Raw genomic sequence first — 57,671 nt, forward strand, 5'->3', positions numbered from 1 at the left:
TAAGCGCCGTCTAATCCTTGATCAAAGCCGTCTGTAGCGCCGGTTCTGTAGCCAAATAAGGTTTGTGAAAAAGCTCCGTTTGCATTGTCTGTAACGTTAATCCAAACGCGGTGTCTTTCTACTACGGTTATTTTCTGTTGATTTGATGCTTTGGTTTTAGCTTCAGTATTAGTAATTGCCAAACACAATACTACTAATAACAACCATTGTAAGTTGGTTAACTTTTTGTTGATTAGGGTAATAGTTTTCATAATTCAGGGGTTTTGTTTATGATAGATTTGGACATTATTCTGATACAAAGATTGTAAGATTATAAACTAAATTTTCAAAAATTAGATAACAACACTCGGTCTTTAGACGAGTGGTTTTTTACCTTAGATGAACGGTAAAAAAGTCTGTATAATGCATAAAAAATCGATAAAATGCATTTTTTTAACAATTTCAAAACCGTTTGTCTAAAAGTGGTTTTTTACAAGTGCAATGGATATATAAACAAATAACCCATCCGGATGATTGACCGAATGGCTTACTCTATAAACTGTTAGATTGGTGTTACAACAAATGAACGCGCTTCATCAATTCCGATTTGTTTCTGCGGCTTATCGGAATAACATCTTTACCTATTAACACACTGTTGTCTTCTATATCAACAATTTTTTTAGTATTGATGATGTAGGAACGATGGACTTTAAAAAAGGAATCTTTAGGAAGTTTATTTTCAATTTTCCTTAGTGTGTTATGAATGGTGTAACTATTGCTTTCGGTTTTAATAAAAACATAGTCACCGTTGGCTCTGAAATACAGTATCGTATTAACATCAATTTTAATCAAACGCTTACTGTTGTTAATGTAAAACTCGGAAGCATTGGAGCTTTCAATATCGTCTTCTTTTGTTTGACTGGTTTTCTTTTTCTTTTGATTGCCTTCAAATTCTTTCAAACGCGCCATGGCTTTGTCAAAACGTTCCGGCGTTATGGGCTTTACCAAATAATCTACTATACAATTGTATTCAAAAGCTTCTATGGCGAAATTTTTATCGGAGGTTACCAAAATCACATTAATGGTTTGATTGATAGTGTTGATAAAATCAAACCCATTAAAATTAGGCAAATGAATGTCCAAAAATATCAAATCAACTTCATTGTGATTTAAGTATTTCAAGGCTTCGATTGCATCGGGAAAATCGCCTACTAAATGAAGTTCCGGTTTAGTACTGATGAGCTCAGTCATTACTGTTCTCGACATTAATTCGTCGTCAATGATTATACACTTTTTCATCTTTGTAGTCATAATTGGTCAATAAATGCTTTAACGGTTAGTAAGACCGATTCAAATTCGGCCTGATTCTCGGTGCCGCCATCTCTTAGGCTGTGTTCAAAGGTTTCCGCCAGTGCGTAACTGTTGGTCATCCCTAAAACACCGATTTTATGTTTTAACTTATGAACGATTTCCGAAGCGTCTTTTAAATTATCGTTTTTGATAAAGCTTTCGTAATCTGAAAGTTCTAACGGAAATTCATATTTTACAATGTCGATTAATTTTTGCTTGAAACTCACATTATTATTCGACAACTTTTCGAAATACTCTATATTAGGTTGTTCCATGTTCCTTAGGCATTTTGATGTAAAACGTGGTGCCAATCTCTTTTTCACTCTCAATCCAAATTTTTCCGTTGTACTTTTCTACAATTTTTTTCACAATAGACAATCCGATTCCGGTTGACTTGTTGTCGGATGAATACGATTCGAACAACTGGAAAATCTTATGTCGGAATTTTTTCGGAATCCCGGGACCGTTATCTTGTACTGAGAACGTATAGTTTTTCTCGTCTTCCGTGTAGTCAATCACTACTTTACCTTTTTCCTTGTCGTTATGAATAATAGCGTTACTGATTAAGTTTTGAAACAACTGTTGCATTCGGAAGCGATTGGTGTTTTTTACGGGCAGCTTTTTGGCAATAGTCACTTCAATGTGTGGCGGGATATCGATAATTCGAATGATGTTTTCAATGATTTCATTCAAATCCACCATCTCGTTGGCATCTTCATAAGAGTCGATTTTAGAGAAGGTAAGGATGCCTTCAATGAGGTAATCCATTTTCTCTACTTTTTCTTCTATCAGACTGATGTATTGCTGAGTTTGTGCGTTCAGTACATTTTCTTTTTCGCCTTTAATCCAAGTCACCAAGGTGTGAATACTTCGCAAAGGCGATTTTAAATCGTGTGATACAATTTGGGCATACTCGTTCAAACTTTCATTTTGGCGCTCTAAATTTTTGAGCAATTCTTCTTTTTGAATTTCCAGTTTTTTGAGTTCTGTAATATCTAGATGGATTCCGATACTTCCTACCAATTCACCGTTAAGGTTATAGTTGGGCGCGCCGCTGATGAGCCAATATTTTTCTTCATTGGTTTTCATCTTAGCTTTGATTTGATAAGAATCGGAAATGCCGTCTTTTCGAACCGCCACTTTGGAATTGAGAATTTCTTTGTTTTCTTTATCCAAGAAGATTTCGGAGGCTCTTTTCCCAATCAGTTCATCAGGAGTGTAGCCGCTAAGCTCACAAAATGATTGGTTGATGAATTGAATGCGATCGTTCAAATCAACTTCCAACAAGCCCATGTTCATGTTGGCAATAATGTTACTGTATTTTTCGCGTTCGGCTTCTAAGCTTTGTTCGTATTTCTTTTTGATGGTTACATCTTCATAACTCCACAAGTGACCGTCATATTTATTCCCGTGGTAAATAGGGATAAAGCTACGCTCTACTATTCTACCGTCTGCCATTTCAATATTTTCGGCAATAACGGTTGTCTTTTGCGCTAATATTTCGTGAATTCTGGCCAAGAAGGCATCCGGATTTTTGAATAAAATTTTGGATTGTTCCGCCGTTTCTGCACAGTCTAAACCGGTTAACAACTCCGGATCGACCGGTATGCCGAACAGTTCGCAAAACTTTTTGTTGACAATTAATATTTTCCGATTGATATCTTCTAAAAGAATTCCGGATTGCAAATTAATTATCAGCGAATACAATCGGTTTTCTGATTCGATAATTTGTTGGTTAAAGGCTTTTTCCTTAGAAATATCTTGCTGTATGGTGAAATACTTCAGCACATTTCCGTTTTCATCATTTAGTGATCTCCCTTGTACATTAGACCAGTATTTGGTTTTTGATTTTTTATAGTTGATGATATCGCAATTAAACGGCTGTCCGTTTTCCATTTGATCGGCCAAGAAACGAACCGTTTTTTTATCGGTTTCCGGACCTTCTAATACATCTTTAATTTGTTTCCCTATTACTTCTTCCAAAGTAAATTCAGTGATATCGGTAAAACTTTGGTTAATCCATTCAATTCGACCTTTGTTGTCGCAAATGATAACAGCCGCGGTGTTTTTCTCAGCTATAGAGGAAAGTAATCTTAATTTCTCTTCTTGTTCCTTTTCTAGGGTAACATCTTCAATAATAGCGAAGTAATAGATGATTTCATTGGCTTCATTGCGCACCGGTTGTTTGGTGGTTTTGTACCAATGGGTTTTATTATTGATGGTTAAATTGGATTTTTCCCCTTCAAATATTTTTCCCTGTTTAAAGCCTTCGAGTACTTCATTGATTTTGGCTTTGTCGGTAATTTTACAAGGCCCGAAATCGAGTACAAATTGGCCAATAATGGCTTCTTTGTCTAAAGAAACAATATCTAAATACGCATTATTACACCATAAAATAGTGCCGTCAGGGGAGAACAAAACCACCCCGTTTTTGTTGGCGCTGGCTACTAATGATAGTTTGTTGAGTTCTTCTTTGTCTCGCTTGAGAGCAATTCTTTGTTGGTTAACTGTTTCTAAAAGTTCTTTGAGCTCTTTATAGTTGATCTCCTGATTTTTGGTGATGTGTAAGATGTCTAATAACGGATCGTGAAAGGCAAAATCATTTAAGGTTAGGTTGTTTTCTACAACATCGTTTATAGACACAAACCAAGGCGAACCCAGAAAAATATAGCCGCCTTCCATAGGTTCAAACTGACCTCTGAGTGTGATATCAAAAGGTTCTTTGACTGAAATAATTACCAATTGCTCAAGACTTTTATCGAAATTTTCCGTACTGATTTCTTCAATGTACGGACGGATAATTTTGAAGACATCCGAAAATGCCGGCTTTTGGTGTAACTCGGGTACCAGTTTAGCAATACTTTTTCCAAAGCATTTGATGTGCAGGTTTTCATCCAATAAAATATAGAAAGGGAATATTTTATTAAAGAAAGCTTCGCTAAATGTAAAATCCTTTTGTTGCATATACTAAACTAAATCCATTCAATTTTAAAAACTTCATGACTGCTGCCTTCATTTCTTGAGGCAATCAGTTCAATTTGGGTTTCGGTTTTAAACAATTCGCCTAGGCCCATAATCAAACCTCTGACAAATTCCTGCAAGCCTTCTCTTTTCGAGATATAATGCAAGTGTAGACTGTTTTCTTTTAGCTCGCTGATTTTGAATTCCGGTGGTGTTAGTTTCGGATACATCAAAATTACTCTGTTATGAAAAACAGGCAGATTAATTAAAAACTCTCTCAGGTTATTCCCACCGGCTTCAATTAATCCCGAATATTTGTCTTTGGTGGTTTTCAAAACCCACCATTTTCCAAAAGAGATTAAAACGTCCTCCAAAGGGATGTTCATTTCCTCCGCTATGGTTTTGGCCAAGGTGAAGGTAATGGCATCGTCATAAGATTCATTACTGATAAAGAAACTTTCTTGGAGACCGCTTTTTTTCAATACCAGCTTCCACTGTTCTTCTCCATAATTAGTAGTTACTAAATCTTCAATCGCCTTATTAACAATTCCGTACATGGCTTATGATTTGATGAGTTCGTTTGAGCTCCAATAATCCAGTATTCTCTCTACGCGAACTACATAATCTTCGTATTTCAACGGCTTTATAATATAGCCGGCTATGCCAATTTTATAACATTCTACGATATCTTTCGGATTGTTGGATGTGGTCAAAACAATGGCCGGTATGTGCTTTAAATGCTTGATTTTTTTCAAAGTGTTTAAGAACTCAATTCCATTAATTTTGGGCATATTCAAATCCAATACAATAATGTCGGGCAATTGTTTGGTGTTGTTTAGAAACTTTAGGGCGTCTTCGCCATTTCGGGTTTCTATGATTTGATGTTTTAAACCCGTATTTTCGGTCACCTTCACAAATTTCATTACCTCTATAGTGTCGTCTTCTATCAGTAGTATTTGCAACATTTTTTTATACAAATTTTAGGGTTAAGTAACACTCAAAAATAAATGAATCTGTCAGCAATACTGTTAAAATTAGATGAAAGGATTTCTAAACAAGTTAAAAGGTACAAATAATTATTTAAACGGTTAAATAATTAAGATGAAATGTTTTTTTTAACTTGAAAAAATAAATTTATTCGTACCTAATTTTACGGTTGAATGGCATGAATTAGATAGTCAGCGGAATGGTTTGTTGGGATTGACAGATTGTTTTACGAATCAAACCGTCATGGAGAATAACTGATTTTGCGGTGTTTTGCGTTTGAGTCGCAAGTCGAATGCCATACAAATGTTGCGCACAAACGGTTTTCCTTTTTCAGTTACGGTCAAACTATTTGGTTTGATGACCAAAAGTTCATCATGACTCATTTCCAGTAAGCTGTCGAGTACTTCGTGCAATTCTTTAAAGTTTCCTTCGTTGTAATGCCAAGTGGTTTTGAATTGACACATTAAATTTAGAATGTGTTGGCGAATAATCAAATCTTCCTCTGTTAAGATATGACCTCTGAACACGGGCAATTCATTGCGGTTTATGTTATCGTAGTAAGTTTCTAGTTCTTTCTCGTTTTGCGCAAAACCATACCAACTGTCGCTTATAGAAGAAACACCCAAGCCAATCATTAAGCGTGTTTTTGAGGCGGTATAGCCCATAAAATTGCGGTGTAATTTTCCCTCTTGAAAGGATTGGTACATGCTGTCTTCTTTCAGAGCAAAGTGATCCATCCCGATTTCGTGATAGCCACGCTCGGCCAACAGTGCTTTTCCCACTTCGTAGAGTTTGCGTTTTTCGTCGTCTTTCGGCACGTCTTCGTCTTTAAAGCCGCGTTGTCCATTGCCTTTAATCCAAGGCACGTGTGCGTAACTGTAAAAAGCAATTCTGTCCGGTGCCAACGAATTGGTCTTTTCAATGGTGTCGATTACATTGTCTAAAGTTTGAAAAGGTAAGCCGAATACCAAGTCATGAGACACTGAGGTATAGCCAATTTCTCTGGCCCAAAAAGTGACTTTCGCCACATTGTGAAAAGGTTGCAGGCGATGAATAGCGGTTTGCACTTTGTCAGAGTAATCCTGAACGCCAAAACTAACCCTGCGGAACCCCAAGTCGTATAATTTTTGCAAATGCGCTTTGGTGGTATTGTTCGGATGACCTTCAAAACTAAACTCGTGTTCTTTGGCCTTTTCGGCTTTGGCCATAATCCCGTTAATGAGTTGTTCCAGATTTTCTGGGGCAAAAAAAGTGGGTGTGCCGCCTCCTAAATGGATTTCTTTAATGATGGGTTTTTCGGGAAAAGTATCGCAGTACAATTGCCATTCTTTCAATACGGCTTCTATGTACGGATTTTCTACTTCATGGCGTTTGGTTATGCGCTTGTGGCAACCGCAAAATGTGCACAAACTCTCGCAAAATGGCAAGTGAATGTATAAGCTGATTCCTTCTGAAGCATTACTTTCGTTAAAACTTTGCAGTAAGGTTGCACTCCATTTTTTCGAAGAAAAGGAGCTTTCATCCCAATACGGAACTGTCGGATAACTGGTATATCTCGGACCCGGAACGTTATATTTTTGGACTAATGAAACCGTCATAATGCAATTTTTCAATACCAAAGGTAGTATTAGCATTTCCTATTAAAAATGACAATTGTCATATCGGCATAAAAAAACCTCTTCGGGTTAGGGAAGAGGTTTGTATTTTGGTTTGGTGGTGATTAACTTTTGGTGAGCATGATGACAATTTTATTGAAATCGGCTGCCGCATTAATCACATCCTTATATTCGTTGAATTTCTCTAAAGGATAGTTGACAACATTGTAAAATTCGGTGTTGGTCACGGTAATCACGCCATCTTTTTCGGTATAGCTGCTTACAAATCCTGCCTCGGTTTTGTTGTTGAGGTCGGTTTTGAAATTCATATTGAACTTCTCTAAATTTTTAGCCGTTACCCCTTTAGGCAAGATGATTTTTAAGGTTCTTTGGTAGGCGTGCGGATGGTCTATTTCTACCGGTAATGTTCTTTTGTTTTCTTGGTACAATTCCATTTGGGAACCGATCAGTTTGCCGACAGAAAACAAATAATTGCCTCCGGCCTTTTGGAGTAAATCTTTGCCATCAAACGTCAGCTTCATTACAAACGGTTTTTTACCGATGTTTTCCACGCCGTCATTTTCGGTTTTTAGCGAAGAATATTCGGTATTGTTGGTGTAGTTTTCGGCTATGCTTTTTAAAATGGTTTGGTATTGTTCAGCCGACGTAAAGTCTTTGATTGGCTGAAAACTCATCGCAGTATAACCTCCAAAATCGATGGAAGTTGTGATTTTAGGATTTTCTAAATCTTCCGTGAAATCGGCTGTGATGACCATGTAATCAGTGGTGATTTCCACACCCGGTAATTCGATAAAATTGATTTCGCTTACGCCCATGCTCACACCACCAAAGACTTTTTCGCTGATAAATAAACCGTTGTTGTTGCCTAAATTGTCGGGAAATAACGGAATGCGGTATTCAATTTCGCTGGGCGTGAGGTATTTTTTGATGGCCGGGAAGTAAAACAAGGCTTCGTCTAAATTCTCATAGCTTTCAAAATCTTTTTCAAACGGAATTTCGAATCGGTTAGAGGTAAGCACCAATTTATTTTCAATTTTAAATTCGCGGAAGACAGCCGAATACAACTTGAGCAAGTCGATTTTATTGGCCTGTTTGCCTTTTAGAATGGCCGCTATGCTTTCGGCATTTTCGGCGTACAAGTTGAATGAAATGGTTTTTTTGATTTTGTTTTCAATGTTCCAAATTTGCGCTTGTGTGTCGCTTGTTTTCGGTATCTGACTGCAAAAATCGGTTATTGTTTTTAAGTCCTTTTTGTCGAGTACCGGATTGATGCGATCGTAAAAGTTAGAAGTGAATTTAGCGTAACTGTTGATGTTTTTAGCTCCGGTGTAAAAGTTTTCATCCAATTTGTAGCGGAACAATTTCAAGTATACATCGCGGTTGGAGTACTTTTCATCGTCTTCCAAAGCGGCAATATTGTTGTCTTTTACAGTTAGTGTTTTTTTCAAAGTATCGGCAGCAGTTTCTTCAACAGCTTCAGGTAAGCCGTTAGACGATTTGGTTTTGAATTTCAAATGGCGCGGGTAAATCAATTGAAATTCGTTGCTTACAATAGGTACGCTCGATTGCATGCGCATGGTTTTTCCGTCTAATTCCGGGAATTCTTCCAGCATGAATATTTTTTCAATAACACTACCTTTCTCCAAGCCTGTGATGGCGAAGTAGTTGTATTTGAGTTGTTTTTCTTCATCTACTTCTTCTTTGATGTCTTTTTTGTCAAACAAGGTTACCTTACCGTTTTGTTGGATAACGCGTACTTTGGTTTCGATTACGCTTTCGTTCATTTTAAACGGAATGTACACTTTGTTGTTGCGTTCAACGGCATCATTGGAGTTGATGTAGGTTCTTTCGTGAACCATGTAGTATTGAGCTGCGCCTTTGCCTTTGGTGGCTAATTCGATTTTGACTACGCGCGATAAGACTACTTCTTTTTCGTCTTTATACTGTGCCGGAATATCGATTACGGTGTTTTTATCTTCCCAATGGTAGTTTTGGAAGGTGAAATCTTGTGCGTTGACTGACACAGTAAACAATAGGGCTACTATGGCTGTAAGCTTTGAAAGATTGGTATAGTTCATGGTTTGTTTTTTTCGTAGTTTATTTTTCTTGTAAGATGATGGTTTCCCCGTAAGCCGATTTTAATTTTTTAACCGTTTCGTTCCACAGCGCAAAATCTTTTTTCTCCAACATGATTTTTTTGGTTTCCAAAGTGGCTTTCATTTCCACGGTGTTGCCCAGTAATTGGTAAGTGAATTGTGCTTTGAGGAGTTCGTTATCTATCTCAAAATTCTTCGGAACGTATTTTACCTTGTATTCTTTGGGAATAAGGCAAGTGACTGAGGATACGAATTGGTTGAGGAAATCGAAGTCGTAGTTGGCTTCGCGGTCTTTTTCCAAGTTTGATTTTTCGTAGTATTTGTCGAAGGTCAAATTCAGATACAATTCCTTATCCACTTTTACGATATAATTTTCGATATTAAAATCGTAACCCACTTCATAGGGTTTGTCGCGGTCTTTCAAGTTGCCCTCGCAATAATCGTTTAAGGTAAACTTGTTATTGCCTTTTAAAACCAAGCTTTTGATCATTTCAAAACGGGTTTTGTTGGCGGCATCGCCCAATTGCCCTAGGGTGTTAGTGCGGTTGTATCCGGAGATTTGCAGCCAACCCGTGCCGGAGATTTTTTCGTTTTGGATGTTGATCACCACTGCATCTCTAATTTGATTTTTGACCGGTGCGGTAATCGGCACTTTTACAATTTGGTATTGGCTGCCGTTGTACAACAGCGCTTCTTTGTCTTGGATAAAGGCAGAAGGCAAGCCGTAAGCCGTTTCTTGGTCGGTGGCATCCAGGAAAATATATTCCGAGCCTTTTTTATACACCGCTATCATGTGATCGGTAGTAGAAGGCGTAGCCACTTCGCTGAAGGAATACGGAATGTTGCGCGTGCCAATCCAAGCCAAATATACATTGGTAATGCCCGCGTATTTCGCCATAGCCGAAATGATACTGGCCATGTCTTTGCAATCGCCAAACTTGCGTTCGTTGACCAAAGCGGCTTCACGCGGAATAAATCCTTCGTAACCGTTTTCGAAGGCAATGTATTTGATGTTGTCTTTTACCCAGTAAAAAATGGCTTTTACTTTTTCCTCTTCCGAGGTTTTGTTGGCCGTGATGTTTTGCGAGATTTCTTTTAACGCAGCATCTTCCTTAGTGTTTAGGTTTTCTACAAAACTGCTGTAGTAGGTGTACATGCGTTGGATATCGCCTAAAAGTGTCACTTTGTTTTTGTCGGCAGTATAATCTTCTATGTAAAAAATAAGATGTGGCACACTGTACAAAATGCTCGGTGCGTTGCCTTCAAACTTGAAGGGTTTGCCGTCGGTTAAGGTCCATTGATACAGCGTATAGTCTTTCTTTTCGATTTTGTTAAACGCAATCAAATGGTTCGGGTCGTTGAACAATTTAAAGCCGATGTTGACATTTTTATCGACTTTGATTTCCAGTCTCGAATTTTTCACCGGCAGTACTTCGCCGAAGATGAACTTGTGAAGCAAATTCGGATCGGTGAACTCGGTGGAGTATTCGTATACTTTTTTGGCGCCGGCTTCTAAGTTAGGGAACGACAATTGTTTGGTTTTTACATCGTCGTGAAATACCGAGCCGCCTCGGGATTGTTTCTCCAAGGCTTGGGTGACTTTGATTTTCTTTTCTTTGCCGCCGTTAGAAACCACGGTATAGGCATCGTAGGAAAGCAGTTTGACAAAATCGGAATACGAAAAACTCTCTTTGTTATTTTGGATGCCGTTGTCGGAAAGGATCATCGATTCGTATTGGTTGTCTTGAATCACCTTTAGCTTCTTATCTACTATGCTGATGGAGTAGGAAGTGGCATTGTTGACAATCAATTCGTTGTAATCGGGGTATTGTTTTTTGTACGTTTCGAAATTGTTTTGGGCGAATAAGGCCACCGAACTCAGTACGGCAGCCCCGGTTAGTATCGCTTTATTTGATAACGTCCACCAAATAGTCTGAGTCATATTTTTTAGTTAAGGTTAACACACCGTTGGTAAAGATTTGTGTTTTACCGTGTAATTCGTCGTTTTTGTACTCGGCTTTAATCCAAGGTTTTCCGTCTTCTTTAAAGTATTCCTGTACGCCTTCGTAATCATTGCTCACAAAGTGCTCTTTCAAGTAGATGTTGCCATTGGCGTAGTATTCGATACGGTCGTTGTGCACTACATCGTCTTTGTAGAAGGCTTTGTATTCCGGTTTGCCTTGGTCGTTGTTGATGAAAAACGCACCTTCTTTGTTACCTTTGTTGAATGTAATTTGCAAGGCTATTTTTCCGTTCGGATAGTTAGAAGTAAGTGTTCCGGTTTCGTTTACTATCATCACTTTCTCGCTCAACTCGCCTGTTTTCGATTTTTTAAGATAGTATTGCGGTGCATCATCCAGGAAGAAGATCGTCATTAATGGTTCTCCTTTTAGATTGTAATAGGTGAAGTCGCCTTCTTTGACATCGTTTTGTTGGTTGTACTCATACATTTTCGATTTGTTGTGATAGTAGCGAATGGTTTTGCCGTTTTCCACCCCAAAGTTGTATTCCGAAGTAATTTTTAAGTGCCCTGTTAAGTCGTAGTTTTTAGACACCCCATTGATTAAGCCGTTGTAGTATGTTTGTTCCAATAGGATGGTGTCGTTCGGGCCGTATTCTTTGTACAGGTTTACCGCTGCACCGCATTTGTATTCCCCCTCAACCATAGGCTTGTTGAACTTGTCTTTGCGGTTGTATTTGCCGTCGAGATAGCCGTTTTTAATTTCGAATACCGAAGTGTAGGCACCGTTGTTCATGCTGTGGTTTACGGTCCCCGATTTGTGGTCGTAGGCTATTGAAGTGGCTATTTCGCCTTTTTCGTTATAATAGTCTGTTGATAAAGTGATGTTGCGGAACATGTTGTCTACCATCATCAATTGGCCTGATTGCGAGAAAGTACGGCGTTCGCCTTCCAATTCGTCTTCGTCGTAGAAACCGTCGTTTAACACACTGCCATCAGAATAAAACACTTTGTACGGTCCGTTGAGATTGCCGTTGCGGTAGTTGTAAATTCTTTTCAAACCGCGGTCGTTGTATACTTCATTTATTCCTTGTAAAGTATCTTTAGCGTAGAAACTGATGGAATTGAGTAAGCCGTTTTTAGAATAGTTTTTGGTGATTCCTTCTCTTTCGCCTTTTACGAAAGCGGTTTCTGTTTCCGTTTTCCCTGAGGCGGTTTGGAATTTCCATTGGCCGTTTCTTCTGCCTTTTTCGAAAGCACCGGTAGCGACTACTTTGCCGTCGAGGGTTTTGATTTCGAATGATTTTCGGGCTAAGTTGATTTCGGTAGGTTTACCATTGTCGAGGCTGTATTGGCGGATGAGTTTGATTTCTTTCGAATTGAACACTTCGTCATAATACTTTTCTCCGGAAGGGTTAAAGTAGGTGGTAGCCATTAGCTCGCCTTTCTCGTTATAGGTTGATTCCCCCGATTTTATGCCGGTCGCATAGTATTCCGCTGAAGCGCTTACTTTGCCGTTGGTGTATACAAATTCCTCTTCCAGCTTCCCGTTAGTATGGTATTTTTTGAAAGAACCTACCACTTTTCCGGTTTTGTATTCTGCTTCTTCTTGTATGGCATTTGGTCCGTAAAATTTGGTGTATTTGCCTTCCAGCTCACCGTTTTTATAAGTTTCTGTCGAGGCTAAGTCGCCCGCTTTGTTGTAGCTGTTGTATACGCCTTCCAATTTTCCGTTGGCGTACGAACTTTCGGTTTTTTTAGTACCTGTAGGATAATAGCAAGTTAGCGTGCCATTGATTTCTCCATTGGTAAACGTTCCGTCGCAGTTGATGCCGCCGGCTATGTGGTAAGACGTTGATTTGCCGTCGAGTACATCGTCTTTGTAGTTTTCTTCTAAACTCAAACTGCCGCTAGGGTAATACACGGTGCGTTTGCCGTTGCGTTTGCCGTTGGTATAGTTTTTCTCTTCGTATATTTTGCCTTCTTCGTTGTAGTATTTTTGCAAGCCGTTCAACTCGTCGTTGGCAAATTGCAGTTCGCCGTCGAGATTTTCAAATTCGTTTAAGAGTTTGAATTTACCTTCTTTCTTGCCGTTTACCACACTTCCGATTAGGTTAGGAACGCCATCATTTACATAAATGATTACCTCTTTGTCTTCTCCGAATAAGTTCATTTTTCTGCGGGCAAAAACACTCCAGAAGTCTTTGGCGATGAATTCATCGCTGAATTGCAGTATTTTCTTTTTCTGGGCTAATAAACTTTTTCCCAATTCTTCTTCCAAGCTCATTAAGATGTAGTAGCTGAAGCCTTCGATTTGTTTGCTATCGGCCACCGATTTCAACCAAGGCAAGTAAGTGGTTTCAAAAAAACCGTCGCCCATTTTGTGCATTTGGGTGTATTCTAACACGGCTTGTACTTGGCGTGTTACTACATCGTCTATTTTAGCTTGGATTTTATAGGCGCTGCGCAAAGGCAATTGGTTGCGTAGGATGGTTTCCAACTCTTCAAAGTTATCGCCCGATTTGGAAAACACTATTTTGCTTTTCTCCATGTAGTTTTCGCCCATTTTGGCGTTGAGTTTGAACACGGCATTTTTGGCAAACTTTCCGGTAGGCGAAATCATTAGGTAGGAGAGTAGCGCCATGCTGCCTTCGGCAATTTTTCCATTCTCTAAAGCCACGGAACCTAACAAATAATGCGATGAGGCGCTGTTGGGATTATTGGCTATGATGTTTTTTAAAATATCGACACACTCTTGTACTTTTTTGGCGCGGTAATACAAAACGGCCAAGTTGTATTGGTGGTTGGTGTTGTTGGGAATGAATTGCAAGCCTTCTTTGAATATTTTTTCGGCTTCATTATATTTTTCAGCATCGCTTAGATAGCTGCCGTACAAGGTGTAGAGTGTAGGGAGTTTTTTCATCCACTTGGTTTTGTACAGCTTTTCGAAATGTGCTTTTAATTCTGTTTTCTTTTCTTGGGCAGAGAGTGTTAAAGCCATTTCGTATTGCGCGGTACCGTATTCCGGATCTAAGGCATCTACCTTTTGGAATTCGGCCATAGCGGCCTCGTATTTTTCTTCTTCGTATAACTGAATACCTTTTTGTACAAAGGCTTTACCATTATAAACGGCGGCGTAATCGGTTTGGGCACTTAGGGAAGTTGCGGCCGTGAAAGCCAGTGCGATAAAGAGTTTTTTCATATTGTTTTACTAGGTTGGAATGACCAAATATAGTATAAATAGTTGTCAGAAAAAACCAAAAATAATTCAGGGCGTATTTTTGTGAATTATCAAATAAAACAACGAGTATTGTTTAAAAACATAATTTTATCTCAAAAAATTAATGTTTTTATAGCGATTAAAGCATATAAATAGGATAATAGAATGTAAACTTTAACCCAACTCAAAACTGGTAATGCCAAACACTTTGGCTTTGGCTGTTTTGGGCGGAATGCCATAATACATGCGTGCACATTCAAATACATAGTTGGCTTTGTATTTTTCTACCAATCTCACGGCGGCTTCATTGTTTAAAGGAATGTCTAAATATACGGGTTCTTCAAGTGCTTCCGACAGACAGCGTTCGTAGAGGGCTTCCGCTGCCGTTTCGTTTTCGGCAAATAACGGTCCGATTTTATAACCGATTTGACATTCTCTCATTACGGCAAATCCCAACAGCGTATCGTTTTCGATATAGGTAAAGGTTTTGGCTTTGCTTGGGTTGAGCCATAACTTGAGAAATTGGGTTCTTGCTACGCCAAAACATTCCAAATCGAGAGCGAACAGCGCTGCTTCGTCTTTTGCCGCTGCTATTTGCACCTTAGGATTAAGCGGAAAGTGTTCTCCTTTTTTTTCGTAGCGTTCGTCTCGGTAAGCTATCGTAAATCCGCCTTTTTGATAAAAGGGTTGCATGGCCACTACACCATCCATTCCTATGGCTGCATTGGGTTGTAATCGTTTCAAAAGCGTATCCCTTCTAAGCAACCAAAGATCATTGCCAATGCCTTTGGCTCGATACTCCGGGTGTACTATAAAAAAGCCCATAAATCCCAGTTCACCGTTATAGGAAACAATAGAACCGCCACCAACCATGGTATTCTGCTCAAAGTAGCCGTAAAATCCCTCCGGATCCGTTTTGTAAAATAGTTCCGCATCGTGTAACCCGGGATTCCAGCCTTCTTTAGCAGCCCAATCAACCAAGGTTTCAAATTCGGGAAATGTCAGTTTTCTAAAAGCTAGGGATTCCATGATATGCCTAGTGAGTTGTATGGTGATGGTTATAGATAAGATTTTCCGTTATCGGTTAAATTTTTGAAATACGGGAATACTGATAAATCGTAATAGGTAACCTTACCGCCTTGGGCCAAATATTGGTTGTAATCGTCGTATAATTTGCGGTATTGTTGGTAAATCTTATAAGAGTCATCGTGCTCTTTGTAGTAAGCCTCAAAATCTTTGGTGAAATTTTCAAAGCGTGTTTTAGAGACCTTATCTCCGTTGAGGGCCGCGGTAAATAATTTTTTAACTACCCCCGAAATCATGTAGTGATTTGGACGTTGGCTTTCTTGTTGGTAAGCTTCATCAGCTGCGGCAAAGGCGGCTTTCTTTTGTTGGGGAATGTCAAATTTAACAACAACTGTTGAGTAATAAATCCGATTGTTTTTGGCATAAATGGTTTGGCGGTACATAGGAATTTCCAAATCTACCCAAGCCTTGTTGTAAGCGTCATACACATCCATTGGAAAACGGTAATCCAATACCAATTTTTTGTCTTTGTATTTTAAAATACGTGACGGATACAATGATTTGAAAGGTTGGTTGATTACGCAATCGTATATTTCGCCTTCGCCGCCGTTATATTCACTTTGCAAATACTCCAGCCAATTCATCGTACCTAAGTTGCTTCCGGGTACTGAAATGGTACCAACTTTACAAACCACTATACTGTCTCTCTTGGCTGTAATAGGAAGTTTGGTAATCATTTCCTCGTCGGTTAGGGTACAACCACAAGCATTTTTGGGTGGTTTTGGGGGGAGTTCATTGCCTTTGTTTTGGCAACTCAACACAAACAAGGCGGTTAATCCTAAAACTATTTTGCGAATCATTTTATTAAAATTGGTTAGGCTAAGATATAAAAAGTGATAGAAAATAGACTATTTTGTTTTGGTAGTGGTTCTAGCTTACGCTCAGTTCGCTGCGCTCGTGTCGATTTCATTCGGCAGTCGGCTTTGCCTCGTGTTACTTTTCACTTCGTTACACTCCGTGAAGCACAATCGAACTAAAGGGTAGCGTATTTGTACAAGTTTTTTTCAAACAAAGCTTTCCTCAATCACCTTAATCGCCTCCAAAAAGTCAATGCTTTTTACCTCTTCAAAAAAGTCAATTTCCGTTTCGTGCGGCAGGAAATCCGAGATGATACGCAGGATAAAGTCTTGTGGTTTTTTTAAGTACATGAAGGTATAGTCCTCCATATTGATTACGGTTTGTTCCGCCAAATCGGTAGTTCGGACGAATTTATCGGAGGTTAGTGAGGCAAGTGTGGCCTGTTTGGTTTTAGGTTCGGTGAACAAAGGTTTGCCATTTTCAAATAGGCCTCCTTCGTAGCCGTATAGCGTGGCTTGGGTTATTTCGATGGGCTTCCCGAATTGCAGATGGGCGGGTAAGTTACTTTCTTTGCCTACTATGGCGGCAAATCCGAGTAAAACGCAAACATCATGTTTGGGTAAATGCATCAGGGCTTTAGCAGTACTTTCTCGGCCGATACCGGATACGATTACTTTGTAGTCATTTTGCAAGTTGGGCATTCGAGCCAAAGCATTGAGGGCTTTTTCTTGCTCAATATCCATAGGGGTTAAGAGGATGATTTTCATTTTTTTTTGGATTGCCATTTTAAACAATTGAAAGCCTACTATTTAAGCGGTAGGCCTTTGAGTCCAGGTTGGTGATGTTAAGCTTTTGCCACCAAGTACTCCGGCACTTCATTCGGCATTTTGGCTATTTCCAGCGCCATGCTGCCTTCTTGGATGTCGTCGAGTAACCATTGCCCTTCGCTGTATTCCAAGAACCATACATAGTCTAATTCGTCATAGCCTTTTTTGCCTTCCACCACTTTTTGGGTCTCGCGGTCGATGAGGTAATCTTCGGCTACTACGGTTATTGCTATGGCGATGCGCGAGTTTTCAAAGTTGGGCTCTTCGCTGATTTCCAAATACAACGGTCTCACTTTGGTAATGTCTTTGAGACGGGAAATATTTTGGAGATTTTCCTTTTTCCATCGGTCTAAATACACTTCCTGTTGGTTTTGCCAGTACCAATGGTTAACGTATTGTTTTACCTGACTCAAGTCTTCTTCTTGCCAAGCCTGATATACCCTTCTGATGATGTTGTGAAACTCTTTTTGCAATTGCAACCAATGAAAGGCTTTGTGTTCTTTGCTGAGTTGTGCCAGTATTTTTTTAATCTCACGCGCTTTGCGGTATGCTATCAAGCGCATGTAGATAATGAGCGGTAGGAAGATCACCGTGAGCAGTATCAAAATTAATTTGCCCCACCAAGTTCTAAAAAAGGCTTTGGCTACCGTGCCGCCGGGTCCTGCATAAACGGGGTCTATGGTGAAACAGATGATGATTAGGGTTAATACCACTAACCATTCTTTTTTGCTTAGGTTCATAGCTTAGGTATTTAAGTTGATGATACGGATTAGGCTAAAAAGTCCCATCAAACAAAGGATGGCAATGTAGCGGTATTGTTTGACCGTATAGTGTTTTTTACGCCAAAAATAGATACTAAACCCCAAAAAGGCTAGGGTAAAACCGATTAAGAAATAAATTTCAGCCGTATCGTTTTTCAGCACTTGTCCGCTAGGCAATTGGATGGTTTGGACTTCTTTGGTAAAATAGAGCACCTGTAAAGTAACCTCGTCACCTTCGTTTACTTGGTTGTAAATGGCTTCGGTGAATTGGTCGTTGTTGTTCACAAAATCGATGGAGTAGGTGGTGTTGCCCAGTTTGGCGCTGCGGCTGGTGTGTTTGTACTCGACCACTGTTTCCATTTTTTGGAGCGGTAAAAATTGTTCGGCTAAAGTAAGTAACCCGGCTATAAAGGGGATTATCAAGGCCGTTTTGGCGAGGGTGTAATATTTTTCGGTGTCCATGGTTTTTTAGGTGGTAGCGGTGTTATTTTTTAATAAACTTGGCGGTCATTTTTTCATTTTCAGCATAGGCTTCCAAAATGTACATTCCATTGGCCAGCATGGCAATGTTTAGCGTGTTGGTATTGTTGTATTGTTCCAGCACGGTTTTGCCATTGGAGTCGGTTATTTTGATTTTAGTAATCGGATTGCCTCCTGAGGTTTGCCATTGCAGCAGTTCGTTTACCGGATTTTGACTGAGGGTAATCGTCTGATTTTTAAAGGAAGCGTTGCTTAAAGCGTCACGGGATAATTTTACAACCCAACAATCGGCGCCTCCTTGGTTGGCGGTAACATCACCATTGGCGGCACTGTTGTAGCCCACTACAATATAGCCGTTATCGTTGGCATTGAGTAGGGCTGCCATACCGTCGGCAGCGGTGCTTCCTATTGATTTTTGCCATTGTAAAATACCGTTGGCATTGAGTTTTGCCACCCAGCCATCATACCCTCCGTGATTACCCGTAACTTGGCCATTGGTAGAGCCACTGTTTCCTGCTATTATATAGCCACCATCCGGAGAGGGTTGTATGCCGTAAGCAATTTCTAAACTCGACCCTCCCAGTGCGGTTTGCCACAGTAAGTTGCCACTGCTGTTTAACTTTAGGACCCAATAATCATAGAGTCCGTTATTGCCGGTCACGTTGCCATTAGTAGAAGCAGTGATTCCGCCCACTATATAGCCACCATCGGCGGTAATTTGGATGCAGGTTGGTTCGTCACCACCGGATCCTCCGTAGGATTGTTGCCATTGGATATTGCCCGTTGCATCGAGTTTTACTATCCAATAATCAAAGCTCCCTTGGTTGCCAATTACGTCGCCATTAGTAGAACTACTGAGGGCTGCCATGATAAAGCCACCATCGGCTGTAGTCATAAAGGCTTCAGCCTCGTCGGTACCGGTACCGCCTAATGATTTTTGCCATAGCAGGTTACCTGTTGCGTCTGTTTTTACTATCCAAGCGTCGTAGTTACCGTGGTTACCGGATACGTCACCATTGTTAGAATTGCTGGCGCCTGCTATGATGTAACCACCATCGGCAGTAGCTTGAATGACTTCAGCTTCTTCATTGCTTGAACCACCGAATGTTTTTTGCCATTGGATGTTGCCCGAGGCATTGAGTTTTACCACCCAATAGTCGTTGAGTCCACCGTGGTTTCCGGTTACATCGCCGTCGTTTGAGCCGGTGCTTCCCGCTATGATGTAACCGCCATCTGCAGTGTTGGCTACGCTGCGCGCTACTTCGTTAGCACTGCCTCCTAGTGATTTTTGCCACTGCAGGGTTCCGGTTGCATTGAGTTTTACTACCCAGCAATCGGCATTGCCTTGATTGGCAGTAAGGTTGCCGTTGTTGGAAGTACTGCTGCCCACCATAATGTAGCCGCCGTCCGGAGTGGGTTGCATGTCGTAGGCGTAGTCATTACCGCTACCTCCATAGGATTGTTGCCATTGGATTACAGGGGCTTGCGCCATGCTAAAGTGGGTTATTAGCAAGGTTGTGATGCGTATGAGTAAGGCGCGTCTTTTTTTCACGGGTGTTTATCGGTTACCGTATTGAGTGAACGGTATAATTAATTCATAAAGTGTAGCTTACAAAAATAGCAAAATAAATAAGTGCTATGGGGTAATCGTGTCAGCATTCGCTCCCACAAGCCACAGCGGTTTTTAATACATTGGGTTCATTTTCTTCTTTAGTTTTCGGGGTACGGTTGTTATTCTAACACTATTTTTTTTAGCGCAATCCCTTCGGGGGTGGTAATTTTTACCAAATAAATTCCTTTCGCATAATGGCTTAAATTGATTTGGTGTTGCGTGGTCGTTTCCATCAAACTTCCGCTGATATTGTAAACTTCCACCTTTGTTAAAGTATCCGATTCAATTACCAATAGCCCTGAGGTTGGGTTAGGGTACACTTTAAGGTGTTGTATGTTAAAGGCCTCTTGGCTTAGCGGAAGTACAAAATCGGATATCGTAATTTGTACGGTATTGGTGGTAATGGGCAGGTTATAATCGAAGTAGATGTTGGCATCATTGTTCACCACTATACCATTGGCCAGTGCATTGTACGTTGCCGCTTTGAACTTTACGAAACCATGAGACCCCGGTTCGTTTACGCTGCTGTGGGGGAGGTTGATGTTGTTGAACGTAAATTCTAAAACCGGTGTCTCTGTACCGGTAATGTTGATGGTGTAAGGATGTGAACTTACGCCCCATTGGATGGTAGCCGGATCGAGATAAGGCGATAGGGTGTCTTTGATGACCACTTTATAGGCTGTATCCGTGCCTGTATTTTGGAACCGTATCATGTAGTCTAATTCGGTACCGGCTCTCACGTAATGATTTTCGGTGATGCCTGTTGGGCTGACCAATTTATCATTGGGATCGTAGCTGTCGATGATTTTCAAGCAGTCTGTTTCTATGCTAATCTCTTCATCATCCATTGGCATTGCATTTACAAATCCGGTGCTGAATATTCCATTGGTACTGCCGCAGCCTTCGATTGTTTCTTGGGCAAAACTGCTACCGGAGTATAAAGGATGTTGGTCTACTTCGAGTCGGATGGTTTGACCGTTAGCCGGATAATTTACTATGGTGCTTTCTCCTCCGTTGAGTTGGAATGTTTCGGTAATGGCCAAACCGTTATCTGCATAAATTCGATAATTTCTTGGGGTTCCCATGTTGCCTAAACCGGGTAGCGCGGCATTTGTAATGGTGAATTGGACTTCTGCATTATTGTTACAAGTTCCTGATACTCTGATTAACGATTTGTCCCAATTGGCATAATTCGGGTCGAGGGTAGCGGCACAATCATTAGTCGGGGTAATCCAAGCTTTGGTACACTGAGACCGTCCGGTTATGCCTTCAATACATTCGGTATGGTCTACTATATGGATGACACCCGATTGGTTGGGTGCCAATGTACCTACGTTAAAAACATAGTGCCCTTGAGGGTTTACGGTGTGCGGATGGTTGGCCGAGATGAAAGTTACAAATTCCGGAAGGTCGACTGTGATGGCAACATTTTGCGCAACGGCTAAGCCCGAATTGCGGTAGCTGACATAAGTATTGCTGTCAAAACACCTTCTGCGTCGATCGCTGGCTATGTCAACACTCAGCAGCGAACAATAATCCAGTTCTACCGGAAAATTAACGTTATCCGCATCTTGCCCCATGGTGGTTAGGGTTACATTTTGTTGGGTATAACAGTTTTGGTGGATTAGAGCATTTTGTACCGGATTGGGTAGTATGCTCACGGTGTAGGCGCCTATTTCGACCGGAATATCGTAGTGTCCGTTGGTATCGCTTATCGAAAAGCGATTGACCCCATTAGCGTCTGTTGCCTTAACGATTACAGCATTTTGAACGATGTCATTGGTGTTTTGAATACAATTGGTATCCAGGTCTTCAAACACGGTACCGGTAATATTGCAGCGGTTGGCCGAGAGGTTGAAATCTGTCAGCTCGCCAAATAAAGCATCTCCGGAGTTGTTGGTAATACTATTAGCCCCTGAGTTATACGTAAAAGTACCATCGATTCGGGTGGCATAGACCAGCTTGCCGTTATGGTACTCTACGTTACTAACATGCGTATTGGCTCCTCCAACTTCGGTTATCCATTTGACTTGTTGTAATATATCCATCTTGGCCACAAAACCTTTGTAGCCCGATAAGGTTGCTGTACCGGGACTGATACCCACGGTAATTTGTCCGTTAAATTGTCCGGTTACGTATGCCTCATTAAACTCATTAAAAGTAATGGATGACATTCGCAAACTGTAGGAAGAAGGGTAAATGTGTTCGGTAATAATGTTTCCGTTACCGGTGTAAAAACCAACCAGTCCATACGGTTCACTACCGGGCGTATAACCGGTGACCCCAATGATCCCTGATGGGCTGATGTCTAAAGCGGTAGCCGAATGATATCCGTAGTTGTCTTGATCCAATATGCGTCGTATCCAGTTTAGGTTACCGTTTAAGTTATAGGATACCAGTAAAATTCCTTTGTCTACAGAACCATTGAAAGGCATGGGCACGTTATCAAAATACACTTGTCCTTCCCCTTTGGCCAGGACAATAAGTTCGTTGGTTTGCGGGTTAACTTTCAAATCAACGCCGTAGGCAAAGGTATTATGAGGCATCCCACCTGCTTTTTTGGCCCATAGGATAGTACCATTAGGTTGGTATTTGGCTACCAGCAAATCTTGCGTAGTAAAGGTAGAAGGATTGGTTAGGGTAATTGTTCCACCCAATGTAATTGATGAGTCATACGATCCGGTTAGGTAGACGTTTCCTGTGGCATCGGTGGTTATTTCTTCAAAGGTGCTGGCTACAGTGCCTGAATCGTGCCACAAATAATCGCCGTTGGTATTCACTTTGAGCAGTACACCTTCGCCACCATATTGGCCAATGGAGCCAATGCCGCTTAAGATTTGACTGTTGTAGCTAATGTTGAATCCTTTGGCTGTGAATGTAATATAAATATCGCCAAAGGGGTCTATGTGGATATCAGTTGCTTCATCAAAATAAGAGGTATCATTGCCACCGATTGTTTTCATCCAGACCAATTGTTTGTTGGAGTCGAGTTTGGCAAAAAAAGCATCGCCGCGTCCGTTGGCAGGATAAGATACACCATTGAACTCGAAGGTATTCCCGCCAGACGAGCTTGAAGAATCACCGATAAAATAGCCTAAGATATAAGTGTTTCCGGCGGCATCTTTTGTTGCTTTTGTGCCATATTCATAACCGATTCCAGTAGCAGCAGTAGCCCAATGAAACGGTTGGGATTGCACACTAACAACTTGTAATAATAACCAAAGGCTTAGGAGTAATTTTATTCGCATGGATCCGGTTTAAAGGGTTAAAGGTATTCATTTATCGTTTATTCTTACGCCTTGCCCTACATTTTTTTGTTTTGCCTTGCCAAGCTTTTACTTCGTTGCGTTAAAACCAGTTAACTGAGTGGAGTAGTGCATTAGAATGCTATTTAAGATAAACATCCTTATTACGTCACTTCGAGTGATTTATAAGTATAAAAACGTTAGTTTTTGTAGTTATAAATTGTATCGACTCGAGCATAGCGAACAGAGCGTAAGCTAGAAGCCCTATCAATACAACGGTTCTCGATACGCTCTGCGAGCTACTCGAACTGACGGGAGTAGTAGTCATTTAGAACCTTATTTTCAATAGGGTAGCGAGGGATATAATATAAACTTTCATAATGTTCAGATTAGCTAAAGTTGTGGCCAAAAAATATTTTTTGAAAAAAATGCCACCTTTTTGTGGCCAAAAAAAGCATTTAGAAAAAATTGGCCACAACACTGTGGCAAAATTTTCTTTTTGATAAAGTTGGCCACAAAAAAAAAGTTATGAAAAGGGAAAGGCTATAAGTGATTGATTATGCCTACATCGGTGCGAGGCAGCTCGATTATGGCAAGTTTCTTAGGTTCCCGCGTGGTCTATCAACACCAAATACAGTATCAATATTTTTTTAATTGCTATATAAGGATTGACTCCGTCGAATTGCCGCAATAGTTTTTTTGTCCCTGTTTAAAAATCATTATTTTTACACAAACCAACCACTCATGTGTTTTTATTTTGGCTTACCCGAAAATGTAGGAGTTGTAAAAAAGCGTTTCAAACGCGAGGTATTGCCTTTGCCGGGTTATGAACCTAACGAAAAGTTTAACGGCTTTGCTCATCCTCAAAACCTGGTGATTACCAATGATGCTCCCGAACTGATTATCACTGCACATTGGGGTTTGTTGCCTCATTGGAGCAAAGACCTAAGTTTTAGAAAAAACACCCTCAACGCCAGGATAGAAACCATTGACAGCTTGCCGAGTTTTAAAGACTACAATAATAACCGCTGCCTGATACCGGCTTCTCGCTTTTACGAGTGGCAGCACCAAGGCAAAACCAAAATCCCGCACATCATAGTGAGCAGCGAGCACGAAAGCGACTTGTTTTGTTTTGCCGGTTTGTATGCTGACTGGGTCAATCCTGAAAACGGCAGCCCCATGCGAACGTACACCATACTCACCACCGAGGGGAATACCACCATGAAGTATGTGCACAATACTAAGGAACGCATGCCGGTTATATTGCACCAGGCCGATGAGGAGGCTTGGCTACAAGGCACACCCCTACATGCGTTTGCTTATCCGTATAGTTGTAGTTTGGCGGCTTTTAAGTTGTAGAAAGCGTTTTTTGGGCTTAAATAATTCAATTTAACCCCATTTAACGGCACAGTTTGTGTTGTATGGGTGGAAATTATTTAATAATGGCTCGAAGAAAACTACTGCTGCTCGCTTTACTTGTATTGGCTGTTGCCACTGTAATAACGGTTTATAATGCAACTAAACCGAAACCCCAATCGGATATATATATATCCAGCCTTTGGGTGAAGTATCGCCGGAGTATTTGACTTTTCTCCAACAATCGGTTCATCGTTTTTATGGGTATCAATGTGTGGTCAAACCTGCCGTTCCGTTGACGCCCGATTTGTTAGCCGCCAGCCAAACCCGTTATGAAGCGAGTAAGATACTCCAACAATTTAACAGTCCGCAAAACCTATTGCTGGTTACCACCCAAGACATCGCGCACCGCAAAAGCGATGTACAACCTGAATATGGTATTTTTGGTTTGGGTTATCGACCGGGTACTACTAGTGTGGTTTCCACCTTTCGTTTGCATCGCAAGGTTAGTCGGGCTAAATGTTTGGAACGTTTGGAGAAAGTAGCCCTGCACGAAATAGGGCATAACTTAGGCTTACCGCATTGTACTCATGACAAACACTGTATGATGCAAGCCGCCCAAGGCACTATCAAACAGGTAGATTTGGAAAAAGTTTGGTTTTGTGAGGTGTGTAGGGGGAAGATTTAGTTTAATTAGAGTATTTAATCCTTCTGCCGGTCTCAGATTGTTTTACCCTTTTTCCCAATTTAATTTTATAAACCGTCTTAAACGTCCAATTCCCCTTTTTGTCGTATTTATACTCATACGCATAATCTGAAGATTGGATGACATCTCCTTGTTTATTTTTTTGAATATCGGAATCATCGTTATTGGTGTAGTTTATTTTCCCTAAGGTTTCAGAAATCATTTCACCATTGTTATTATAATATTGGGTTGTCATGGTATTATTAGGGTAGTCGTAGGCAACTTGTTCCATACCATAAGGATTTCCTTTACCGTCGGTAGTTATTAATTCAACGGTATTGCCTTGTTCATCATTTTTCATCATGGTTATTCTAAAAATTTGCTGATTTTTATCTTTTTCAACAGTCTTTACCAAATATTCCTTTGCATCATATTCGTGAAAAGAGGTTTCGCAAGTGTATCCCAACAATTTATGCCATCTTTCAAGCTTTCTCCCCATGTTTTTAACACCGGTCGAATCGTATTGCCAGGTTAGTCGCTCTGTAAGTGTACCCTCTTCATTAAAACGCTGTTCAGAAATAACCCTGTTTTGCGCGTTTAAGGTGGCTACGTATTTTTTTTTCTCGATGGTCCCATTGGTGTTATAAAATGTAACATGGGTGGTTACTTCGCTCACCGGATAATCACTTCTCAAATCTTCCGATTTGTTGAGGTTCAATGCGGTGCTAACATTTTGAGCATAACCGGTAGCTGTAATAAAACAGAGTAGGAGCGTGATGTATTTCATGGTTGTAGTATTAAGATGGTAATTTAATTCATTTGTAAGAAGATCTACAAACATATTCAAATTACACTATTTTGGTTGATTTACTGTAAGGAATAAACAGCATCATTTAAACCTTATCATATTTAGACATTTTGGGTAATGGATGCAGCTTAAAAATCCCCGAATTTTCCTTTTCTCAATATCAAATCGCTTCCACATTGCAGACATTTTTTTACATCTACTAATGGACAAACTTTTCATTACGATTGTTTCTTAATGTCATTACCTTTTTCTGTCAACAAATACCTTTGTTTAGGATGATTTGGACTATCCGGGTATTTCATTTTAACTATTCCTGCTGCAAGTGCTGGCTCTAAATAGTTTTCACGGAAATTTTTTGGATCTTTTAATCCAAGTATTTCCTGAATTTCTGCTCTACTCAACTCATTGTTAAGGACTCTTATTAAATTGAGAACCTCCACAGAAGTTGAGGGGTACTTAGGGGGTACTTGGGGGGTACTTGGGGGGTACATGGTCTGAACTCCTACGGTACTTGGTCGGTAGAGTACTGCTTTGAAGTCATCCGATTGTTCAAAATCAGGTGCTTGGAGGTTGTTTTCTTTTGCGATGCGCATGATGTCGGCCGTTCCGGTTCCTAATCGCCGAAAGTTGTGGCCAAAAAATATTTTTTGAAAAAAATGTCACTCTTTTGTGGCCAAAAAAAACATTTAGAAAAAATTGGCCACAACACTGTGGCAAAATTTTCTTTTTGATAAAGTTGGCCACAAAAAAAGATTATGAAAAGGGAAAGCGCTACAAGTAATTGATCAGGCCTACATCGGCGCAAGGCTGCTCGATTATGGCAAGTCTCTTACGTTCCCGCGGGATTATCAACCACCAAGTTTTAAAACTATTGCAGTATCAATTTTTTTTTAATTGCTATGATAAGTATTGACTCCGTCGAATTGTATTTCGAGCGGGAGCGGAAGGGATTAATCATTTTATTTCTAAAACAACTCAGACCATTTTTGCATGGTTTTTTCAGTTCCACTTGCTGTGGTAGTTTCTATTTGAATCCCTGTTTTACTCATAAAACAATTCACCACAATATCAGCTGTTCCTGTAATTTCGTCTAAATCTTCTGTTTTGGCATTTTCATCCAAAGCTGTAAACTGACTTAATATTGCTTCGACAATATTTGCTGTAGCATACACAAAATTGTCACGACTAATGAATCCTGTGTTGGCAGCTTCGGCGTGAATCTTAACCTGAATGTTTTTCCCTTTAGTAGTGACCAATGTTAAATCGTCAATTGTAAATTTACCTGCCTGTATCTTAACAATATCTGTTTTTAATTTTTGTTCTACATTTTGTGCGTTGCAAAAAGCTGAAAAGGTTAAAACAACCAATAGTATAATTTTTTTCATAAATAATGATGTGAATAATTTAGCTGTAAAAATACACCTAATAGCATAAAAAAAACATTACCAATTAAATTTTCTGAACGATATATGATGTTTTTGATAGTCAAAAGGTGAATTGTATAAAACTTGGGGACGTTCAATATCACTGCAATTGTATCGTATGAGTACATTTCGGGTAATTGGTGCAACCTATAAAAGTGCTGAACTTTCCCTTTCTCAATATCAAATCGCTTCCACATTGCGGACATTTATGATCTCGAATGGCGTTTTCTCTCTTTTCGTTTTTTTGTTTGATTAATAGCCAAACTTACTATATTTGGTAGTACTTATTAATTTGTCTCTATATCTAAAAGGTATAGCAAACGCATTGACATGAACCACAAGAATATCATAGTTGCCATTGGAGAAGCTGTAAGAGGCGGAAAATACCTTAGCATAACCTATAAAAATAGAGAAGAAAAGGTAAACCATTTTTGGATTTCGATTTTAGATATCACCGAAGATGGCAAGATAGTGGTCGACATGTTCAATGTTATGAAAGACGAACCATTATTTAAAAAAACTATTTCAATTTCCGGTATTCAATCTGCTGAAATACTCAAGTTCTCCCATTACGATGTGCCACCCAAGTTGATTCAAAAATTAGAAGAAGATGAAAGTTTAGAAGTTTATGAATTTGACAGATACAACAACAATATTTTAAACTATTATTTAGAATGTCATAAAGCCAATAACGATCCTTTTCTACATAAAACACATTTAATATCCGAAATTGATTTACAGGAGCTGCAGGAACAAAGCCCTTACCAATTATCTAATGAGCAACAAAAACAAATCATCAAAGAAATATACCATAACGATTACAAGAAGTATTATGATTATAAACTGGCACTTTGCGAATTTTCTATTGATTTAGACTCCAGAGGTAAGTTTGTTGTGGCCTATCGAGAATTGACGTACGACCCGGTTAAGAGAACCATACAAATTGGGAATGCCACACAATTCAACCCTAATTTTTACATCAAAGATGTCAAACATTCTCTGTCTTATTACACCGATTTCAGTCCTTCGGATTTTGAAGAGGAATATATAAAAGACAAGACCGAGCTTATCAATCTATTATCGGATAATTTCAAATTGGGTGAACAACCCAATACCAGACCAGAAATAGTAGTTTTAGGCTATTCTAAAATTGATTTAGCTCCCGTTTTTGACGGCATAAATACCGAACACGAAAACCAAGAAATGCAGATTCCCTTAAAAGCATTTTTTAAAAATTCGTCACTGTTAGACCGTAAAAACAGAACAGAGCCTCATATTGTTCTGTATGACAATAATGTGAATATAGATCAGCTGCGAACTATTTATAATTCTTTGAAATATCCCGTAACCTATGTACAAGGTCCACCGGGCACAGGAAAAACACAAACTATTCTAAATATAGTAGTCAATTGTTTGACCAATAATAAAACCGTGCTCATCTCTTCCAATAACAATATTCCTATTGATGGGATTAAGGAGAAATTGAATTTAGGAAAATACAATAATAAAGAGATTTTAGTGCCTTTTATTCGCTTAGGAAACAGGCAATGTACCTTAGAAGCCTTACAGACCATCAAAAAGTTATATGAATACGAAACCAATGATGTCCCAAAGGAAAACCTCTTGCACAGCCTAAAGGAAAACTCCCGAGAGAAAAATAAACAATTGCTACTTAAATTACAGCATTACGAAGAACGGGCCGATTTAGAACAAAATTTAGGGTTTATTGACGGATTGCTTTCCAAAGGTAAGTATTGGTTATTGGAGCAGGAGAGAGAGAAATTAGTAAACAAGATCAATTCTATTCCTATAACTACTGATGAAGATGTAAAAGGTATCTTTGAAATTATAAAAGACAATTATAAACTACTACAGTTTTTTTATTTCGAATCCTTAAAGTATATCAAGAGATTAAAAGGTAAAGAGTACGCCGAACTAATAGCAATTCTGCACATTATTGACGAGAGCGAGCAAGTAAAAGAATTTAACACTTGGTTGAGTAATGATAAAAACTTAGAAAAGTTTACCAAAGTATTTCCCATTATACTCACTACCAATATTTCTTGCCGACGGTTAGGACAACGCTTCAAGTTTGATTTGTTGACTATAGATGAAGCGGGACAATGCGAAATTCCAACCAGTTTAATTCCCATTTCAAAATGCAAAAACATGGTCTTGATTGGTGATACCAATCAGTTAAAGCCTATTATTGTTTTTGACAAAGAGAAGAATATAAAGCTAATGAACCAGTTTCAAATTAGTGACGAGTATGATTATTACAACAACTCCATACTTTCTGCCTATAAAAAAATAGATACCATTTCACGAGAAATACTCTTGAGTTACCATTACCGTTGCGGAAAGAAAATTATTGATTATTCCAACAAACGTTTTTACGACCAACGATTAAACTTAAAAGCTGTGGGAACGGATGGCACCGTAAAATTACTCGCGGTAACCAATGCCAATCAAAAAAATAAGAATGGACAACTAGAGGAGGCGATGGCTATTGTAGAGTACATTAAAGAGAATAACTTATCCGAAGTTTTTATTTTAACACCGTTTAGAAATCAGGAAGAAGTTATCAATCATTACCTAAATGAAGCCAAAAGAGCAGGAGCCATCGACAATGCTGTAAGTTGTGGTACTATACACAAAGTGCAAGGACAAGAAAACAAAACTATTATCATCTCCACAGCCTTGTCCACTAAAACCTCTCCCAAAACCTATGATTGGATTAAAAACAACAGTGAACTATTAAATGTTGGCGTCACCAGAGCCAAAGAAAACCTGATTGTAGTAACCGACTTTGACGCTATCAAAACCTTATCACAAAAAGACGACGACTTATACGCCTTGATTGCCTATGCGTACCATAACGGCACTACCGAAATAGCCCAAAGTGAAGTGAATAAACTGACCATTGGATTTTCAAACAACTCCAAATTTGAAAATGAGTTTTATAAAACCATGCAACATTACTGCTCTTTACAAGAAACCCGATTCCGAAGAAATGTAAAAGTCATCGAAGTATTTCCGGAAGAGCGTGACAATCCTTTAGTAAACAAAAAAGAGTTTGATGGCGTCCTTTTTGAAAACAACCAACCTAAAGTAATCTTTGAAATCAACGGCGCAGAGCATTATAGCAGCAAAAAAACTATGAAATCCGATGCTGTAAAAATGGATTTAGTTCGTAGTAAGAACTTGGAAATGCTTTTAATACCCAACCAATATGTAAAGCATTACGAATTTATAAGGGAATTGATTAATAAGTTTAATGGGGATGTGTATCAAAGAACACTTTTTGATAATTATGATGTTATGGTTTAGCAATAACATAAAGTTTAACTTTAGCTCAATTTTTCACACTATTGTCACCCTGAGCTTGTCGAAGGGCTGAGCTAAGCCTGCCCTGAGCGCAGTCGAAGGGTCGAAGGGCCTCTCTACCACCAAACCCAATCAATAACTCTACTGTCACCCTGAGCTTGTCGAAGGGCTGAGCTGAGCCTGCACTGAGCGCAGTTGAAGGGTCGAAGGGCCTCTCTACCACCAAACCCAATCAATAACTCTACTGTCACCCTGAGCTTGTCGAAGGGCTGAGCCGAGTTTACCCTGAGCTGAGCCTGCCCTGAGCCTGCCGAAGGGAAGGGAAGGGAAGGGAAGGGAAGGGAAGGAATAAGAAGTCTCGACGGTTAGACCCAGCACGAAATACAATTATCAGTATAATATGTAAAAAATAAACCATACAATCGGATTTTTTTCGATTATCTGTATTTATTTTTACATAATTTAAAATAAATATGTATTTTTGAACATATATAATCGGATATATTTCGATTATTAGATGATAATTTTACATAATTAATTATAGTGGGCATGGATATTAAGCAACAATTATCAGAATACCGAGGGCAACTGATTACGCATCAGATGCTGGTAGCTTTATTAAAGGAATACAGTCGACCTAATGATAAAATAAAGATGTTGAAGGATGAAGGCATACTGCAATCCGTTAAACGCGGTTTTTACATAGCCGGTAGTGCCACAAATATTGCAAGACCTGAGCGGACTTTAATCGCGAACCACCTCTACGGCCCCAGTTATGTGTCTATGGAAGCAGCACTGATGTACTACGGACTAATACCGGAACGGGTTTATGGCATAACATCTATGACTACTAAGTCCTCTAAATCGTTCAGAACCCCTTTGGGGCTTTATACCTATACCTCACTTCCTTTGCCTTATTATTCCTTTGGATTGGAGACAGTAATAGTAAATACCAACCAGCAGGTAATAATGGCAACTCCTGAAAAAGCACTGGCTGACAAGATTGCCACAACACCGGGTATCATACTACGCAGTATGAGTAGCACAAAGAATTACCTTACGGAGGATTTAAGAATAGAATTATCTGATCTGAAAAATTTTGATACCACCGCCATGGCCACATGGTTATCGCATGCTCCTAAGAAAGACAGCCTCGAAATACTAATAAAAACAATACACAAATTATGATTAAAGAATGGCTAAACAGTTATAACCCTCAAAATAAGGAAGAGGCAGTACATGCCCTGCGTGAGATTATGCAGGAAATTGCGCTGGCTGGGCTTTACCGAGCCGGTTTTTTTGAAAAAGCTGCCTTTTATGGAGGAACGGCTCTCAGAATATTTTACGGACTGGATCGCTTTTCCGAAGACCTTGATTTTTCATTATTGGTACCTGACTCTAATTTTTCTCTCCAAAAATACCAAGAGGGTATTGTTACTGAATTTGCAGCACTTGGTATGCAGGTAAGCGTTTCAGAAAAGCAAAAAGCGGTAGAAAGTAATATCAATTCGGCTTTCTTAAAATCACAAACCATTTGGCGTGAGCTTATTTTGGAGGGGATTATACCACAAAACGGTATTGACCATATTGCCAATGTTAAAATTAAAATTGAAGTCGACAGAGAGCCGCCATTGGGGTTTGCCACTGAAGAGAAACTATTGCTAAAACCTTTTTCATTTTACGTAAAGTGCTTCGTACTGCCGGACCTTTTTGCAGGTAAGATGCATGCATTATTGTTCCGAAAATGGAAAAATAATGTTAAGGGACGTGACTGGTATGATATGGAATGGTATATTAAGAAAGGTACTCCGCTTGATCTCAATCATTTTTTATTACGGGCGCAGGACAGCAAAGACTGGGTTAAGGAAACAATAAGTGAAGCAGAATTCAGAGAACTACTGTCGGCTAAAATTGACATGGTGAATTTTAACTATGTCAAAGCTGATGCGTCGCGATTTATTAAAGACGTTTCCATTTTAGATATTTGGTCACCAAAGTATTTTCATGACCTTTCACAACACTTAAAAATCCAATAAGAATAGTATATTAAGTTTATATAAACAGCATACAAAGTCGAAAAGCAAAGCGGTATTATAAAATATTGCGTATTGCAATTTGCAATAGTGTTGCTTTTTTGATTGTTTAAGTACTATAAAGAATGACTTTTTGCAACCATATAAAATATACTAAACACAATCGAAAGTAAATTTTCAATAAAACGGCCTTCGTTTTATTTTCGAAAGTAAAAATTACCCTCACTAACCACAAAACCCAATCAAAAACCCAACTGTCACCCTGAGCTGAGTTTACCCTGAGCTTGCCGAAGGGAAGGGAAGGGAAGGGAAAGAAGGGAAAGACAAACTCCTCACCCCACCTCAAACCCCCACTGATAACTAATCACGGTATCCTTTTTCACAAAAACCAAATCCCGATTTTGGTAAGTAATGTTTTTTATAAAGGTGGTATTCTTGAAACGGTCTATTTCAAACGTGAAGTCATCTAGGTTCAGTGATTCTGAATTTACCATCAATTCATAAGTTCCGATAGTACCTATTTCGTTTTGAAGGATATAAATGCCTCGGGTATCCGTAAAAGAATATGGCTTCCTTTCTACATTGAATAACGGAAATAATACATTTTCATTGAAAAGTTCCGGTGTATTCAGTTTGGATACCTTTTTTCTGTTAAACCATAACTCAATTTGACTTTTAGTGTCATTTAGTATTCCGGAACATTTCTCTGCCGGCAAATCTTCAAGACTGCTATATTTTTTGTCTCTTAGCTTATAATAAAAGAAAGGATCCAACAATGCATCGATAATTGTTTTTTTAGTACCAATGATTCCTTTCCAATGCGCTATTACTTCATCAGGCAGTAGAATTCTTTTGATTTCGATGCCTGTGCCTAAAAGATTTATTTTGAGTTTGTTCATTAAAATAGCTGTTGGATTCGGATAGAGTGCAAAGATAAAGAGACTTTAAGACAGGAGTATTTTTTGACTAAAATTACCCCCAACATTACATAACACAATTAATAACACAATTGTCACCCTGAGCAAGCCTAGTTACCACATAATGCAATTAAGCGCACATTGTCAGTCTGAGCTTGTCGAAGACCCTTTCTAACCACAAATCCCAATCGACCACCACATTGTCACCCTGAGCCTGCCCTGAGCTTGCCGAAGGGAAGACCCTCTCCAACCAAAAATCCCATTCAAAAACGATATTGATTTTGTTATCTCCACAAGGATTCACAACTGAAATCCTCAAATATTTTTTCAAAATAAGCTTCCAGTACCGAAAACTGTTGGCTGTAAATACGGTTCTCTAAATACCTATCGGCCATTTGGGTTTTGTAGCTGAGTAGGTAGCTGTTAATTTTCTTTCTAATCAAAAGTTCCTTTGTTTTAAACGCTGCCATTTTTTTATAGTCGGAATGCCATTCAGCATATTTTATAGCGGTTCTGATGGCCGATATTTTACGGTGTTGTATATCAATCAGCGCCACTAATTCTGGAAAGTTGTGAATCATATAAGCTAGCTTAAATTGGTGCAGTACATGAAGTACACTATCCTGCACTTCGGGTATTTGTCAAAGCGTTTTTTAACCGCTTCGAGTTCGCCGAAGAAATCATCGCCCAGCCATTCCTTGTGGGTCAAACTTTGTTTTTTGCTCTCATAAATCTCGGGGTACAGCATTTCCAACTCTTTTTCGCCTATATCATTTAGGTCGAATAGTTTAGTATAGTCAAAAGAGAACAGATCGGAAAGATTGATGTAGGAGGCGTTTCGACACAGACGAACTTCTTCACTAAGAAAGTGGTACGCTTTTGCAATAACTTCACTACAGTCCACCGGCAGCCCTTTGCACATGGGGAACAATGATTGTGTTCCTTCATTTTCGAGGGTGATAAATAGGTAGTACAAGTTGGCACTGAAGAAATGCTCCAGGTTGTTGTAATAACAATTGATGGGCTCGGGGTCACTGCTTACAGGCACATATTCCCACAGCCCGATTTCTTCATCAAAAATCTCAAGGTGGCATATCGTCTCGTTCATGGTTAGCTTCTTTTATGCCAGGAGGCTCCTTTGGTGGTAGAATAGTAGAGGCCTTTGCTAGTGCTAAGCAGCAATTCTTTCCCACAATCAGCTAGGTCAAGAAGTGTCCCCATCATAGTGGTGGCTGTAAAACGATGATGCCAACTTCTGCCGTCCGTGATAGAATATTCAATACTGTTTTTAGTCGTGTTAATTCGGATTAGTTCTTTTTGGTGAATGATCATTTGTCCCATGGTTATTGTTTTTAAGTTTAGGAGACAAAATAAAATCAGACTAAAGACAAACCGTGACGCTTTAAAAAGAATTTCTGCCGTTTTGTGTCAGGAGTTAGTAAGGTATTTACCAAACAAAACAGCACATGCTCTGGCATCGCTCAGGGCATCGTGATGGTTCAGCTTGATATTATATTCTCTGCACAAATTGGCCAAATTGGATTTGTAGATTTTATAGGTACATCGTTTTTGATAGACAGGCGCCTGCAATCCATAGTATTCCAGGGTCTTTTCAAGCACAGGAAAGTCAAATCCGAAACCGTTATGTGCCACTACTACTTGGTCTTTAATATAGGGTGCAATCATGGGCCAAACTTTATCAAAAGTGGGGGCATTTACTGTATCAACAGCAGAAATACCGTGAATGTTAGTAAAGTTATACCAATAGTAATTATCGGGCGGTTGGACTAAAATGTTTATTTCTTCTGTAATGATGCCGTCAACTACTCTCACAATACCTACTTGACAAATGCTCCAGCGGTATCCTTGAGCGGTTTCAAAATCAATAGCGGTAAAGGTGCTCATATTATTGGTATAAGACGGCCGTATTCAGGATGCGCTGTTTCACGGTTTGTTTGAGTGACTCGGGAGAAACGACCATTACTTCCTCGCCATACTTTAGGATTTCCATCACAAAATCATTGGTGGGATGCATAAAATAAGCAAATTCACAGTGTTCTTCATTTTCTGAAATAAGTTCCTGTGAAGCGTGCAGCGGCAATGATGTAATATATTTTGCTTGAAAAGCGGTAAACTGCAACACTATCTTTTGAGCCGGTTCGTATGTTTCTACCCCAAAAGCATGTTGGTAGTATTTACTAACATCAAACGGGATTGCCGTAAACTTTTTGTCAGTGATTTTTAAAGTCAGAATGCGGTCTAAGGCAAAATTGCGTATTTCTTTTTTGGTCACATCATAACATATCAGATACCAACGGTTTTGCGATTCTTTGATGGCAACAGTGTGCACTGTTCGTAGTTCCTGTTCTTCTTTCCAGTAGCTTTGGTGGGTAAAAGAAATCTCAAAGCGATTCTCAATGGCATAGAGCAGGCCATGAAGATGTTCTGTCCCCTGATTTTTTCGTTGCTCTAAGTATAGCCTTTGGGAGACTTTCTCTGAATAATTAAGTGCGCTGATAATTTCATAGGATTCTATAATACGTTCAATGGGTTTCTCGGTTATTGATTCAACTATTTCATAAACACCTTCTCTGCGGTTGTATTGAATGTCGATTTCAAATAAGGACCGAATTTCATTCAAATCCCGTTGCAAGGTGCGCTGACTCATCTCCAACTTGTCCCCGGTTATTTGCTGTTGTCTTTGCAAATAATCCTGAAGCTCTTCAAAAGTAGCCGCTCTTGATTTTAATCGGTTGATGATAAGTATGTAACGCTGTATAAAGTCTCTTTTGGCCATATCATTTTTATTTATTCAAATGTAAGGCAGTAGAACGACAAAAAGTGTCGTTAAAAAATGTTTTAATAATTACTTATTCAAATTCATTTTCTTTATACCTACTGTCATAAGTATCGTAATCATATTTTGAGTCTGAATTAGTATTGCTATTTTGGATAGCATTATTTTCATCGATAACGATTGATAATCCTACTTTTCGTCCGGCAAAGAAAACGCCACTGAGTATTTTAAAAATGCAATTTCTAAAAGTAATTCCGGCAACAATAAACTTTTCTTGGCTGCCTTTTGTTTCTTGAAACATGACACGATACATTTCTTTTACAACAGGTATAAATGTGTTTACATCATTTAAAATGCTGTGAGGAAGGGAGTCCGGAATTTTACTTTGCATACAATCATCAAAGTTATAACTAATCCTTTCTAAAGGAGTGTTACAAATGTGCGAAAGCGCAAATTCAACTCCTTTACCATAAACATAAACCGTAGCACGTGCAAACAACGTTTCATTGCTCACATATTGTTCTAAGGTAGCAAACTCAAATAAATCATCTATTACCCGATTGAGAAAATCTTCAATAATCTCTTCATCAAAAGGAATCTCCTTTTTTTCCGGTAAATCAAGTAAACCATTTTCTTTGGCAACGGTTAAGCCCTTTATTGCAATAGTGTCCAGTAAATTCATATATAACTTTTAAACGTATTGATGCCCTTCCCAGTCAATAGGACTGACAGGTAATTTAGTTAATTTATTTTTTAAGTTCTTCCCAATTTTGAAATAAGTATCATTCGAATGTTATTTCATCGATTTCACTTTACGGTTTTAGCGGTGACGTTTTGCTGGTTGTTGCTTTTTATATAATGGTTACGCTTAAATAATTTTCTAAATATTCTATCATTTCGTCTTGATGTTGTTTTGCTATTGTATCATTCCATTTATCATTTGCATATATTAGTTCCATTTTTAAACTGTCTAATTTGACTCTATTGTTATTAACAAATCGCTGTCTTTTTTCATTGAAAGGCAAATTACTATATTCTGAATTAATACTTCGGGAAACCAATGATAAATTGCCAAAATGATTAAGCATACCCTCTGAAACCGTATTGGTGTCAGTTGTTTTTTGTGTTTGCGGCGAAATATGTTCAACCGAATTTTTAGCAGTAAACTTAAAATTTTTCCATCTTTCATCTTTTGTGTCTTTCAAAGTATTCCACAAAACAAATTCCAGTTTGTAAAACCAATAATGAGGAAAACTTGTTCCATGTGGTTCTTTTAGTAATGATGTGTCAAAGATTGTGGTATAATTATATTGATCTAAAAAATTACGAGTTCGAACTATTAAACTCCCGGTTTCGGAGGAACACAACAAATTATTATCTAAATGTTTCAAATAGCTGTAACTGTTTTGCCCTTTGTTATCAACCAAATATTTAAGATATGGGGTTAACCAGTAATGCGTTGTTATTTGTTGCGAATGATACAAAAGGCTTTGCAATAACGCTTCGCCTTCATTAGCATCCGGTTGTCTTCTTCGTAGATAGTAATTTCCTTTACTGTCATACTTTTCTAATTTACAAATCAAGTGTGTTTCCCCATCTTCTAATCGAACCCATTTGATAATGTGTTTATCAAAAACATATCGTACTTGCCATAGTAATTCAATAAACGAGGTGATATCTGCCTTTAATTGTTCTTGACTTTTATCTTTAGTCAAAAAATATTGTTCAAAAATAGTCAGTAATTCTTTGTCTAAAATCTTAGGAATATCGGGCTGCTTATTGTTTACTAAAAATATTCTAAGCGTATGTTGCAGCAACATAGGAAACGAAATGATACTTCTTATATCATCAGCCTTGTAGGTTTCATCGGGGATATCTTTTTCAGTTTCAACGTCAAAATTATTTTCCGCTAAAATATTCTCTAAGCTCAAGGGTTTGAAATTATTAAACTGATTTTGAGCGATATTTGTTAATATATTTGAGGCAATACTTAATTTTTCAACTCCGGTTTTTGCGGCTTCATTTTCAAACAAGTCTTGTATTCGTACTTTGGCTATATCTTTTATGTTTTTTTCAACATAGCTTTCCATGTGGGAGCAGGCATCCCAAAGGTAACTGTACTTTAATCTGTCATCTGGATGTAGCTTATTTAATAATTGTGCTTTAAGAATTTCGTGATGCTGTAACTGAATACCTCTGTTATTAATGATTTCGAATAATTTGTTTAAATCTGTTGCTTTGGGGACTTCAGTAAAAATCAATTGTACTTTTTCATAAATGAATTGCGCAATTTTACTGCTTTTATCAATTTCCTTTGTCTCTAATTCCTTTTTAAAAGTATCAATATATGCCAATGCATTTTCTATATTGGTATTGGCTTTACCATCGGTAATTCCTAGAATATAATGCTTGAAGTATTGATATATATCATCCCGAATGGCAAAATGGACTCTATGTCTGTTTTTCTTATCTTCCTCTCTTTCAATAAAGGGTGTTAAACTATTCTGTAAGACAAGACTAATCATCCAAAGCGTGGTGAAGCGTTGTTGACCGTCTATTAAATCATAGACAACTCCATCTATGATTTGTTCGTTTTCTACTACTAATACACCTCCTAAAAAGAAAATATTTTTATTGGTATCAAAAGCTGATTCAATATCTTCTAACAATGTCTTTATTTGGTCTTCTTCCCAAACATACAACCGCTGATAAATAGGGATATTGAAAAAATAGTTATTATTTACAACATCTTGCAATGTTATTTTGGCAGAATGTATGCTCATTGTAATTTGCTGTTTAAAAATGTATTTGTAATCCAATTAGATTTACCTGTAAAATTTTGTTTACTGTAATACTTAAACAAATTACTCTTATAATCACCTCTTACGCCATTATCCGGCAAATCGGTTCTGGCGTATATTTTTTCAATTTCCAGATTTAAACTCACATATTTTAATTCGCGCATAAAACAAATGACTTCTTCAGGGCGAAATGACTGACTGATTACGTCAAAAATATTATTATCGGTTTCTTTTAAAAATTTAATGGATGCTTCCTTAAATATATAATATTTTTCTAATCGTAATGCGCCTAAAATGTGATCGAACCAAAGCGTAAACTCTAACAATCGGTTGCTCCCAAATTTATCAAAGTACATGACTATGGCTAGTAAGTGTAATTCCTTTAGATAAAGTGAAATATGTTGTAAAACTTGGTTGTAAAAGGTTCTTACAGCTTTTATTTCAGAATTTATACCTGTTTGGTCAAAGAAAATAATTTTGACTAAATCTGCATATTTTTCAGCAAAAAGGAAAAAACCTAATCCTTCGCTTATGGGTTGTCTCAAAGTAAATGGTAAGAAGGCACTAGTGTTACTTATTTCTAAGGCGGCAGGATAGAGTGTAAACTGTTGTTGTGATTGTAGTTGCAATGCCGTTGCTAAGGTATTATTGGTATTGGGATACAATGGGATTGTGTCAGGCTGCAACTGTTTGATGGATTTTTTTTGAAATTCATTTAAAATGTCTTCATCTTTTTCCCTGTAAATTACTTTTTGTCCATTCCAGCATCGACTACGCCACAAAAACTGATGGAAAAGTTCTGCTGTGAAATCTTTTTTTTGGACAAACAATGTTTTGCTCCCCTGTATTTTCTCCCAACGTAAAGCGCAATTAGTTTGAATGTTTAAATATTCGGCATTTCCAATAGCTCGCAGATGATATGCTTTTAATAAATCAGTAGGGTTTAATTTTACTCCTCTATTATTTTGTGTGTCAAAAAAAGTAAATGCTAAATCCTCTGATAAGGTTATAATAAAAGTAAATTGCAAATTGCTGAATAAAAAATCAGCTTTATCTTTCCAATCGGCTTTAATTTCATCAAATATGGCTTTGGCATTTATAATATTTTTAGCAGAAATAGGGGAGTGGTATTCCAAAGCCATTTTACCATTGTTTAATAACCCCTCATTTAATACATAGTATAAAGTACAAATTGTGGTAAGCCGCTGTTGTCCATCAATAATAAACAATTTCTGTTTGATATCATTTTGATGTAACAGTATGTTTCCCATGTAATACTGCAATCCATCAGGATTCTTAAGGTATTCCTCTAGATCATTAATAAGTTCCTGAATTTTAGATTTATTCCAAACATAGGGTCTTTGGTAGCTATCTATACCTACTGGATAAATAGCCTTAGACGTGAAGAATTCCTTGAAACTATATACTTGAACCTCTACGTTTTGTAGGTTATTGTTTAAATTCATAAAAATCTTTTTCTATTGAGATAATTGACAATGTTTTTTAAATATCTCAGTGGCTAAAGCAATAGCTTCCTTATTAGTAACCTCTTTATTATCCCCAATTTTAGCTTCGTTGTTAAATAATTTTGCCCCGACTTTCTTAAAATTAGTAATCAATGCCAATTCGACTTCTTCAACAAAGATTCTTTTTGCTTTATGATTAGCACTGTCAAAATCAGAAATGGCATAGTAGTGTGCCTTTATTGTAACGGTACCGCTTTGTATGGCTTCTTCAACGCAAATTCTTGTATTTTTATCAGCAGTACGCTCATCAATCAGATTGTTATCAATCAAACCTTTTACCAGTTGATTATCAGTCCCGCTTTTTATATTGTAAGTATTGAAATGTCCCATAAGTCGATAAAAAGGAGAACGAGCAGCTACATGCTTTCTATCGCCGGTTTGACCAACGTAATAAAAGATTCCCTTTTCTTTGTGTTCTATGGTCAAGATATAAATATAATAACCCGATTTGAACCAATCCGCATTAAAAGATATTTCCATTGGCTTCATTGTTGTCATAGCAATCATTAGTTTAGTTTTTTTCAGACTACAAACTTATCCCTACACAACGCCAAAAGGCGTCGTTATAGATTTATTTTTTTAATCCTTCAGACTTTGACTTTGACATTTTTCATTTCAAAATTAAGATGTGAGAAAGCGGTTCTTTTTATCTCATTTTAAAATGATTGATCAATAGTTAAGTCACAATTTCCTCCACAAGGCACATTTATATTATTTACATATGTAAAAGAAATATTTCCATTAACTGTATCAAGTCTTTCAACCCAACCAGCTGTTACATAAGCATTAATAGCGGCTGTTTTTGGATGTCCATATCTAGTATGCGCATAAGAGTACGCTATATGATATTTGTCAAAAGAGATTGGAACATCGGAATTATTTATTTCAAAGTTAGCACCATGGTGGGTAGCCACTAAACCATCAAACGTATATTCATTTAAAAATGGTATATCTTTAAATGCGGCATCAGCTGGGTGTAAAACATTTGTAATGTGATTATTGTTGCAAGAAACTACTAGCGCTAAACCACTATCATTTTTTGAAAAACCCCTACATTTAATAATATCACCACCCCAAAACGCTAACCTGTCTAATCCAAATTCTGGCCAAACTAAAACATTACTAATCGCAGCTATTTTGTATAAAAATTTCATGTAAGATGAGGTAATATTTTGTTTTGGAACAATCCATGTTTTATCACGAAATTTTTCCCAATCTGGTGTGTAGCTGTATCTTCTCGCTGTTTCCAAATGATCCCAATCCCAATGCGAGAGTATTATGGTATTAGCAACCGTAAAACATAATCTTTTAGTTACTGGATAGGTATGTTTAAAAAACCTCCATCCCCCTCCCATATCGTAATATATCAATGGGATATTATCATCAGTTGCTATTGAGCATAAACTGCCTTGCCCAACATTGTATACATTTAGTTTATGAAATTTAGATTGTTGACTGTCAGAATTAATCAATGCTTTTGACAATTGTTCTTCATTTGTAAATTCAAATGACTTCCAAGAAAAGAAAGTATCTAATTGCAAAGCTGTAGGGTTATTTGTTCTCAATGAGCTTATTGAACTGATGTAGCGAACAATACCTTCACTATTACCGTTATTGTCAACGTATTGGGTAACTTTTAAATCTGTTTTTTGGTCTGTTATAGTAATTAAAAACCATCGGCTTAAAATTCCTATTTTTTGCAAATTAAAAAACCTTTTATGGATTTCACCTTTGAATTCACCCTCAAAAAAATAAGGGGTTATTTTTTCATAAACTTGGCGTATATCTTGAGTCTGAAATTCTTGAAACCATTTATACTCAACTCCGTCTAAAAGAAATTCATTTAAACCATTTTCATCAGTTTCTATTTCATCTATCCCTACAAGAAATTTTTCATCTGTTATGATTTGTTTTTCTGTAAAATTTAAAGTTAGCATATTATTATTTTATTAGTTTATTCCAGCTATTTCCGTTCACCTCTTTTATGTTGCCATATTTATAATCATCAAATGAAAAAAGACTATCAAAATTTTCTCCCTTCTTAATTTCACGATGTATCAAAGTTTTCTGGTTTAACGAAATTATTATAAGTAGAATCGATTTATTAGTATCAATCCAATTGCCGTTATTATCTAAAAATGATTTGTACAATTTATCAAAAACACCGGTCTTTCCTTCATTACAAAGCGTATCTCGTCTTGTATTTTTTAGCAAATGGATGAAAGCTCCATTTTCTTCTTCACATATTAATTTTTCAATATCCTTCGCTGTACTTCCTATGGCTCTATTCCCATATTTAAACTCAATATTTAGCCTTCTTTTAAAATCATTACCAACTTTCTCAAACACACACATATCATGCAAAGCCGATTGTTTTTTGGCTTCTACTGATTCGTTGGTATCTCTAAACCTATATTTTTTAATTGTAGGCGTTTCAATGGAATAAAATAAACTAGAATAAGCTAATTTAAACTCCTCGATAAAAAGCTGTCTTAATTCCTGCTCTGAGATTCTATCTTTTGGCCTTTTACCATTACCTTGAATCTTTTTTGGAAAAATAAGCTGTTCTTCAGAATCACCACCATGAAGCTCATATTTCATATCGTTTAGGCGTTCCAAAACCTTTTTACTTATTCCAACTATTTCTAACATAATTTCTAAATTATACCCAGTTCTTTCAATATATCCTTCTTCATCTTACTTAAAGGTCTCCTGTCAAATTTTGCCTCATCTATATGTACTCCAAACGCCAATCTGTAAATTTCTTCTTCAGAAATATGATTGAGTAATATCTTCTTTTTTACCATTTCGAGATAGTCTACAGAATAAACATCGCGAATTTGTCTTAAATCAACTATCTCGTCTTCATGCATTTTATAGATATCCTCCAATTTAAACGCTTTGGTAGATTTCTCAGAAAAAGTATTATCAGGAACAATTTTAAATTTAAATGAAGAGTAATCTTTGTAATCAAAACTGAATCTGTAAGATAAAATTTCAGCGGGATTTACAGATTTATGATAGGGATGGAAATGGGTATTCAATGAGAATGGGTCATTACTTTTCCCCATATTGCAAATGTTACAACTTGGAACTAGATTATAAAACGATAACGCCAGTAAAGGATATTTACTTTTTGGAAACCAATGGTCAAAGGTTGGCCGTGTAATTTTGGTAGGATTAGTAACTGTTTTTGTATAAATGCGGTTACAATACGGACAGGTGGGTATATCTAGATTCTTAGCTAAATCATAAGCGTTATAAAAATGATACGTACTTTTTGGATTGTAGTCAATCCACATCTCATAATCAAATAACCTTTTTATTGAATCAATTTCTTTTTTGGTTGTAAATCTTGATTTGATTGAATCCAATTCTTCCGGAGTGCCCACTAATACTTTCCTTAAGTTTTTTTCAACATTCAGAAATCGTTTCACTTCACTATGAATTCCACTTACAATATGAATGGATTTAATGTTAGGATTGGGTTTAGGTTCAGTAAAGTATTTACCATTAAGTTTTTTCTTGATGACATACCTCATGTACTCATAATGAATATTTTGAGCATCAATGATTTTTTGCTGAGTTATGTCTATGTAATGCATTTTAATTTAAATCTTGTCTTTTCTTGATTAAATACGCTATTTCGTCATCATACATTTTTTTCTGGAAATCATTATTTCCTTCAACTTCAGCAATCATCTCTGATAACTTCAATTTGATTATTTTTTCATCAATAATAGAAACTATCTTTTTATGATGTTCAAGTTCATTTTGGAAGTTTTTATCCCTTTTTGACGTATTCTTCTGTTTATCAATCCATTTTATGGTTTCCTCAATTTTTTGTTTAGCAAAGTCTCCAATTAGACCATCTTTAATGAAGAACGAGTCTGAGAGTAAATTTGTAATATTTGCAGCAAATGATTTTCCCGGTCGTTGAGGGTTTCCATAATCTAAAACTTCAGTTTCTAATGTCTCTAAATTTTTTGAGATATAAACAATATTTTTATTTGGTAAGTCCGAAAGCGTCAAGGGGTCATGTGTTGAAAAAATAATTTGTATATCTGGAGTACTATCTAGTTGCTCAAAAAAATAAGGAAGCGTTAAAGCAAGCGTATTAACAAACTTTTTTTTCCAAACGGGATGAAAACCTAAGTCAGCTTCGTCTAATAAAATAATGTAGGTTTCAGAATTTTTAAAAAAGCGTGAGTCATTTACCAGATTTGTTGTTAGAAAATTGTAAAGCCTCGAAAACAAATTTAAAAGTGCATTCTCTCCTGAACTCAGCTTGCGACTACTGGACATATAATTAATAAACCCTTCTATCTTGTCACTTTTGGCGAGAACTTTTTCAGCGCTTTTTCCTTGAAAAATAGAATAATAATGAAATAGAGTAGTTAAAAATTTTCTTTGCAAAGTCAAGATCTCAATCGCATCCTTACCCTCAATCACCATCATTTGATTTTCAACATTTTCTTCTTTATCTATTTCATCAATTGCATTATAGAGTTTAGCTAAAAGTAATTTTATTGTTGGCTCATCGAATGCCTTCAATTTTTGATCTCCAAACTGAATAAAGCTGTTATTAATAAATAATAAAAATGAATCATAAGCTTCCAAACGGTAGCTTTCTCTCTCAAAACTTTCATATTCTAAAACTCCTTCAGATAAATAGCTGTTCGCTTTTTCCATCTGTCTCTCCAAGACAGAAATAAGATCTCGAATAATATATCTTTTCAGTATGTATTTGTTAATTTCTATTTGATTTGAAACTCTTCCTGGACTTTTAAACACTCTTATTGTATACCAATCATCAAGTTCTTTTTTTAATTTCGCTTTTAAAATTTTCAGACCTGGCCTAAAAGCAGAAGGTGTATTCCATTCGCGCTCTTCTTTATAGCCTCTAATAACTAATCTCGCTTCACCAAATTCCGGGAAATCGAATAGCTCTTTAAAAATCCCTTCTTTTTTCACTAAATCAGAATTTGAAAAAAGAAGCTGCCTTATTGAGTTTTTAAATAAAAGTTCCTGACTTGGTGAGTAATTCCAGCCTGACTGATTCGGCTTTTTATTTTCCAAGTCATCAAGATCCTCTTCCAATAACTTATCAAAAGAAATGTCATAATTATCAATATTATCAAAATTGGGATTGTATTTAAAATCAAAATGAGGGGAGTAATAAATAGTTTGACAAATACTGTTTGATCTTTTTGCTTCGATTATTAAATCATCCTGTAGCGATACAAAAGAAATATTACCTCTTCCTACATCATAAATGTTACTGGCTACTTTAAGTTCGCTTTCGTTTTCAGTTTCAAAAAAAAGAAATGTATTATTTATTGGTAAAGCAAATGGGTTATCTATGAAAATACTTCGAATTGAGTCAAAAACTGATGATTTTCCTGCTCCATTTTCTCCAACGACAGCATTAATATTAAGCAATCTTGACTTTAGGTTAGTTTGATCAAAAAAGTTCTCTATATAGTTTTCATTTAATTTTTTGGTAATGAAAACTTCACTGCCAGCTTTGGCAAATTTATAGTCATATCTTCCTCCCAAATTTATCACCAAAGGTTGTTGTGATAAATACTCATGCGTGTCAATATAGATAGCCGCCAATCTCATCTCTATCCTTTTTTATAATCCTCCCCACTCTCCGCAACCATCCCCAACTCGTCATCCTGAGCTTGTCGAAGGGCATCCCCAACCGTAACCTGACCATTCATCAACATAGGCAATAACAGATGATGATTAGATTTTTTTTATTCATCATCATTTAAAATTAACTTTCCTAATGATTTTCCATCTTTGTTTTTCCAATACAACATTCCATTAGATGATGTTCCTAATATCATATTACTTGCTTCGGAAGGGGATTTACTAATATAATTTTCAGTAAAAATATAATTTTGACCATTGTCTTTAATAATGCCATTTTGAATTAAATATTCTCTTTTCTCAATCATTGATTTTGGAAAAGATGCACTTATTTCTTTTTTTAATTCAGACCCTTCCAAAATTTCTATTTTTCCTTCAAAATAATTTCCTTCTGCTGCTAGCTTTAATGTTTTAATATAGAGCCTTAACATATATAATATTTTAATTATTTACTTTAACCTGCCCATTCATCAACATAGGCAACAACCAATCGCGCAATGAGGCGAGGTGTTGGTTTTCTTTTAAGTTTTTTTCTTTTTTGATTTGAATTGGTGTCATAAAATCAAAGAATTTCTCAGCCAATTCATCACTTGGAATTACAGTTTTGTGAGTAGAGACAAATGATTCAAACAATAAATTTTTAATACCACTGGTTTTGCCTTCATAGCCAAACAAAACACCGGCATCGTAGATGCTATTCCATTGGTAAACTAAATTGTAGAAATAATGTTTGTTTTTTAAGGTAACGGCTTTACAAAAGTTAGAACATATGATAGGTGCATCAAACCGGTCTAATGTTTCATTGGTTATATAGGCTAATCTTCCTGTAGATTGAGTAGGACTTCCACCGGAAATTTCCACAATCAAATCGTAAGGGTCTAATGTTTTATGCAAATTCTTTTCTAAAATATAACGCTCCGGTGTTTTAAGTTCTCCTTTGCCATTTAACCCATTAATATCTGCACCTCTCATGCAAAATACTCTTTGAGTATAGTTTCCTTCTTCTTGCTCTTTTCCCCAATCACCACTTTTATCGTTGTTTATCAATGAGGACAAAGTATCAACGTCCCACCCCTCAGGAATCTCCCTTTTCAATTCTTCATTCCAAACCATTTTACCACCGCTACTTTTATACGGTTTTCCATTAACATCGGGAAAATCAAACTGCACAAACCAGTAGTCATAAATGGTTTTAGCCATCGCCTCTAACTCTGCATTGATTTTGTTGTTGAGTTTTATTTTGGCATCGAGGTCGGAAAGGACTTTGGCGATTTTATCTTGAATTTTTCTATCTGGTAAATATGTTTTTACTTCATTTAATAAATCATAGGAAATAAATGGCTGAGTACTTCCTCTTAATTTATTTTGAAGATTTGAGTTCAATAGTGCGTAGTAGCCAAATTGACGATTTATATTTTGTCTGATTTTACAAATAACACCATTATAGGTTACATAATGTTTGCCCATTGCCCAATTTACTATCCCAGCATATGCGCCAATGTGCCCGATGACTGGAGCATCTTCACTATTAAACTTATTTGTATAACCAACTATTCCATTACTGCCATAAATGGGATAATCCCCACCGATATTCTCTATAGTATTGCCTGTACCGTATTGAAAATCGTAAAGCTCACTTAAATAAGCATTTCTGTATTCAATAGTCATATTTCAAACCTTTCAAATTACTCTTAATCTCTATTTCTAATAATTTACTTTCCGAAAACAAGCTTTCCAAATTACTTTCAAAACTTTTTATTTTATCAGCAAACTCTTCAGGCGTAATATCCACATAATCAATTTTTACCTCAAAATACTGCCCCGCTGAGAAGGAGTAGTTTTTATCGATGACTTGTTGTTTGGTCACTACTACGCTCAAATCTTCCACCGCTGTTTTGTTGTTAAAAGTTTTAATGATATGTGCTTCTTCCTCAGCGGTCAAAACTGTGCGTTGGTTTTTACCTTCTTTTACGGTTTGCCCAAGTTTGCCGGCATCCATCAATACGATATGTTCACTATCGGCTTGCTTGTCTAAAAATAAAATGGACACGTTAGTACCGGTACTGGCAAATATATTGCTCGGCATACTCACCACGCCACGCAACCAGCCTTTGGTAATCAGGCGTTCGCGTATTTTCTTTTCAATACCGCTTTGCGCCGTGATAAAACCGGTAGGGACTACGATAGCCGCCTTACCCGTGTTGCTCAAACTGTACATGATGTGTTGGATAAACATCAGGTAAATCGCCATCGATTCTTTTTTGGCTTTCGGCACATTTGGGATACCCGCAAAAAAGCGTTCTTTAAAGGTGTCTTTTTCTAAATCGGTTCTAAAGTCCGAAAAGTCCAGTTTAAACGGTGGGTTCGATACGATAAAATCAAACTTGGTATCGAGATAATACGGGTCTTTAATCGTGTTGGTTTTGATGATGTTCGGGATGCTGTGCGTCAGGTTGTTCAATACCAGGTTCAAACGCAGCATGTTGCTGGACTTTTGGGAGATATCCTCCGAGTAAATCGTACAGCGGTCTTCTCCAATTTCGTGAGCCAAGCTCATCAACAAGGTTCCAGAGCCCGCACTGGGGTCGTAGCATTTCACCCCTTTAACCGGTTCGGGTACCATAATACTCGCCATGATACGCGCTACGGCATGAGGCGTATAGTATTCGGCATATTTCCCTCCGGAGTCGGAGTTATAGTCTTTAATAAGGTATTCAAATATGGTGGCAAAGAAATCGTATTTCTGATGAAACATTTCTTCAAACGAAACACCTATCATTTTGTTTATCAAGGCCACACAAAAACTATCACGTTGCGATTGGTCTTTGATGTATTGGCTCAATCGGTCAAACAAGGTGTCTTTAGCACCTGAGTACGACTTTACCGAGAAGATATCGGCATTGTCCATCCCAATTTCGGTCAAGGTATCGTCAAACAACTTGCTAAAGTCGCCTTCAGTTTGTCGGTTATATAAATTCTCTAATAAGTGATGCGTTTTCAATCGTGGCGCATTCGGGTCTAAGGAAGCCAACAAAAACAGATAATTTTCCTCGTCCATAGCTTCTAAGTGCTTTCTAAACGCTTCCGGTTCGGCTTTGGCCAATTCAGGCACTTGCTTTTTTACTTCATACCGAAATTTATCATTCAGGGTTTTATACAAAAAGCATTGGGTAATAATGTCAAATTCGCTGGCGGAATTGCCCAGCCCGAAATTGGCACACACACTTTTTAAATTGTCAATGAGTGTTTTGGTTTTTGTAATAAAACTAATATCTTGTGTCATGGGGTATTAACTGGCTTTATAAAGTTGTAAATATTCTTTCGCAATCAAATGATTGATGCTTTGGGTCGATTCAAAATTCAGGTCGATGTTTTCTTTTTTCTTAAACTCCTGCACCACCAATTGCATGAGGTATTTGGTAAAGAAGGCTTCGTTTTTCAAGAGGTCTTCCTGACCTTCGAGTTTTTTATCTACCTCGTATTTCACCTGCATCAAGGCACGGTGTAATTGGCTTTCTTTGGCATTCAGGCTGCCTTTTTCTTGCAAGCGTTTGTGTATGCGAGAGTATTTTTCATCGTTTTCATATTTCGCTTTCAGCAGCGCATTTTTACGGTTGAGCTCTTTGGCTTCGTCGTATATCTTGCGCAACAAGTGCATATTTTCCACCATATCGGCTTGGTTGGTTTCCGATAGGTTTTTCTTTTTAAAGATGCGTTCCAGTTCCTCGCGCAACGAAACAAAGTGCGGGTCCAACTGGTCAAAGTTTTGCTGCAGGGCTTCCCGGGTTTTACGCAATTGGTCTTTCAGTTCATCGGCCAGTTGCAGTTCTTCTTCGCCCACTTTAATAAACTGGAAAACGATATCCTCTAAGGCCGTGTTGAGCAAGTTTTGCGTGGCTTCTTCGTTGCCGATGCTTTCCACAAAATTCAGGTTATCCAATCGGTTTTGTGCCTCAATCAGTAAACGGTTCAGTACGTCAAAATCTACCAATTCTCCCAAGCCTTCATAACCGTTAACGGCAATTAGGTTTTTCAATTCTTTGGCAGTGCGTAAAGCTTTGACCAAGGTAGTCAATTCCTTTTTATCGGTAAGCTGGGCAATTTGTTGCGAAAAAATTTCGCGGTTTTCGGTATTGTAATGGAAAAGCGTTTCTTTAATGTTATCCAACTCTTCACGTATCTCAGCTTCCGATTTGAAGAGGTGCGAATACATTTCCATTTCGTCGCCCAACTCGTCCTGTAATTCTTTAAAATACAACTGATTGGTACGGTCAAACGCTCTGGAAATGTCGGCAAAGTCTACCACGTAGCCGTATTGGTAATGCTTGTATGGTCGGTTAACACGGGTTAAGGTTTGCAATAAATTATGATCCTGTATCACACGGGCGAGGTAAAGCTTTTTTAGACGCTTGGCATCAAAACCGGTTAGGAGCATATTATACACAAACAAGAGGTCAATTTTCCCCGATTTGTAGGCTTTGATGAGTTCCTTACGTATGGTTTTATCATTTTCGTCATGCAGAATTAAGGCAGCGGTCAATCCTTCTTTTTTGGTTTTGCCATAAGGAGTAGAAGGCTCGGCAGCCATAGGGAGTTTTTCAGCATCGGTTTCTTGTTTCCCAAACTGCTCTTCAAACAGTTGAAATAACATTTTAGCTTGTTTAGAGGAATCACACACCACCATACCGCCAAGACTTTGGTCCTGATTCACGGTTCTGAAATCCCGTAAATCTTTCGTAATATAGTTTAACAATCCTTGGGCAAAGCGACGGTCGGCATATACATCTGACGCTTTGATATCGCCTTGCAATACCTTGATTTGTTCCATTACGTCTTTCATCTCCATCTTGAAGTTACCTTCAATTTCTTCACGAATTAGGCGTAACGTATAGCCATCAGCAATAGAACGGTTGTAATAATACTTGTGTATATAGTTGCCAAATAATAATTTAGAATCGTATTCTTTGGCCACCTCGCGCAATAAAGGCGTCCCGGTTAAGGCAATAATCACCGCATTTTTGTCCGAATTGATAAGGTTCGCCAAGTAATTCCCTTTCGGATTGTAACTGCGATGCGCTTCGTCCAGGATATAAATGCGTTGGGTGTTAATATCGTAATCGGGGATTTTAACCGCCGTAGCATCTTCACTGAACTTTTGAATGTTTACCACCGTAATTTCCGCTTGGCCGCTGTCGTTGTGAATAGCGCCCACCACTTGCAAATCTTTAACAAAATCCTGTTTCGATTGCACTTGTTTTACTTTCAATCCTCTATTGGTAAACTCTGCTGTCGATTGGATCAACAAGTCCAAACGGTCTACAATGAAGTAAAACTTTGGTATTATATTCTTTTTTTGATAGTAGTCCGTCAGGTGCTTTACGTTAAAGTAGGTTAGGGCTGTTTTACCCGAACCCTGCGTATGCCAAATGATGCCTTTATGCCTACCTTCATCCAGTTTGGCGGCTATGGCTTTGGTGGCAAACAACTGCGGATAGCGCATGATGTGTTTTTGCAAACCACTTTCCTCTTCCACATAGGCAATTGCATATTTCAATACAAATCGCAAACGCTCTCTGCTGAATAATGAAGTTAGGATTCTGTGCGTAGGGGTTTGTTCGCTTTTATTGGAAAGAAACTCCGGACTGTGTTTGATAACCAAAAGATTGTTGTCTTTCAGAATGGCATTTTCGTCAGTTTCACTTAGCTGCAATAACTTTTGAGTCACCGGATAGTCTTCGTCTTCTCTAAAATAATTGAATTGTAAATCAGAGTAAGCAGCGGTAGCATAAAACGCTCCGAATACCGGTTCCACAACACCATCTTCATATTCCATATTATTGGAAAAAACCATCAGCTGAGTAATGTTGGCAAAGCGTCTGAAATGTTTGTTTTTAAAACGTGTATTAATTCGTTTACGCTCCGCCAAAACTCCTTCTTTGTTATGTGGTTTTTTCACCTCTACAAAAGCCAACGGCATGCCGTTGATAATGATGGTGATATCAGGACGAAACTCTTCATCACCGTTTTTACAAGTGAGCTCTGTAGTGACGTGAAAAGAGTTTTTTTCAAAATTAACAAAGTCTATGAGTTTGATTCCCGAGGTTGCCGTCAGCCCTTTATAAAACTCTCGACCCAAATCGTCATAATCCAACTTCAAACTGATTTCATTAAAAAGCATTTCCGCTTCACCCATCTCCAATCCGGGATTGATACGACAGATACTTTCTAAAAAAATAGGTTTGAATAAATTAGTGGCTTCCTCACGTTCTTGTGCTGCTAAGGGAATATAAGCATATCCTAAACGCAGTAAGTGCAAGATAGCCGGTATTTTAACTCTCGAGTCTTCGTTGAAAATCATTGTTGGACGGTTAGGTATCAAACATACTGAATTTCCCACACATAAACAATCCTCAGCGGTACTGAATTAATACTACTTTGTTGTTCCTGTAGTTCTATTCGATATAGGTGCAAAAAAGTTACCTAACTTTTCAAAGTCAAAGGCTTTTGAAAGCGTAACTCCGTAAAAAGGGGTAGAACGTTTTAAAGTATTGTTAATTTCCCCTTGTAACGTTATACCGGTAGTTCTTTCGGTTATCCATAATTTACCGGTATAAAAAATATCGTTGGTGTTAGAATAATTGTCTTGTATGTTATCGATTAAATCGATATTAGCATTGGTTGTTAAATAATTAATAGGGGCATATCGGGTAGAATAACCTACGTTCATATTCAAGCGAATACTTATTGTTTCGTTCTCATGCAATAGCCAAAATCCGATTGGAGAAATGTAAAAATCATAAATGTTATAGGTGTTATTTTGGCGATATGATAAAGTATTGCTATATGTAGGTTGTAGGTTTGCCAATTGTTCTGCGGGTAGTTTTTGTGAATTAATATACCTAACATCAACAGCAGTTCTACGCCAAATAAACTCGAGAGAGGGGGCATAGTAAAAGGAAGCCGGTGATGTCTTAACAGCACCATATCTGCTTTTGTTTTTCCAAAAATCCCATCTAATAAGAGGCGAAAAATAAGCCCCTAAATTATCAGATTGAACTTTTTTAACAACATCCGATTTTTCTCTGTGAATGTATTGATTGCCTATACTGTCATTTACCCTTACATCTCTTATAATATTGGGGATTGAATCAATTCTCGATATTGTTCTGTTGCCGTATAAGCTAATATAAAAACCGGCACGCTCTCGTTCCTTAGGAGTAACCAATATGTTCGTAGCAAAAAATAAGTTTTTAGCTTTTACTCCGTCAACCAAATCAAAGTTGGTTCCTACATAACCTAAATAGCTGTAGTTAGTTATTTTATCTTTTCCCTTGTATTGATTATATAAATCTTCAAGTTTTTTTACGTTCTCATTAGAATCTATAGTGACATCTTTAACAGATTTTAGTATATCCTTGGCAAATAAAGATTCAAGTGTATTATCATCACTTTTAACAAGATTGTACAGTTTTTGGTAAAAATCAGCTTCATTGTCAGGTTTAAACTCAACGTCACTACCACCATTAAATAAAATTACTACTTTGTTTGCATTGATTCTTTTTACTACATAGCCTGAAGTTTCTGTGGCTGATGGAAATATAGGTTCAAAGCTATTGTCAACTTTAATCTTCGCAATAAAAAGAGAAAAGTCTGATTTATTATCTTTTAAGTTAAATGTAATTTTTTCTTTTATTAAATTAGTTAAAGTAATCTGGTCTAACTTTTTCAAAGCACTAACAATATCTGCATTTGTTACCTTTTCCTTTTCAATATTTATGTTTAAGGTGGTTTTAGTGCTGCTGTTTGGGATGTAATAGTAAAACTCTTTCGAAAGGTCATTTATTTTTTTTATAGTTTTCGAAATAACCATATAGGGTGGGCTAGTCTCTTGTTCTGTAACTATTTGAGAAATATCAGGTTTTTTACTGTCTATAATGTAAACATTTAGTGTGCCGTCCTTTTTTTTATCAAGTTTAATTTCAAACTCGTTTTCAAGTTGTGGACTTTTAAGTTGGGCTGTTTGCGCAAAACTGATAATACTTCCCAATAATATCAATAATAGTAATCTTGTTCTCATACCTATATAGTTTTAAAAGTTACACTACAATAAGCCTCAGCCGGCAAACCCAATAGGAGTGAGGCGGCATCGGCTTTCCAATAAAAGTGTGGTATTTGAACATCGGAAAGACTTACTTAAAGGTAACTAAATTAAAATTGCTTTAGTGCTTGAACAACAGTATTTTACACTTCACCGATTATTTGTGTTTTTAATCGGTAAAAATCAAAAAAACAATCTCGTTTTTAGGCTCTAAAATTATTTTTCTTACATTTTACTTACAAAAAGAACTAATACTGTTTTCATCATCCTTGTAGAAGCATTTATTTTAAATATCATAATCATGAGGGTATTAACTAAATCAAGATTCAAATTAGGTTTGGAATGTCCAAACAAGTTATACTACACTGGTAAAAAAGAGTATCCCAACAAAAAGCAAGAAGACCCTTTTTTACTCGCTTTAGCGGAAGGCGGTTTCCAAATAGAAGAATATGCCAGAATGCATTATCCCGGCGGTGTATTAATTGAAGGCAATGATGGCGACTATCAATCATTGTGGAATCAGACACAAGTCTTATTGCAACAAGAAAATGTCATTATTTATGAAGCAGCCTTTTTACATGATGGCTTATTCATAAGAACTGATATTTTGGTTAAAGAAGGGAATAAGGTTAAGCTAATTGAAGTCAAATCAAAATCATATGATCCTTCCGATGAGTATCTTTTCATGGGAAAGCGCGGAGGCATGGTCGCAGGTTGGAAACCATACCTATTCGATATAGCCTTCCAAAAGCATGTCATCCAACTTTGTTATCCATATTGGCAGGTAACTTCATTAATAATGATGGCTAATAAATCGGCTGTTGCAACTGTTGATGGTTTAAATCAATTTTTTAGGGTAAGTAAAAGCGCGGGGAACAGAACCGGTGTAATAAAAATGATCGATTCATTAGAGTATACCGGGGAAAGCATTTTAGGTCTAAAAGAAGTATCAGACATTGTAAGTCAAATTTTAGAGGATAAAATACCATATTCCGCCGAACTTAATTTTCACAATGCCTTAAAACTTTTAAAAGAACACTACCTTAATGATACTTATGCAAACTGGCCAACTTCATTTAACTGTAAATTATGTGAGTTTGTTACTGATGAACAGACCAAATATTTAAAGTCTGGTTTTGAAGAATGCTTTCAAAAACAACACCATTGGCAAAAATTACATTTTGAAAAGCCAAAAACATTTGATGTATGGTCGTTCAGAAAAGGGACTGAACTATTTAATAACGGGATTTATTTTATGGATGAGCTTACCGAGGATAATATCAACTTAAAGGAGGAACCGGGTAGACTTTCAATGACTGCTAGACAATGGATTCAAATACGAAAGGAAGTCGATCAGGATAATTCAGTTTACATTTATCTTGAGGGGCTTAAAGCAGAAATGGACTCTTGGAATTATCCAATGCATTTTATTGATTTTGAAACCAGTGCCGTTCCTTTACCATTCAATGTAGGCAGAAGACCCTATGAACAAATAGCATTTCAGTTTTCATTGCATACCTATCACGAAGACGGAAGGATCGAACATGCCCATCAATATCTCAATAACGTGCAAGGCATGTTTCCGAATTTTGATTTCATCAGAGCATTGAGAAAAGCACTCAGTAATGATAACGGAACAATATTCCGCTACTCAAACCATGAGAATAATATTCTTAACGCCATCTATGAACAATTAAAAGGTGCAAATGAACCTGACGCTGCAGAACTTCTTGATTTCATAAAAAGCATTTCTCACTCTAAATCCGATAGTGCCGATTCATGGAAAGGGCAAAGAGATATGGTCGACTTGTGGGATGTTCTTAAAAAATACTATTACAATCCCTTAACAAAAGGGTCTAATTCTATAAAATATGTTCTTCCTGCTATTCTTAATACCTCACAATACCTTCAGTATAAATACAGCAATCCACTAAAAGAAATAGGTGTAACTAGTTTGAATTTAGAAGAGGAACATATTTGGTTGTCAAAACAGGAAGGCATAATAGAGAATCCGTATAAAAAATTACCAAAGCTTTTTGCAGAATGGTCTCCTCAACAATTAGATGACTTGGTTTCAGGCATGGAAGAATTAGCCGATGGGGGAGCTGCGTTAACAGCTTACGGCAAAATGCAATACACTAATATTTCAGAAGCAGAGCGCGAAGAATTGACCAAAGCACTTTTAAAATATTGCGAGTTGGATACGTTGGCGATGGTAATGTTGTTTGAGCATTTTAACGAATTAATAAAGTAAACACATGGCAATAAATAAATTACCATTTGGGAGATATCACGTTATTGATTCTTTACTCTCTAAAGGGGAACGTGTAAAAACATCTGAAATACAAAGAGCAATTTTATACGAATTACAAATTAAGGTTTCGTCTAAAACCATCAACAATGATTTGAATGATATGAGAGATAGTAAAGCGCTTGGATATTTTGCGCCTATTGAAAAAGATCTCTCAAAAAAGGCGTATTATTATTCTGATCCCGATTATACCATAAAAGCATTTGGCTTAAAAGATGCTGATATAAATGCATTACAATTTTATGCCAACACCATAAATCAATATAAAGATTATGAAGTGTTTAAGGATTTTGCTACTGCTATTGAAAAGATATTAGCTGTTTTGGCCGGTAGTAAAGGAGCACCTGGTATACAAAAAACAAGGTCAATTGTGCAAACCGAAAGAACCCCATTAATCACAGGAGGACATTTAATTCCTAAAATAGTTGAAGCAATTAATACAAAGTATGTCATTGCATTTAAGTATCAAAAATTTGATGATGAAAAAGTTAAAGAAGTAAAACTACAACCCTATCTGCTCAAAGAGGATAGACATTTATGGTACGTTTTAGGGAAGAATCATAAAGGTCATCTTATTACATATGCTTTAGACAGGATAAAAGATTTTACTATTTCAAATGATAAATTTCTTCCGGATGATTTTGATTTTGAAGATTACTTTAAGTATTCATTTGGTATTACGGTAACAGATGAAGTTCCGGTAAATACAGTTCTTTCATTTACACCTTTTCAAGGGAAGTATATAAAAGCACTCCCCATACACCCAACTCAAAAGATATTACTTGATAATGATCAAGAATTAAGAATTTCTGTTGAGGTTAAACCGGCGTATGAATTTTATGAAAAAATACTTGGTTATGGTGCTAACGTAAGGGTGATTTCCCCTCCGGAAATTGTTAGTGATTTGAAAGAGAGATTAAAACAAGCTTTGAATCTTTATAAATAATAGCAA

46 protein-coding genes (1 of these 46 only partly in view) are annotated in these 57,671 nt (G+C 37.4%); 7 read left to right on the forward strand and 39 right to left on the reverse strand.

Going from position 1 to position 57,671, the window contains the following annotated elements:
* The 17 genes from SK086_RS11420 to SK086_RS11500 all read right to left on the reverse strand — a co-directional run.
* Positions 1–251 carry the start of a hypothetical protein gene (locus SK086_RS11420; protein ID WP_324691767.1) on the reverse strand. The gene continues 580 nt to the left of window position 1, outside the view, so the window shows 251 of its 831 coding nt (coding positions 1–251); its start codon is at positions 249–251; its stop codon lies off the left edge, out of view.
* Positions 252–552: 301 nt separating this feature from the next.
* Positions 553–1,278 (reverse strand): LytR/AlgR family response regulator transcription factor, encoded by a 726-nt coding sequence (locus SK086_RS11425; RefSeq protein ID WP_324691768.1) that lies wholly within the window; start codon positions 1,276–1,278, stop codon positions 553–555.
* An 8-nt stretch (positions 1,279–1,286) separates the two neighbouring features.
* The gene (locus SK086_RS11430; RefSeq protein ID WP_324691770.1) at positions 1,287–1,604 is read right to left on the reverse strand and encodes an Hpt domain-containing protein; all 318 of its coding nucleotides are present in this window, start codon (positions 1,602–1,604) and stop codon (positions 1,287–1,289) included.
* A complete protein-coding gene (locus SK086_RS11435) occupies positions 1,591–4,293 on the reverse strand; it encodes a PAS domain-containing protein (RefSeq protein WP_324691773.1) in 2,703 nt (900 codons plus the stop codon). The genes SK086_RS11430 and SK086_RS11435 overlap by 14 nt, the downstream gene beginning before the upstream one ends.
* An 8-nt stretch (positions 4,294–4,301) precedes the next feature.
* Complete coding sequence (locus SK086_RS11440) at positions 4,302–4,847, reverse strand: heme NO-binding domain-containing protein (protein WP_324691774.1); 546 nt, start codon at positions 4,845–4,847, stop codon at positions 4,302–4,304.
* Between the two features lie 3 nt (positions 4,848–4,850).
* On the reverse strand, positions 4,851–5,255 hold the full coding sequence (locus tag SK086_RS11445; RefSeq protein ID WP_324691776.1) for a response regulator: 405 nt from the start codon (positions 5,253–5,255) through the stop codon (positions 4,851–4,853).
* Between the two features lie 255 nt (positions 5,256–5,510).
* Entirely contained in the window at positions 5,511–6,875 is a 1,365-nt protein-coding gene (hemN, locus tag SK086_RS11450) for an oxygen-independent coproporphyrinogen III oxidase (protein WP_324691778.1), read from the reverse strand.
* 122 nt (positions 6,876–6,997) lie between these two features.
* Entirely contained in the window at positions 6,998–8,971 is a 1,974-nt protein-coding gene (locus SK086_RS11455) for a DUF3857 domain-containing protein (RefSeq protein WP_324691779.1), read from the reverse strand.
* 19 nt (positions 8,972–8,990) lie between these two features.
* The gene (locus SK086_RS11460; RefSeq protein ID WP_324691781.1) at positions 8,991–10,931 is read right to left on the reverse strand and encodes a DUF3857 domain-containing transglutaminase family protein; all 1,941 of its coding nucleotides are present in this window, start codon (positions 10,929–10,931) and stop codon (positions 8,991–8,993) included.
* Complete coding sequence (locus SK086_RS11465; RefSeq protein ID WP_324691783.1) at positions 10,897–14,151, reverse strand: tetratricopeptide repeat protein; 3,255 nt, start codon at positions 14,149–14,151, stop codon at positions 10,897–10,899. The genes SK086_RS11460 and SK086_RS11465 overlap by 35 nt, the downstream gene beginning before the upstream one ends.
* Positions 14,152–14,343: 192 nt before the next feature.
* Positions 14,344–15,198, reverse strand: a complete 855-nt coding sequence (locus SK086_RS11470) for a GNAT family N-acetyltransferase (protein ID WP_324691785.1) — start codon at positions 15,196–15,198, stop codon at positions 14,344–14,346.
* A gap of 29 nt (positions 15,199–15,227) precedes the next feature.
* Positions 15,228–16,055, reverse strand: a complete 828-nt coding sequence (locus SK086_RS11475) for a hypothetical protein (RefSeq protein WP_324691787.1) — start codon at positions 16,053–16,055, stop codon at positions 15,228–15,230.
* Positions 16,056–16,259: 204 nt separating this feature from the next.
* Positions 16,260–16,820 (reverse strand): hypothetical protein, encoded by a 561-nt coding sequence (locus SK086_RS11480; RefSeq protein ID WP_324691789.1) that lies wholly within the window; start codon positions 16,818–16,820, stop codon positions 16,260–16,262.
* 77 nt (positions 16,821–16,897) lie between these two features.
* Positions 16,898–17,620, reverse strand: a complete 723-nt coding sequence (locus tag SK086_RS11485; RefSeq protein ID WP_324691790.1) for a Tim44 domain-containing protein — start codon at positions 17,618–17,620, stop codon at positions 16,898–16,900.
* Positions 17,621–17,623: 3 nt separating this feature from the next.
* Positions 17,624–18,103: a hypothetical protein gene (locus SK086_RS11490; protein WP_324691793.1), complete on the reverse strand. Its 480-nt coding sequence runs from the start codon at positions 18,101–18,103 to the stop codon at positions 17,624–17,626.
* 22 nt (positions 18,104–18,125) lie between these two features.
* Complete coding sequence (locus SK086_RS11495) at positions 18,126–19,613, reverse strand: T9SS type A sorting domain-containing protein (protein ID WP_324691794.1); 1,488 nt, start codon at positions 19,611–19,613, stop codon at positions 18,126–18,128.
* 239 nt (positions 19,614–19,852) lie between these two features.
* Entirely contained in the window at positions 19,853–22,981 is a 3,129-nt protein-coding gene (locus SK086_RS11500; RefSeq protein WP_324691796.1) for a T9SS type A sorting domain-containing protein, read from the reverse strand.
* A 741-nt stretch (positions 22,982–23,722) separates the two neighbouring features.
* Here SK086_RS11500 and SK086_RS11505 point away from each other — a divergent pair.
* Both SK086_RS11505 and SK086_RS11510 read left to right on the forward strand, forming a co-directional pair.
* Positions 23,723–24,337 carry an SOS response-associated peptidase gene (locus tag SK086_RS11505; protein WP_324691798.1) on the forward strand — a complete coding sequence of 205 codons (615 nt, stop codon included), beginning with the start codon at positions 23,723–23,725 and terminating at the stop codon, positions 24,335–24,337.
* A gap of 199 nt (positions 24,338–24,536) precedes the next feature.
* Positions 24,537–25,022, forward strand: a complete 486-nt coding sequence (locus SK086_RS11510; protein ID WP_324691801.1) for a matrixin family metalloprotease — start codon at positions 24,537–24,539, stop codon at positions 25,020–25,022.
* A 1-nt stretch (position 25,023) separates the two neighbouring features.
* Here the strand turns inward: SK086_RS11510 and SK086_RS11515 are convergent, their stop codons facing one another.
* The 4 genes from SK086_RS11515 to SK086_RS13645 all read right to left on the reverse strand — a co-directional run bounded on the left by SK086_RS11515 (position 25,024) and on the right by SK086_RS13645 (position 27,504).
* Complete coding sequence (locus tag SK086_RS11515; RefSeq protein WP_324691802.1) at positions 25,024–25,806, reverse strand: hypothetical protein; 783 nt, start codon at positions 25,804–25,806, stop codon at positions 25,024–25,026.
* Positions 25,807–26,045: 239 nt separating this feature from the next.
* Positions 26,046–26,420: a Fic family protein gene (locus SK086_RS11520; protein WP_324691803.1), complete on the reverse strand. Its 375-nt coding sequence runs from the start codon at positions 26,418–26,420 to the stop codon at positions 26,046–26,048.
* Positions 26,421–26,792: 372 nt separating this feature from the next.
* Positions 26,793–27,212, reverse strand: coding sequence for a hypothetical protein (locus SK086_RS11525; protein ID WP_290862925.1), 420 nt, complete (start codon positions 27,210–27,212; stop codon positions 26,793–26,795).
* Positions 27,213–27,351: 139 nt separating this feature from the next.
* Entirely contained in the window at positions 27,352–27,504 is a 153-nt protein-coding gene (locus tag SK086_RS13645) for a topoisomerase DNA-binding C4 zinc finger domain-containing protein (RefSeq protein WP_407652327.1), read from the reverse strand.
* Positions 27,505–27,581: 77 nt separating this feature from the next.
* Here SK086_RS13645 and SK086_RS11530 point away from each other — a divergent pair, with 77 nt between their 5' ends.
* From SK086_RS11530 to SK086_RS11540, 3 genes are all read left to right on the forward strand, one after another.
* The gene (locus SK086_RS11530) at positions 27,582–30,581 is read left to right on the forward strand and encodes a DEAD/DEAH box helicase (protein WP_324691806.1); all 3,000 of its coding nucleotides are present in this window, start codon (positions 27,582–27,584) and stop codon (positions 30,579–30,581) included.
* Positions 30,582–31,127: 546 nt separating this feature from the next.
* A complete protein-coding gene (locus SK086_RS11535) occupies positions 31,128–31,766 on the forward strand; it encodes a type IV toxin-antitoxin system AbiEi family antitoxin domain-containing protein (RefSeq protein WP_324691807.1) in 639 nt (212 codons plus the stop codon).
* Positions 31,763–32,614 (forward strand): nucleotidyl transferase AbiEii/AbiGii toxin family protein, encoded by an 852-nt coding sequence (locus SK086_RS11540; RefSeq protein ID WP_283239845.1) that lies wholly within the window; start codon positions 31,763–31,765, stop codon positions 32,612–32,614. The genes SK086_RS11535 and SK086_RS11540 overlap by 4 nt, the downstream gene beginning before the upstream one ends.
* 329 nt (positions 32,615–32,943) lie before the next feature.
* Here SK086_RS11540 and SK086_RS11545 read toward each other — a convergent pair whose 3' ends face one another.
* From SK086_RS11545 to SK086_RS11630, 18 genes are all read right to left on the reverse strand, one after another.
* Positions 32,944–33,510 carry a hypothetical protein gene (locus SK086_RS11545; RefSeq protein WP_324691810.1) on the reverse strand — a complete coding sequence of 189 codons (567 nt, stop codon included), beginning with the start codon at positions 33,508–33,510 and terminating at the stop codon, positions 32,944–32,946.
* A gap of 302 nt (positions 33,511–33,812) precedes the next feature.
* The gene (locus SK086_RS11550; RefSeq protein WP_324691811.1) at positions 33,813–34,109 is read right to left on the reverse strand and encodes a hypothetical protein; all 297 of its coding nucleotides are present in this window, start codon (positions 34,107–34,109) and stop codon (positions 33,813–33,815) included.
* A 5-nt stretch (positions 34,110–34,114) separates the two neighbouring features.
* Positions 34,115–34,636, reverse strand: coding sequence for a hypothetical protein (locus tag SK086_RS11555; protein ID WP_324691813.1), 522 nt, complete (start codon positions 34,634–34,636; stop codon positions 34,115–34,117).
* 320 nt (positions 34,637–34,956) lie between these two features.
* On the reverse strand, positions 34,957–35,433 hold the full coding sequence (locus SK086_RS11560) for a 3'-5' exonuclease (RefSeq protein ID WP_324691815.1): 477 nt from the start codon (positions 35,431–35,433) through the stop codon (positions 34,957–34,959).
* 1 nt (position 35,434) lies between these two features.
* Positions 35,435–36,325 (reverse strand): helix-turn-helix transcriptional regulator, encoded by an 891-nt coding sequence (locus tag SK086_RS11565; protein ID WP_324691816.1) that lies wholly within the window; start codon positions 36,323–36,325, stop codon positions 35,435–35,437.
* Between the two features lie 73 nt (positions 36,326–36,398).
* The gene (locus tag SK086_RS11570; RefSeq protein ID WP_324691818.1) at positions 36,399–37,007 is read right to left on the reverse strand and encodes a hypothetical protein; all 609 of its coding nucleotides are present in this window, start codon (positions 37,005–37,007) and stop codon (positions 36,399–36,401) included.
* 169 nt (positions 37,008–37,176) lie between these two features.
* On the reverse strand, positions 37,177–39,108 hold the full coding sequence (locus SK086_RS11575) for a DUF262 domain-containing protein (RefSeq protein ID WP_324691819.1): 1,932 nt from the start codon (positions 39,106–39,108) through the stop codon (positions 37,177–37,179).
* Entirely contained in the window at positions 39,105–40,592 is a 1,488-nt protein-coding gene (locus SK086_RS11580) for a DUF262 domain-containing protein (RefSeq protein WP_324691821.1), read from the reverse strand. The genes SK086_RS11575 and SK086_RS11580 overlap by 4 nt, the downstream gene beginning before the upstream one ends.
* Positions 40,593–40,604: 12 nt before the next feature.
* Entirely contained in the window at positions 40,605–41,159 is a 555-nt protein-coding gene (locus SK086_RS11585) for a hypothetical protein (protein ID WP_324691823.1), read from the reverse strand.
* Positions 41,160–41,308: 149 nt separating this feature from the next.
* Entirely contained in the window at positions 41,309–42,589 is a 1,281-nt protein-coding gene (locus SK086_RS11590) for a hypothetical protein (protein WP_324691825.1), read from the reverse strand.
* 4 nt (positions 42,590–42,593) lie between these two features.
* Positions 42,594–43,304: a hypothetical protein gene (locus SK086_RS11595; protein WP_324691826.1), complete on the reverse strand. Its 711-nt coding sequence runs from the start codon at positions 43,302–43,304 to the stop codon at positions 42,594–42,596.
* A 5-nt stretch (positions 43,305–43,309) separates the two neighbouring features.
* Positions 43,310–44,257, reverse strand: coding sequence for an HNH endonuclease (locus SK086_RS11600; RefSeq protein ID WP_324691827.1), 948 nt, complete (start codon positions 44,255–44,257; stop codon positions 43,310–43,312).
* A 1-nt stretch (position 44,258) separates the two neighbouring features.
* Positions 44,259–46,277 carry an AAA family ATPase gene (locus SK086_RS11605; protein WP_324691828.1) on the reverse strand — a complete coding sequence of 673 codons (2,019 nt, stop codon included), beginning with the start codon at positions 46,275–46,277 and terminating at the stop codon, positions 44,259–44,261.
* Positions 46,278–46,414: 137 nt separating this feature from the next.
* Complete coding sequence (locus tag SK086_RS11610; protein WP_324691829.1) at positions 46,415–46,741, reverse strand: DUF4357 domain-containing protein; 327 nt, start codon at positions 46,739–46,741, stop codon at positions 46,415–46,417.
* Positions 46,742–46,751: 10 nt separating this feature from the next.
* Positions 46,752–47,978, reverse strand: coding sequence for a restriction endonuclease subunit S (locus SK086_RS11615; protein WP_324691830.1), 1,227 nt, complete (start codon positions 47,976–47,978; stop codon positions 46,752–46,754).
* Positions 47,968–49,593, reverse strand: coding sequence for an HsdM family class I SAM-dependent methyltransferase (locus SK086_RS11620; protein WP_324691831.1), 1,626 nt, complete (start codon positions 49,591–49,593; stop codon positions 47,968–47,970). Before SK086_RS11620 ends, SK086_RS11615 begins: the two co-directional genes overlap by 11 nt.
* Positions 49,594–49,599: 6 nt before the next feature.
* Complete coding sequence (locus SK086_RS11625; protein ID WP_324691832.1) at positions 49,600–52,668, reverse strand: type I restriction endonuclease subunit R; 3,069 nt, start codon at positions 52,666–52,668, stop codon at positions 49,600–49,602.
* A gap of 72 nt (positions 52,669–52,740) precedes the next feature.
* Positions 52,741–54,387 (reverse strand): hypothetical protein, encoded by a 1,647-nt coding sequence (locus tag SK086_RS11630; RefSeq protein ID WP_324691833.1) that lies wholly within the window; start codon positions 54,385–54,387, stop codon positions 52,741–52,743.
* A 322-nt stretch (positions 54,388–54,709) separates the two neighbouring features.
* Here SK086_RS11630 and SK086_RS11635 point away from each other — a divergent pair, with 322 nt between their 5' ends.
* Positions 54,710–56,662, forward strand: coding sequence for a DUF2779 domain-containing protein (locus tag SK086_RS11635; RefSeq protein ID WP_324691834.1), 1,953 nt, complete (start codon positions 54,710–54,712; stop codon positions 56,660–56,662).
* Positions 56,663–56,666: 4 nt separating this feature from the next.
* Entirely contained in the window at positions 56,667–57,665 is a 999-nt protein-coding gene (locus SK086_RS11640; protein ID WP_324691836.1) for a helix-turn-helix transcriptional regulator, read from the forward strand.
* Positions 57,666–57,671: the final 6 nt, after the last annotated feature.

Origin of the sequence: Flavobacterium cheonhonense (assembly GCF_035671315.1) — a bacterium.
GTDB classification, from domain to species: Bacteria; Bacteroidota; Bacteroidia; order Flavobacteriales; family Flavobacteriaceae; genus Flavobacterium; species Flavobacterium cheonhonense.

Coding starts and splice junctions, on each gene's coding strand:
- SK086_RS11425 (WP_324691768.1), bottom strand. CDS start 1,278: ATGAAAAAGTGTATAATCATTGACGACGAATTAATGTCGAGAACAGTA.
- SK086_RS11430 (WP_324691770.1), bottom strand. CDS start 1,604: ATGGAACAACCTAATATAGAGTATTTCGAAAAGTTGTCGAATAATAAT.
- SK086_RS11435 (WP_324691773.1), bottom strand. CDS start 4,293: ATGCAACAAAAGGATTTTACATTTAGCGAAGCTTTCTTTAATAAAATA.
- SK086_RS11440 (WP_324691774.1), bottom strand. CDS start 4,847: ATGTACGGAATTGTTAATAAGGCGATTGAAGATTTAGTAACTACTAAT.
- SK086_RS11445 (WP_324691776.1), bottom strand. CDS start 5,255: ATGTTGCAAATACTACTGATAGAAGACGACACTATAGAGGTAATGAAA.
- hemN (WP_324691778.1), bottom strand. CDS start 6,875: ATGACGGTTTCATTAGTCCAAAAATATAACGTTCCGGGTCCGAGATAT.
- SK086_RS11455 (WP_324691779.1), bottom strand. CDS start 8,971: ATGAACTATACCAATCTTTCAAAGCTTACAGCCATAGTAGCCCTATTG.
- SK086_RS11460 (WP_324691781.1), bottom strand. CDS start 10,931: ATGACTCAGACTATTTGGTGGACGTTATCAAATAAAGCGATACTAACC.
- SK086_RS11465 (WP_324691783.1), bottom strand. CDS start 14,151: ATGAAAAAACTCTTTATCGCACTGGCTTTCACGGCCGCAACTTCCCTA.
- SK086_RS11470 (WP_324691785.1), bottom strand. CDS start 15,198: ATGGAATCCCTAGCTTTTAGAAAACTGACATTTCCCGAATTTGAAACC.
- SK086_RS11475 (WP_324691787.1), bottom strand. CDS start 16,055: ATGATTCGCAAAATAGTTTTAGGATTAACCGCCTTGTTTGTGTTGAGT.
- SK086_RS11480 (WP_324691789.1), bottom strand. CDS start 16,820: ATGAAAATCATCCTCTTAACCCCTATGGATATTGAGCAAGAAAAAGCC.
- SK086_RS11485 (WP_324691790.1), bottom strand. CDS start 17,620: ATGAACCTAAGCAAAAAAGAATGGTTAGTGGTATTAACCCTAATCATC.
- SK086_RS11490 (WP_324691793.1), bottom strand. CDS start 18,103: ATGGACACCGAAAAATATTACACCCTCGCCAAAACGGCCTTGATAATC.
- SK086_RS11495 (WP_324691794.1), bottom strand. CDS start 19,613: ATGGCGCAAGCCCCTGTAATCCAATGGCAACAATCCTATGGAGGTAGC.
- SK086_RS11500 (WP_324691796.1), bottom strand. CDS start 22,981: ATGCGAATAAAATTACTCCTAAGCCTTTGGTTATTATTACAAGTTGTT.
- SK086_RS11505 (WP_324691798.1), top strand. CDS start 23,723: ATGTGTTTTTATTTTGGCTTACCCGAAAATGTAGGAGTTGTAAAAAAG.
- SK086_RS11515 (WP_324691802.1), bottom strand. CDS start 25,806: ATGAAATACATCACGCTCCTACTCTGTTTTATTACAGCTACCGGTTAT.
- SK086_RS11520 (WP_324691803.1), bottom strand. CDS start 26,420: ATGCGCATCGCAAAAGAAAACAACCTCCAAGCACCTGATTTTGAACAA.
- SK086_RS11525 (WP_290862925.1), bottom strand. CDS start 27,212: ATGAAAAAAATTATACTATTGGTTGTTTTAACCTTTTCAGCTTTTTGC.
- SK086_RS11530 (WP_324691806.1), top strand. CDS start 27,582: ATGAACCACAAGAATATCATAGTTGCCATTGGAGAAGCTGTAAGAGGC.
- SK086_RS11535 (WP_324691807.1), top strand. CDS start 31,128: ATGGATATTAAGCAACAATTATCAGAATACCGAGGGCAACTGATTACG.
- SK086_RS11540 (WP_283239845.1), top strand. CDS start 31,763: ATGATTAAAGAATGGCTAAACAGTTATAACCCTCAAAATAAGGAAGAG.
- SK086_RS11545 (WP_324691810.1), bottom strand. CDS start 33,510: ATGAACAAACTCAAAATAAATCTTTTAGGCACAGGCATCGAAATCAAA.
- SK086_RS11550 (WP_324691811.1), bottom strand. CDS start 34,109: ATGATTCACAACTTTCCAGAATTAGTGGCGCTGATTGATATACAACAC.
- SK086_RS11555 (WP_324691813.1), bottom strand. CDS start 34,636: ATGAACGAGACGATATGCCACCTTGAGATTTTTGATGAAGAAATCGGG.
- SK086_RS11560 (WP_324691815.1), bottom strand. CDS start 35,433: ATGAGCACCTTTACCGCTATTGATTTTGAAACCGCTCAAGGATACCGC.
- SK086_RS11565 (WP_324691816.1), bottom strand. CDS start 36,325: ATGGCCAAAAGAGACTTTATACAGCGTTACATACTTATCATCAACCGA.
- SK086_RS11570 (WP_324691818.1), bottom strand. CDS start 37,007: ATGAATTTACTGGACACTATTGCAATAAAGGGCTTAACCGTTGCCAAA.
- SK086_RS11575 (WP_324691819.1), bottom strand. CDS start 39,108: ATGAGCATACATTCTGCCAAAATAACATTGCAAGATGTTGTAAATAAT.
- SK086_RS11580 (WP_324691821.1), bottom strand. CDS start 40,592: ATGAATTTAAACAATAACCTACAAAACGTAGAGGTTCAAGTATATAGT.
- SK086_RS11585 (WP_324691823.1), bottom strand. CDS start 41,159: ATGATTGCTATGACAACAATGAAGCCAATGGAAATATCTTTTAATGCG.
- SK086_RS11590 (WP_324691825.1), bottom strand. CDS start 42,589: ATGCTAACTTTAAATTTTACAGAAAAACAAATCATAACAGATGAAAAA.
- SK086_RS11595 (WP_324691826.1), bottom strand. CDS start 43,304: ATGTTAGAAATAGTTGGAATAAGTAAAAAGGTTTTGGAACGCCTAAAC.
- SK086_RS11600 (WP_324691827.1), bottom strand. CDS start 44,257: ATGCATTACATAGACATAACTCAGCAAAAAATCATTGATGCTCAAAAT.
- SK086_RS11605 (WP_324691828.1), bottom strand. CDS start 46,277: ATGAGATTGGCGGCTATCTATATTGACACGCATGAGTATTTATCACAA.
- SK086_RS11610 (WP_324691829.1), bottom strand. CDS start 46,741: ATGTTAAGGCTCTATATTAAAACATTAAAGCTAGCAGCAGAAGGAAAT.
- SK086_RS11615 (WP_324691830.1), bottom strand. CDS start 47,978: ATGACTATTGAATACAGAAATGCTTATTTAAGTGAGCTTTACGATTTT.
- SK086_RS11620 (WP_324691831.1), bottom strand. CDS start 49,593: ATGACACAAGATATTAGTTTTATTACAAAAACCAAAACACTCATTGAC.
- SK086_RS11625 (WP_324691832.1), bottom strand. CDS start 52,668: ATGATTTTCAACGAAGACTCGAGAGTTAAAATACCGGCTATCTTGCAC.
- SK086_RS11630 (WP_324691833.1), bottom strand. CDS start 54,387: ATGAGAACAAGATTACTATTATTGATATTATTGGGAAGTATTATCAGT.
- SK086_RS11635 (WP_324691834.1), top strand. CDS start 54,710: ATGAGGGTATTAACTAAATCAAGATTCAAATTAGGTTTGGAATGTCCA.
- SK086_RS11640 (WP_324691836.1), top strand. CDS start 56,667: ATGGCAATAAATAAATTACCATTTGGGAGATATCACGTTATTGATTCT.